Raw genomic sequence first — 56799 nt, 5'->3', positions numbered from 1 at the left:
CGTCAGCGGCTGATTATGTTCAGCCGCGTTGATGATGTTGTCCTGGGCGATCGTGTCGACAGAGATCACTGGCGAGGCGGTATCCACGCCAATCGTCTGGCTGCCGGACACGGTGTTGCCCGCCGCGTCTTTTCCGCTGACGTTGACCGTCCAGGTACCATCGCCCAGCGCCTGTGCGTCGGCAGCAGGGACCTTCACGCTCCATGCGCCGTTTGCCCCCACTTCTGCGGTATAGGTTTTACCGTTGAGCGTGACGGTAAGCGCCGTTCCCTGCGCCAGGTTTTTGCTGGTGCCGGACAGCGTAAAGCCCGCGGACTGTTCGCTGGCGTTGATCACGTTATCACCCGCCGTGGTGGCGAGCGTCACGCTGGTATCCGCTGTAGAAACGGTTACGGTAATACTGCCCGCAGAGGTCGTTTTACTGCCGTCGATCTGTACGACGGACCAGGTATGTTCCCCGTCCGCCTGGGTCGGGAGTGTTACCGTCCAGGTGCCGTCCTTCGCGACCATGGTGCTGGCGATGGTGCTGCCGCTACCGTCTTTAACCTGAATGGTCGCGCCCGGCTGCCCGGTACCGCTGAAGGTGGGGGTGTTATCATCCGTGACCTCTTTTGCACTCAGCACGCCCTGCTTGTCACCCGCGTTGTCCGCCAGCAAAAATGTCGGCGTAGCGCTTTCGACTTCTTTTGTATTATCAATAACCCTGGTTTTGGTTTCGCCATCGCCGCCGTGAGCCAGCAGTGCGCCGATCGCACCGCCCCCTAACGCCGCACCGGCAATCCAGCCCCACGGCGCATCGCTTAATAAGCTTCCCTGCTCCAGGAAAGGTTCAATGCTGCTAATGGGTGCAGCCTGGGCGGTTAATTCGGTGGCGGCAACGCCTGATGCTTCCCCGGCATCGGCAAATGAAATATGCGTCAACGCCTGGTTATCGTTAAATACCAGTTCGGAATGATTATGGGTTTCCGTGTCTTCGACAAAATAATTATTGCAGCGGATCACGCTGCCATCTTTCATATAAATGAGGAGGTCATTCCCCTGGCGGACATAACGCACCACGTCCTGAGCAGAACCCTGAATTTCAATCACGCTCGGTGAGGAAATAGAAACCGAGAGATTCCCTTCACCGGTTAATTTCGTCTTCTCTGCCGTTTTGCGAATGATGACATCAACAACTTTTGCGGTACTCATATTCTTCTCCTTGCAGGTGCGCGTATTCCTGTGGATATGTCCACCAGAGGGATGTAGCTATCCTTGGGAAAAATCACCCATTATTGTCTGACTTATTTCGCGCAGAAAGGCGCGCCTTTTTTTTAACTTAAATCAGGTAATTTCGCGGCAGCGTTTTTCTCTATTCCGATAAGCGGCATGAGATTATCCACCGCGGAGGCGTAATTAATCGCCGCACTCCAGCCATCGTATTCAGCCATTATTTTCGCGGAGGTGGCAGACCAGACATCCTGCTCCACGCTGAGCAGATCGTTAATGCTGCGCTTGCTCAGGGTATATTCATTTTTGTAGACATCGCGGGCGCGCAACGCATTTTCCAGCTGACGTTTCCCGGCTTCCATTCGTCCACGCGCCCCGGTCCAGTCGGCCTGTGCGACGGAGGCTTTTTGCAGGACATCAAAACGGGCCTGATCGACCTGAGACGATGCCATTGCCCTTGTGCCCTCGGCCTGACGGACGCGCGCCGAGACCGCGCCGCCCTGATAAAGCGGTGCGTCAATATTGAGCTGGATCTGATCATCCCAGTACGCGCGATTATCCGACTCATACCGGGTGCGGCCCCCTTTCAGGCTTAAGGTCGGCCAGTGCTGAGACTTCGCGGTTTCTACGCCGTACTGGGCTGAACGCTCCATGTTCTGCGCGGCCATCACCGTTGGGATCAGTGAATAATCAATCCGATTGAGAGAATCCGGCTCCACGGCCAGACCTCCCGGAACCGGTGAATAGCGTTCAGCCTGTATGCCAGTTAATACCGCCAGCCGCGCGCGGGCGCTGTTCAGGGATGCATTGTACTGCTCTACCGTCGCCTGCATCCCGGCAATACGGGTGCGGGTCTGAAGCTCATCAGAGGTGGAGCTTACGCCAGCGTCGGCGCGGAGTTTTGCCAGCTGCTCAACGTTTTTAAGCGCCTGCACGTTCTCTTTTGCCGCCTGCAACAGATCGCTGTAGCGTTTCACTTCCACATAGCTGAGCGCCGTTTTTTCCGCGACGGCAGACATCGTGCTCATCAGCTGGTAGCGATAGCTGTCACGCTGAGCTGAAGACTGGCTGATGCTGTTGTTGGTCTTGCCAAAATCGTACACCAGCTGCGTCAGACTCAGGCCCCAGGCTGCGGAATTTCGCAACGAGCCGCTAGAATCGGTGGTCTGGCTGTGACCCGTACTCCCGTTCAGGGCTATTTGTGGCATCCAGCCACTGCGCGCTTCGTCTATTTGTGCCTGGCCGATCCCCAGCTGTGCCGCCTGCTGACTCACCGAGGGGTCGCGATCGAGAGCGAAAAGAACACTTTCTTTCATCGTCATTGCCGCAACGGGAGATATCCCCGCCTGGCCGTTATTTGCATTAGCCGCAGTCACCACCAACGAAATTAAGGTCAGTGAGGCAGATAATCTGAGTAACCTGTTATTGCATTTCATCTTCATAATATCCCCCGACTCCAGGTGATAGCCAAATAAATACCCAGGAAGAGGTACAAATAATTCGCCAGAAATCCATTGCCCCTTCTCCATTAATTCCGGGCAAGAGTTCCCCTAACCCATTTCAATTGAGATGAGAGCCGTTCAATCCCTTTTTTTCTTTTAAGAATTTACTTAAATATTTAGTGATTCGCAGCATAACAAAATGTGATATAAGCAACCACACCCGCAATGTTAATGTGTTGTTACAAATAAGAAAAAAGATGGGGTTTCTGGACAAAACGTTATAAAAGACCTTTCAGATGAAACAAATAAACCCCCTGTAATCTAAAGAAAATTCTAAAATACCCCGGTGTACATTTTTGCGTTAATTTCACCCCGAATCAGACACAAAGATTTTCAAAGAAATGTCAATTTAAGTAATCCACGGAATAAAACTGGATTATTTTACTTTAAAAACAAAAATTACTAGATATATGCACTAATTTATAATTACAAATTAGTTATAAATATCAATTAGGCACTGGAATGTGGCAGCTTAAGCCAAATTTTTAAGTAAAACATAGCGATAACAACATACCTAAAAGATACATACATGCTTTTTATGACTGATTAATGCAATATCAATAATCACAACATTAAACTGTTTTTGGATAACATCCCGCGCCTGTCCCGATTCCCTTTTCTGCAAAATGCTGTAAACTGCGAAGTATTGCGACATTTTGCAGGATACTGCGCCCATGCATAAAACCGCCAGACAAAAATATGTGCTTGATATCATTACTGAACAAGGCCAGGCCAGCATTACCGAGCTGGCAGATCGATTGCAGGTTTCAGCGGACACCATCCGTCGCGATCTGACCGACCTGGAAAAACAGGGACTGGCACAAAAAAACCATGGTGGCGCCATCGCGCTGAATCTCTCGACGATGAACCGGGTTAGCAGGAATACCTTGCTGCCTGAAATCAAGCAGCGGCTGGGTAAACAGGTTGCGCAATGCGTGCCTGCGGGCTCGACGCTGTTTCTGGATGCCGGAAGCACACTGCTGGCCGTTGCCCCTTTCCTTCAGGGGCCGCTGACCATCATCACCCCTTCTCTTGATATCGCCCAACAGGTGAGCGATCGGGAAGGTATCGACCTGATCCTGCTCGGTGGAAAGTGGGATCAGAAACAGCGCCTGTTTGCCGGAAGCGCCACCCTTTCACTGCTCTCTCGCTACCGGGCGGATATTGCCATCCTTGGCGCATGCGCCATCCATGCCAAACTCGGATTGAGCGCCAGTCAGGAGGCGGATGCCGAGGTGAAGCGTGCCATGCTGGCCGCAAGCCAGGCGCACTGGGTAGTCGCCGACCATCTAAAACTCAACCAGTGCGAACCGTATCTGGTGTCAGGGTTATCCGAGATTCATCAACTGTTTTTAGATCGTCCCTGGGCAGAGCTCGGGGACCATAGCGCCGTGCAGGTTACCGTTTGCGCACATTAACGTGGAGAAGGTCATGAATAAAGTGAAGACAATGAATATTGCGCTGATCGGGTATGGTTTTGTGGGTAAGACGTTCCATGCCCCGCTGATCCAGTCCGTTGACGGCCTGAAGCTGGCGGTGATCTCATCCCGGGATGAAGAGAAAGTGAAACGCGATCTGCCGGACGTGCTCGTTGTCGCCACGCCGGAAGAGGCCATTCAGCACCCGGATATCGATCTGGTGGTTATCGCCTCCCCTAACGCGACCCATGCGCCGCTGGCCACCCTGGCGCTCAATGCCGGCAAGCATGTGGTAGTGGATAAGCCGTTCACGCTGGATATGCAGGAAGCGCGGGATCTGATTGCGCTGGCTGAAGAAAAACAGCTGCTGCTTTCTGTCTTCCATAACCGCCGCTGGGACAGCGATTTTCTCGGCATTAAGCAGGTGATTGCGCAAGGCAGCATCGGCAAGGTGAAACATTTTGAGTCGCATATCGATCGTTTCCGCCCGGAGGTTCGCGTGCGCTGGAGAGAGCAAAACGTTCCCGGTAGCGGCCTGTGGTTCGACTTAGGCCCGCACATGATTGACCAGATGCTACAGCTTTTTGGTCTGCCGCAGTCGGTACAGGGCAACATCGCCACCCTGCGTGACGGCGCGGAGATTAACGACTGGGCGCACGTGGTGCTGAATTATCCGGAACACAAAGTGGTCCTCCATTGCAGCATGCTGGTGGCGGGCGGCGTGTCCCGCTTTACCATTCACGGTGACAAGGCTAGCGTGGTGAAAGCACGCATCGATCAGCAGGAAACCCAGCTGCTGGCAGGCGTCATTCCGGGTAGCGAAAGCTGGGGTGAAGACAGCGACGCTATGGTGCTGCTTAATGCCCAGGGTGAAGCCAGCGCTATCCCTGCGCCAAAAGGCGACCAGCGGCAGTACTATATAAACGTGCGCGATGCCCTGAACGGCAAGATTGACAACCCGGTCCCGCCGGTGGAAGCCCTGGCGGTGATGGCGGTGCTGGAAGCGGCGGTAAAATCTTCAGAAACGGGTACAACTCAGGAACTGGACTTAACGGCGCAGGAGCGCGCGCAACTGCAATAAGCCGCAAAAAATGCCCTGCGGGTTTGCAGGGCATTATCGGTTACTGACGCTTTTTCGGCATCATGCGCAGCAGCGTGTTATCTTTCCAGAAATAGTGATGCATCAGCGCGGCAAAGGCGTGCAAACCAATCACGAAATATCCCAGATTGGCCAGCGTCACGTGCCACGCTTTTAGCGTATCCACCAGGTCAAAATGCCCCTCCGCCGCATGCGGCATCGTCAGGCCAAACGCAAACCAGTCATTTCCCCGGTTATACATCATCACCATGCCGATCAGCGGCAGCGCAATGAACAGCAGGTAGATAACCAGATGCCCCAGATGGGACAGCCCGGTGATCATCGCTTTTGGTTTCGGTTGAATAGGCGGAGCCGGGAATTTGAGGCGGATAAGCAGGCGCGCCACCATCAGCACCAGGATGCTGATCCCGCAGGAAACGTGGATCATATTAATGAGCGGACGATCGCTTCGCGGGAACCATCCCCTGAACTCCATGGCGCAATAGGCCATAATAACTAACAGAAAAACCAGCCAGTGAATGCTGATTTGCAGACCCGTATATTTTGTGCGCATGTTGTTTCCCGATAAATAACCATTATCGCGCCAACATAACCACCTTTCCTGAAAATGTGAACCCCCTCGCATGGAGGGGGCTCCTGATTACGACTGCAAATAGACCACCTGCGTCTGCAAATACTCATTCAGACCGTGTTTACCATCTGCCCCGCCGATACCGGATTTCCGCCAGCCCGCATGGAAGCCCTGCATCGCTTCAAAGTTTTCACGGTTAATGTAGGTCTCGCCGAACTTAAGCCCCTTAATGGCTTTCATGGCGACGTTCAGGTCCTGCGTATAAACAGACGAGGTTAAACCGTAGTCGCTGTCGTTGGCCATGTTCAGGGCCTCTTCCAGGGTGTCGAAAGCCACCACCGGCAGCACCGGGCCAAAGGTCTCTTCGTGCATGATGGCCATATCCTGACGCACGTCCAGCAGCAGCGTTGGGGGATAAAAATACCCTTTACCTTCTGCCGCTTTACCGCCAAGGACCACTTTGGCCCCCTCCTGCACCGCGCGCGCCACCTTCTGCTCCACGCGCTCCAGCGCGGCGGCGTTGATCAGCGGCCCCATGGCAATATCCGTTCGCTCAGCCGGATTGCCAAACTGGACGGCTTTCATTGCCTCTCCCAGACGATTCACAAAGCGGTCGTAGATCCCCTTCTGGACATAGACACGTTCCGCGCAGTTACACACCTGCCCGGTATTGATGACGCGTGAATCCACAATGGCCTTCACGGCCAGCTCAAGATCGGCATCGTCCATCACGATGGCCGGGGCTTTACCGCCCAGCTCCAGCCCCACTTTGGTGATGTTTTTCGCAGCCGCAGCCATGATATTTTCACCTGCCCCGACGCTGCCGGTCATGCTGACCATCGCCACTTTCGGATTCCCGGCCAGCTCCTGTCCGACGGTTTCACCCCGGCCCAGCACCAGGTTAAAGACGCCTTTCGGCAGGCCAATCTCATCGACAATTTTGGCAAACGCGATGGCGTTGTTTGGGGTAAATTCGCTCGGTTTGATAACGATGGTGTTGCCGGTGATCAGCGCGGGAGCAAGCTTACGGGCAATCAGGAAGAAGGGAAAGTTCCACGGCAGAATGCCGGTGGTGACGCCAAGGGCACGCTTAAACACCAGAATATTCTCGCCCGGACGGTCGCTCTGAATGATTTCCCCTTCATACCGGCGCGCCCACTCGGCCATATAGTCGATATAGTCAGCGGTAAAGTTCACTTCCACTTCCGCCAGCTGCTGGATCTTGCCGCCTTCGGCCACAATCAACGCGCTGATTTCACTGACGCGCTCGCGGATCCCGGCGGAAATTTTGCGTAGCCAGCTGGCGCGTTCAATGGCTGGCAGCGCCTCCCAGCCAGCCTGCGCGCGCTCTGCCGCGTCAATGGCTTTGCGGGCGTCCTCGGCGGTGCCGTCGGGAATACGGGAAATGACCTCTTCCGTGGCCGGATTGATCACGTCAATCCATGCATCACCCTGCCAGGCAACAAACTGTCCATCAATATACATAGGATGTTGTACGGGTACTGTCATAACCTGCTCCTGTAATCACACTGTTTTTAACAAGTAAACTTATTGTTAAAAACTATAATTACCGGGGCAATTGCCTACTCTATGAATCTGTTTTTGTGAGATATCTCATAAAAGATACGGGTCAGCCCGTTTCCAAAATCACAAATCGGCAACACAGGATGCCCGTTTGCGTAAAAGATGGCGCAAACGGGCAAGAGCATTACAGCAGAGAACGGCTCACCAGCGCGTCGGTGAGAATGACGTCGTTTCGCAGGATCTGCCACGCGGCGTCCACGTCGGCAGGGATATCGACATGGGCAATGAAATCACGTCCCGCCGGACCGTAGCCGTTGATGTCGTCCCTGAGTCGCGGAAATTCACCCAGCACCAGCGACAGGTAACGTTCTACCGGCCATAACCCCTCGGCCGGGCCGCTAAACACCAGACCGTCGTCGCTGTTTTGCAGCACGGGCGTCAGGCCGGGATGACTCACCCATGCGGGCGCTTCGGCCTCGTCGCGGCATACGCGGGCAAACGTAGCCATTGTGCGCCGCTGCATCGTCGGGTCCTGCACCACCAGCACCCGGGCGGCGTTCAGTCCGGATTGTTTCATCAACGCCCGGCTGAAGCGGGCGTTTTCACCACAGTTGGTCGACTGATCCTCAACGTGAAGATGCTCAGCCGGAATGTTCCAGAATTCACGGGCGATGTCGGCCAGAATAGCTGCCTCAGCCCGACCGGTGGTGGGTATCCTGTTATAGCGGGGGTGTTTCGCAATCGCGGCGTAGAGGAAGGTCGTCGAGTGACCGATCCCGCCGCTGATGATCAGAGGAACACCCTGTTCAGCCGCGTTTTTACAGGCAGCATCAATCGCGGGGATCACCGCATTACCCGCCAGAATCACCAGATCAACGGGTTGATTGTCCTGATAGTCGTCCTGAGCAAGCCACGCCCCAACGGTATTCACGGCGTCGAGGGTTGGGCCAGGCAGACAGGGGAAAAGTGCCATTGTCATCGTTACCTCCTTACAGCATACAGAGCCATCGATTATCCCCCTTTCTGCGCGTCATGCTATGGCATGAATACTGAAAAAACGGGCTGGAACGTTCTCAAAAAGCACTCACATTTGATTAACTTGAGAAAATCGTATTCACTTGAATTATGATTTGCGTCAGCCTTAGAATCATTAGCCCGCTCACAATTCAACATTTTGAAAGGTAAACCACGTTATGCGCCTGCCCCAACGCGACCCTTATGCTCCTCGCGAGTGGCAGCCACACGAGAAACCCGCCCTGCTGGGTTCCCCTTCCACCCCGGAACATCCAACCCCAAAACGGATCGCCTATGGCGTGGTCGGCCTGCTGGTATGTCTGACCGGGGCGCTGGGTAACGCGGTCGTTACCGCTAATCTGCAAAATCTGCAAGGCACTTTTGGCGCCTGGTCGACTGAAATCGCCTGGTTGCCTGCCGTCTATGTCATGACCAACGTTTCCATCAACCTGCTGCTGGTAAAGTTTCGCCAGCAGTACGGTTTGCGCGCCTTTACGGAAGGCTTCCTGGTGCTGTATGTGCTGGTCACCTTTTTCCACCTGTTTGTGAACGATCTTAGCTCGGCGCTGATGGTACGGGCGGCGCACGGGATGGTCGCCGCCGCGCTCAGCTCGCTCGGCATTTATTACCAGATACAGGCCTGGCCCGCGAAGCATCGACTGAAGGCGCTGACCATTGGCATTACCGGGTCGTCGCTGGCGATCCCGCTGGCGCGGCTGTTCTCCACCGAGCTGTTACAGCTTGATGAGTGGCGCGGGCTGTACTTCTTCGAGCTGGGTCTGGCCCTGATCTCCCTGGCCTGCGTGATGGTGCTAAAGCTGCCGCCGGGCGATCGGCGCAAAGTCTTCGAGAAGAAAGATTTCATCACCTTCTTTTTGCTTGCGCCCGGCATGGCGCTGCTGTGCGCGGTTCTGTCGCTAGGGCGTCTGGACTGGTGGTTTGAAGCGCCGTGGATCGGCTGGGCGCTGGCCCTCTCGCTGGTGCTGATTGTCTCTGCGATCGTGTTTGAACATAACCGCAGCAACCCGCTGCTTAATACCCGTTGGCTGTCCAGCGGCAGCATCGTACGCCTGGGGCTGATTATGCTGCTGATCCGCATCGTACTGGCGGAGCAGAACACGGGCGTCATCGGCTGGCTGCAATATGTGGGCCTACAGAATGAACAGATGACCCATCTGGCGTGGGCTATTTTCGCCGGGATCGTCTGCGGTATCGTCACCAGCTGTCTGACGATTAAGCCCACTAAACTGGCCTGGCCGATAATCACCTCGCTGGTGCTGATGATCGTCGCCTCGCTGCTGGACAGCCAGTCCAACAACCTGACCCGGCCGGATCAGCTTATTTTCAGCCAGTTCCTGCTGGGCTTCGGCAGCGCTTTCTTCCTCGCGCCTGCGATGCTGGCCGCCATTGGCGGGGTGATCGCCGACCCGCGCAACCTGGTCAGCTTTTCCGTGATGTTTGGCATGAGTCAGAACCTTGGGGGCCTGCTGGGTTCCGCGATCCTCGGCACCTTCCAGACCTGGCGCGAGAAGTACCATTCCAGCCTGCTGGCTGACCAGCTCACCACCCTTAACCCGCTGGTGAACGAACGCATTCAGCTTTACACCCAGATGTACAAAAGCCTGATTGGCGACAGTTCCCTGCTGGGAACCCAGGCCATTACGCAGCTCCAGACGGTGACGGCGCTTGAGGCAAACATTCTGGCTTACAACGATACTTATCTCCTGACGGCGAGCATTGCCACTGCCACGCTGGTCTGGATTTTATGGCGCTTGCTGCGCCTGCGCATCACCGCCCGTATGGCCCTTAAGAACGCCACTGGCAACAAGTAATGACTATTTTTCAGGAGAGGTTATGAGTCAGCAGGATGCCGCCAAAGAGCAGGCCAACACCCGTAAAAACGTGCGCGTCGTGTCCATTTTCACCGCCGCGGCTATCGGCATTGTCGGAGTACTGGTGATCCTTTATGCCTGGCAGCTGCCCCCGTTCACGCGTCATGCCCAGTTTACCGATAACGCCTACGTGCGCGGCCAGACTACGTTCATCAGTCCTCAGGTAAACGGCTACATTACCGAGGTCCATGTTCAGGATTTCGCGCAGGTTAAAAAAGGCGAGCTGCTGTTGCAGATAGATGACCGTATCTATCGCCAGCGCGTCCATCAGGCCGAGGCGCAGCTGGCAATGAAAATTGCAGCTCTTAATAACAACCTGCAACAGCGCAGAAGCGCGGAAGCGGTGATTGCCAAAAACGAGGCGGCGCTGAAAAACGCCCGTGCCCAAAGTCTGAAAACCCAGGCGGATTTGAAACGCGTGAAAGAGCTGACCGCGGACGGCTCCCTTTCCATTCGCGAGCGCGATTCGGCACTGGCCAGTGCCGCCCAGGGGAGCGCCGATATCGACCAGGCGAAAGCAACGCTTGAGATGTCGCGTCAGGATTTACAAACGGTTATCGTCAATCGCGGTTCGCTGGAGGCCGACGTTGAGAATGCGAAAGCCGCGCTGGAGCTGGCGCAGATCGATCTGCAAAACACCCGGATTGTCGCGCCGCGTGATGGTCAGCTCGGGCAGATTGCAGTGCGTCTGGGGGCGTACGTCGCCGCCGGGACGCACCTTACCACGCTGGTCCCGCCGCAGCACTGGGTGATCGCCAATATCAAAGAGACGCAGCTGGCGAATTTACGCGTCGGACAGCCGGTGAAATTCACCGTCGATGCCTTAAACGATAAAGCCTATCAGGGCCGCGTGGAGAGCATATCCCCGGCCACAGGCGTCGAGTTCAGCGCTATCACCCCGGATAACGCCACGGGCAACTTTGTTAAAATCGCCCAGCGCATCCCGGTACGCATTGAAGTACTCGGTGAGCCGGAGGCGTACCGGCTGCTGCGCCCTGGCATGTCGGTGCAGGTGACCATCGACACGCGGGAGGCGAAACAATGACGCTTCGCCCGATAGCCGGCCTGCTGATGATGGCTATCCTGGCGGGATGCCAGTCGGTTGACGTTGAGCCCGCCAAATCGTCCCTGCACATACCGGCCCAATGGCGCGCGACGTCGGGGCCAGCCAGCCCGACAGAGCAGCTCTGGTGGCGAAATTTTCACGACAGCAATCTGAACCGCTATGTGGATCAGGCGCTGAAGAACAACAGCGACGTGCTGATTGCACGCGAGCGGATTAACGAGTACCAGGCCCGGGTGTTCGCCGCCGACGGCAGTCTGTTCCCGTCGCTTGACGCGGGCGTGACCGGGACGCGCGCGCGCTCGCAGTCCGCCGCCACGGGGCTTCCGGTATACGGTACGTTGTACAAAGGCAGCCTGACCGCCAGCTACGACGTGGATATCTGGGGCGTAAACCGTAGCACCTCCCGTGCCGCTGAAGCATCGCTGGAGGCACAAAAGGCGGCGGCAGCGGCGGCTGATCTTACCGTCGCATCATCGGTGGCCTCCGGGTATGTCACCCTGCTGTCGCTGGATGAACAGCTTCGCGTTACCCAATCCACGCTGAAGTCGCGTGAAGAGGCGTTCAATCTCGCCAAACGACAATTTGAGACGGGATACAGCTCTCGCCTTGAGCTGATGCAATCGGATTCTGAGCTGCGCGCCACCCGCGCCCAGGTTCCACTGCTTCAGCACCAGATTGCACAGCAGGAAAATGCGCTTAGCCTGCTGCTGGGCAGCAACCCGGGTGACGTTGCGCGCGGTGAAAGCTTTGATGCCCTGACGCCGCTGAAACTGCCCTCCCAGCTGCCGTCGACACTACTCAACCGGCGCCCGGATATCGTTCAGGCGGAACGTCAGCTGATTGCGGCAGACGCGACGCTGGCGGCATCGCGCGCCAGCCTGCTGCCGTCGATCAACCTCACGGCCACGGGATCGGTGCAGGATCGCACGCTGTCGGGATTGCTGGATAACCCCCTACAGCTCTGGAGCGTGGGCGGCAGTATTCTTGCGCCGCTGCTGAACCGTCAGGCGCTGAATGCGCAGGTGGATATCTCCCAGTCCCAGCGGAATCAGGCTCTGTATAGCTACGAAAAAACCGTGCGTAACGCGTTTGCTGAGGTGAATGACAGCCTTGATGCCATCACCCGCTATCAGGAACAGCTTACCGAGCTGCTGGCACAGCAGGCGGTCGCGCAGGAGACGCTGCGGATTGCGCAAAACCGCTACCGCAACGGGTACTCTTCTTATCTGGATGTGCTCGATGCGCAGCGCACGCTGTTCTCGGTGCAGACCAGCGTGGTACAGGTGAAAAACAACCTGTTGCTGGCGCAAATTGATTTGTATAAAGCGCTGGGCGGCGGTTGGAGCAGTGCGTGAAAACATGCCGGGTGGCGCTGCGCCTTACCCGGCCCACATGCTCTCCCGTAGGCCCGGTAAGCGCAGCGCCACCGGGCAACGGTTTTAGCCGGAGATCTGCTCCATCGCCTGCAAGATACGCTTATCCGAAATCGGATACGGCGTACCGAGCTGCTGGGCAAAGAAGCTGACGCGCAGCTCCTCGATCATCCAGCGGATCTCCCGCACGTCGTCGTCATCGCGACGCGCTGCCGGCAGTTTGTTGAGCCACTGCTGCCACGCCTGCTGCACGTTTTCGACTTTCAGCATCTGCGCGCGATCGCGATGCGGATCGACCGCCATTTTCTCCAGACGCTTCTCAATCGCCTGCAAATAACGCAGCGTATCGCCCAGACGCTTAAAGCCGTTGCCGGTGACAAAGCCGCGATACACCAGCCCCGCCATCTGCGCCTTCACGTCCGACAGCCCCAGGGCCATGGTCATATCCACCCGACCCTTCAGGCGCTTGTTGATATTGAACACGGCGGTAAGGATCTGCTCGACCTGTTTGGCAATCTCCACCACGGTGTCGTTCAGCTCCGCGCGCACCTTTTCATGAAGCTGAGCAAAGCCCTCTTCCGTCCAGACCGGACCGCCCGCCTCGTGGATCAGCTTATCCACACCGCAGGAGATGCAGTCGTCGATCAGATCCAGCACCTTACCGTACGGGTTAAAGTAGAGCCCCAGCTTGGCTTTGTTCGGCAGCTTCTCGTGCAGATACTTAATCGGCGACGGGATGTTAAGCAGAAGCAGTCGACGCAGCCCGCGCCACATCATCTGCTGTTGTTCCTGCGGATTGTCAAAGAGCTTAATCGCCACGCTGTCGCGCTCATCAACCAGCGCGGGCCAGGCTTTGACCTTATAGTTCCCGCGCTTCTGCTCATAGCTTTCCGGAAGCTGACCAAAGCTCCAGATGTGCAGCCCGCTCTGCTCGATACCGTCGTCCGCCACGGCAGACAGGGTTTCCTGCACTTTGCCCTTCAGGGCGTCCTTCAGTTCCGAAAGCGAGCGGCCTTCCAGCAGCTTTTTGTTTTTATCGTCCACCACGCGGAAGGTGATTTTCAGGTGATCGGGCACCTGATCCCAGTTCCAGTCGTCGCGGTCGATGGTGGTCCCGGTCATGCGTCGGAACTCACGCTCCAGCGCGTCCAGCAGCGGCAGCTCCAGCGGCGTGACGCGGCCCAAAAACGCTTCGGCGTAGTTCGGCGCCGGCACAAAGTTACGCCGCACCGGTTTAGGCAGGGATTTGATTAATGCAATGACAAGCTCGCGGCGCAGGCCGGGAATTTGCCACTCAAACCCGCTCTCGTCGACCTGGTTTAAAAGCGGCAGCGGAATATGAACGGTCACGCCGTCCGCGTCGGCCCCTGGCTCAAACTGATAGGTCAGACGCAGCTTGAGGTTGCCCTGATGCCAGAAGTTCGGGTAGTCGAGCTTGCTGACCGACTCCGCGCCCTCTTTGATCAGCATGCTCTTTTCGAAGTTGAGCAGGTCCGGGGCCTCTTTGCTGGCTTTCTTCCACCAGCTGTCGAAATGGCGCGCCGAGATCACATCGTGGCTGATGCGCTGGTCGTAAAACTCAAACAGCGTCTCGTCGTCCACCAGAATGTCGCGGCGGCGGGACTTGTGCTCAAGCTCTTCCACCTCGGCGCGCAGCTTCAGGTTTTCGCGGAAGAACGCATGACGCGTCTGCCAGTCGCCCTCCACCAGCGCATGGCGGATAAACAGCTCGCGACTCAGCGCCGGATCGATCTGGCTGTAGTTAACCTTACGCGCGGCCACCACCGGCAGGCCGTAGACGGTGACTTTTTCCGTCGCCATCACCGCGCCCTGCCCGCGCTCCCAGTGCGGCTCGCTGTATGAGCGTTTCAGCAGGTGCTGCGCCACCGGCTCAACCCACTCCGGATCGATACGCGCGGCGATACGCCCCCACAGACGGCTGGTTTCCACCAGCTCGGCGACCATGGTCCACTTCGGCGGCTTTTTAAACAACCCGGAGCCCGGGAAGATGGAGAAACGCGCGTTGCGTGCGCCGGTAAATTCCTGTTTATCCGCATCCTTCATCCCGATATGGGACAGCAGGCCGGTCAGCAGGGCGATATGAATTTCGCGGTACTCCGCCGGTTCACTGTTGACCGGAATGCCCAGCTCTTTTACCACCTGGCGCAGCTGGGTATAGATATCCTGCCACTCGCGCACGCGCAGGTAGTTGAGGAAATCCACCCGGCACTGACGGCGGAACTGATTTGAAGAGAGCGTTTTTTGCTGCTCGCCCAGGTAGTTCCACAGATTCACAAAGGCCAGGAAATCAGACTCTTTATCGTGGAAGCGACGGTGTTTTTCATCCGACGCCTGCTGTTTGTCCATTGGGCGCTCGCGCGGATCCTGAATGGAGAGCGCCGAGGTGATGATCATCGCCTCGCGCACGCAGCCGTGTTTTTGCGCCTCCAGCACCATGCGCGCCAGACGCGGGTCGACCGGCAACTGGCTAAGCTGGCGGCCCAATGGCGTTAGCTTGTAGGCCGTCGCCTGCTCGTTGGTGGTGATGGCCCCCAGCTCTTCCAGCAGGCGCACCCCGTCCTGAATATTGCGTTTATCCGGCGCTTCCACAAACGGGAAGGCGGCGATATCGCCCAGCCCCAGCGCGGTCATTTGCAGGATAACGGATGCCAGGTTGGTCCGCAGAATTTCCGGATCGGTAAACTCCGGGCGCGACAGGAAATCGTCTTCCGAATAAAGACGAATACAGATCCCTTCCGACACGCGGCCGCAGCGGCCCTTACGCTGATTAGCCGACGCCTGGGAAACCGGCTCAATCGGCAGGCGCTGAACTTTGGTTCGGTAGCTGTAGCGGCTGATGCGCGCCGTACCCGGGTCGATCACGTATTTAATGCCCGGCACGGTGAGCGAGGTTTCGGCCACGTTGGTCGCCAGCACGATGCGGCGTCCGCTGTGCGGCTGGAACACGCGGTTCTGCTCACTGTTGGACAGGCGCGCGTACAGCGGCAGGATCTCGGTATGGCGCAGATCGCGTTTGCTGAGCGCATCGGCGGTATCGCGGATCTCGCGCTCGCCGCTCATGAAGATCAGAATGTCGCCAGAACTCTCGTTGCCCAGCTCGTCGACGGCATCGAAGATGGCCTGAAGGTGGTCGCGCTCGGTATCGTCCGCCTCTTCCACAATCGGGCGATAGCGCACTTCAACCGGGTAGGTTCGGCCTGAGACTTCAATAATCGGCGCATTGTTGAAATGTTTTGAGAAACGCTCCGGGTCAATGGTCGCAGAGGTGATGATGATTTTCAGATCCGGACGCCGGGGCAGCAGCTCTTTCAGGTAGCCGAGCAGGAAGTCGATGTTCAGGCTGCGCTCGTGCGCTTCATCGATGATGATGGTGTCGTACTGCATCAGCAGACGATCCTGCTGGATTTCCGCCAGCAGGATACCGTCTGTCATCAGCTTAACCATGGTGTTATCGCTGACGTGGTCGCTGAATCGCACCTTGTAGCCGATGCAGCCGCCCGGCTCCGTTTGCAGCTCTTCCGCAATACGGTTCGCCACGGTGCCCGCCGCCAGACGACGCGGCTGGGTGTGACCGATCAGCCCTTTCAACCCGCGGCCCAGCTCCATGCAAATTTTCGGCAGCTGAGTGGTTTTACCTGAACCGGTTTCCCCCGCGACGATCACCACCTGGTGGTCGCGTACGGCCTCAAGAATGTCCTGTTTCTTCTGGCTGACGGGCAGGTTTTCCGGATAGGTAATCTCCGGACGTGCGGCTTCACGCAGCACAACTTTCCCTGCCGCCTGTTCAATCTCTTTGGCCATTTCCTGGTAAATGGCCTGTTGTGCATCAGGATTTTTAACCTTCTTAACGCCGTGCAGACGGCGCGCAAACCGCTGTTTATCGCGCAGCATCAGTGAATCAAGCATTTGCATCAGCATGGAGAAGGTCAATTTTTGGTGTTCTGTCATAGCGTTAACGGGCAGTGCACTGCCGGATAAAATCTCTTTTTAATGATTGCTATAGAGTACCACATCAGCGCTTTGCGCGCCTTATTCAAAAAATTCGAACATAGGCTTCGATATATTGCGCTATCCCTGTGGCAGGATTGTGAATAAAGTGTCAACAAGCAACGGGGCAACCCCCTCAATCAAATACAAAACAGGAATTTCCCATGAGCAAAGTATTAGTGTTGAAATCCAGTATTCTGGCAGGGTATTCACAGTCTGGTCAGCTGTCTGACTATTTCGTTGAACAGTGGCGTGAACAGCACAGCGCGGATGAAATCACCGTGCGTGACCTGGCAGCAAACCCAATTCCTGTGCTGGACGGCGAGCTGGTTGGCGCGCTGCGTCCGAGCGATGCGCCTCTTACCCCGCGTCAGCAGGAAGCCCTGGCGCTTTCCGACGAGCTGATTGCTGAATTGCAGGCGCACGACGTTATCGTGATCAACGCCCCAATGTACAACTTCAACATTCCTACCCAGCTGAAGAACTACTTCGACCTGGTGGCGCGCGCTGGCGTAACCTTCCGTTACACCGAGAACGGCCCGGAAGGTCTGGTGAAAGGCAAGCGTGCGGTTGTACTGACCAGCCGCGGCGGTATTCACAAAGATACCCCAACCGACCTGGTGGCGCCGTACATGACCCTGTTCCTCGGCTTCATCGGCATTACCGACGTGAACTTTGTGTTCGCTGAAGGTATCGCTTACGGCCCGGAAGTGGCTACCAAAGCGCAGTCCGACGCGAAAGCCGCTATCGACAGCCTGGTCGCTGCCTAAGATCTCCCCCTCTCACCGCCCCGTGGGAGGGTTTTTCTTTTCCTGCATATTTCGTTATCATCCGCACCCACTCTCCAGCCGGGCGGCCTGATGTCTGTCATAATCGATACGTTTATTGCACCACCCTGTCACGACGACATTGAGATCCTCTGGCAGGACGAGCATCTGCTGCTGATCAACAAACCTTCCGGCCTGCTTAGCCTCTCGGGAAAAAATCCGCAAAACCGTGATTCCGTCCACTACCGTCTGGTGCAAACCTTTCCCGGCTGCACGCTGGTGCATCGCCTTGATTTTGGCACCTCGGGCCTGATGGTCATTGCGCGTAACAAGGCGATTAACGCCGCGCTTTGTCACCAGTTCAGCCAGCGCGCCGTGAGCAAGGTTTACACCGCCCTGCTGTGCGGACATGTGGAACAGGACGAAGGGACCGTGGATGCCCCGATTGCCAAAGATCCGGCACTGTTTCCGCTGATGACGATCTGTGCCCGCACCGGTAAGCCCGCTCGCTCTCGCTATCGGGTGATGGAACGTATTTATCAGGATACGACAATGCCATTGACGCGGGTAGAGCTTACCCCAGAGACCGGTCGCACCCACCAGCTGCGCATTCACTGCCAGCAGTTAGGCCACCCTATTCTGGGGTGCGATCTGTATGGTGGTCTGGAATGGCCGGGCGCGGAAGAAACGCCCCGGCTGATGCTGCATGCCAGCGTTCTGAATTTTATTCATCCGCTGAGCGGCGAGACGATAAACGCCCGTCACGCCGCGCCATTCTGAGCGGGGATTACCACATTAAATCGTCAGGGATTTTAAAGTCTGCGTACGGATCGTCTTCGTCCTGCTCTTCCTGACTCAGCGCGCTGTTAAGCACAATGCTGTCCGCATCGCGCTGGGCAATTTTATCCGCCACCACCGCCGGGATAATCGCGTAATCACAGTCGCCCTTCGCATTAATCACCAGTCGGGCAATCGCCAGACGGCCGTTGATCAGCTGGGTTTGCGTCTGCTTATCGACCTCGATTTTTTTGATCAGGTTGCCGTCGGTAAAGTTAAAGGTAATGTTGCCCTTCGCCACGGTGATGCGGTTCATCTCAATCAGCTGCTTCACCTGCGCCCTGAACTCTTTTGCCAGCACCGCCTGTTTTTGCTGTTCGCTCAGCTGCTTATCACGCTCCAGCTGGGCTTTCTTGTTCTCTTCAACAGCCTCTCTCGCCTCGCGAGCCTGGACGCGGGATTTTTTCGCCGTGCGCTGGACCTTGGCCATCTTTTTACTGCTGACTAAGCCCGCTTTCAGCATCTGCTCTTGTAGGGTGAGTTTTGTCATGTTCGTTTAAACCGGTTGGAAATGTCGGGGGATTATACCTGAATCGCGCAGTTCATGAAGAACCCTCATGTTGCAGTGAAATTAAGTCACTTCCCCTGCGCCAGGGGCTCAGGCATAAATTATGCATTGATAACGTTCCGGCAACATGAACTTAGGATGCATAACCAAATGAGTCAGGCTTTCACATTTACCCTTAAGCGCAGTTGCTTTGATGAAAATTATAACCCGTCAGAAAACACGCGTACCACCACCAACTTCGCCAACCTGGCGCGTGGCGAGAAGCGTCAGGAGAACCTGCGCAACACGCTGGTGATGATCAACAACCGCTTTAACGCGCTGGCGAGCTGGGATAACCCGAAAGCTGACCGCTATGCCGTCGAGCTGGAGATTATTTCAGTCGATATGAATATCGGCGGCGATTTTACTTTCCCGGCCATCGAAATTCTGCAAACGACAATCGTGGATAAAAAAACCCACGAGCGCATCGAAGGCATCGTCGGAAATAACTTCTCATCGTATGTTCGTGACTATGATTTCAGCGTCCTGCTGCTGGAGCATAATAAAGATCAACCCCGTTTTACCCTCCCCGAGAATTTTGGCGAGCTGCACGGCAATATCTTTAAAAGCTTCGTTCATTCTGAGGAATATCAGGCGAACTTCAAAAAAGCGCCGGTGATCTGCCTGAGCGTCTCCAGCAAAGACACCTATCGTCGTACCGGTAACCACCACCCGGTGCTGGGGTATGAGTACCAGCCGGACGGCGAGTCGCTAACGGAACAGTACTTCGCGAAGATGGGCCTGAAGGTTCGCTATTTCATGCCGGAAAACAGCGTCGCGCCTTTCGCCTTCTTCTTCACCGGCGATTTACTGCGTGATTACACCAATCTGGAGCTGATCGGCACCATCAGCACCATGGAGACGTTCCAGAAGATCTATCGACCGGAAATTTACAATGCCAACTCCGCTGCGGGACAGTGCTATCAGCCCGACCTGAATCAGCAGGATCACTCATTAACAAAAATCGTCTATGACCGTGAAGAGCGCAGCCGGCTGGCCATTGAACAGGGGAAATATACCGAAGAGCGGTTTATCAAACCCTACAAAACCCTTCTTGAGCAGTGGTCTCATCACTTCACGCTTTCATTTAATACGGATAAAAGGTTCTTCTCATGAAAACATTGCTCCCGACATCGACGGCTGGCAGCCTGCCGAAACCCACCTGGCTTGCGCAGCCGGAAACGCTCTGGTCGCCGTGGAAACTCCAGGACGAGGAATTACTTGCAGGGAAACAGGATGCGCTACGTTTGTCTCTGGATGAACAGATTCGCGCCGGGATTGATATCGTCAGCGACGGGGAACAAACTCGCCAGCATTTCGTCACCACCTTTATTGAACATCTCAGCGGCGTGGATTTTGAGAACCGTCAGACGGTACGCATCCGTAACCGTTACGATGCGAGCGTGCCGACCGTGGTAGACGCGGTGGCGCGTCAGAAACCGGTGTTTGTTGACGACGCGAAATACCTGCGCCAGCTGACGGACAAGCCGATCAAGTGGGCGCTGCCCGGCCCGATGACCATGATCGACACGCTATACGATGCTCACTATAAAAGCCGTGAAAAGCTGGCCTGGGAGTTCGCAAAAATCCTTAATCAGGAAGCCCGCGAGCTGGAGGCGGCCGGTGTCGACATTATTCAGTTCGATGAACCTGCCTTTAACGTCTTTTTCGACGAGGTGAATGACTGGGGCATTGCCGCGCTGGAGCGCGCCATTGAAGGACTGAAATGCGAAACCGCGGTACATATCTGTTACGGGTACGGCATCAAAGCCAATACGGACTGGAAAAAGACGCTCGGCTCCGAGTGGCGCCAGTATGAAGAGGCGTTTCCTAAGTTGCAGACCTCAAAGATCGATATTATCTCGCTGGAGTGCCACAACTCGCGCGTGCCGATGGATCTGCTGGAGCTTATCCGTGGTAAAAAAGTGATGGTCGGGGCAATTGACGTCGCCACCCAGACCATCGAAACGCCTGAAGAGGTCGCCGATACGCTGCGTAAGGCGTTGCAGTTTGTTGATGCAGACAAGCTCTATCCGTCCACCAACTGCGGTATGGCTCCCCTTTCCCGCCAGGTCGCCAACGGTAAGCTGAAGGCGTTAAGCGCCGGGGCTGACATTATCCGTCGCGAGCTTGCCCGCTAACCTTCAGGTTTGCCAGTACAGCGGCGTACCGAATCGCTCAATATAGTAATCAATCACCGCCCTGACGTTCAGGGGCGGATGACGCGCGTTCGGGTAAATCGCCGCAATCGTCAATGGCTCCGTATTAATTGAACACTCCATTTCCGGCAGCAGTGCCACCAGCTCACCGCTTTTGAGTCGTTCGCTCACCATCCAGTCCGGGAAAAGCACAACGCCCATACCGCCCAGCGCCGCAATCAGGAGCGTTTCCGCGTTATTGGAAGTCATCAGCGGTACGATGGGATAGTGAACCCACGCCTCGCCCGGCTGTCGGATCAGCCAGCGGTTAGGCCCGGACGAGCCGCGGTAAACCAGACAGTGGTGACGGCTGAGATCGTCCGGCCCCTCGGGTGCGCCATGTTTTTGCAGATAGTCCGGCGAGGCCGCCAGATGGTAGAACTGCTGCCCGAACACCCGGGCGTGAAACGAGGAGTCCGTCAGCGCGCCGATGCGGAAGATAACGTCCGCGGCGTCACGGTGCGGATCGATAAAATCGTCGGTGAGGGTCAGTTCAATGGAGAGACGAGGGTAACGCGCCAGAAGCCCCGGCAGGCCAGGCGCGATGTGCCTCTGTCCGAAAAAGACCGGGCCATTGATACGCAGCGTGCCCGACGGCTCGCGGGCGCGTTCATCCAGCTCGCGTCGCGCGTCCTCCATATTCCCGGCCATTGCCCGGGCATAGCGCACAAAAAGATGCCCGCTCTCTGTGGGCATAATCGCCCGCGTGTTGCGGTAGAAAAGCTGTTGCCCGAGGGCGTCCTCAAGCTGGTGGATCACGCGTGAGACCTGCGACGCAGAAATCCCTTCCCGCCTCGCCACCACGGAGAAATTCTGCGTTTCATAAACGTCGATGAAGATCAGCAGCGCGCGAATGCTGATATGTCCGGCATCCATCATTAATGCATTTCCTGCACAGGTGTTTCCTGCATTATGGCATTTTTCTCAATGATGTTCAGACGTAATCTTCTCCGCCTGGAAAAAGGAGAAAAAGCGTTATGCAAATTATTTTAATTTTACTGGTGATTGCCGGTGGCATGGGGCTGTCCGTGGAAGCCGGGCTGCTGGGGCCGCTGGGCGCAGAGGTGGGCGACCTGTGGGCGGCGTTCAGCATATTTAGCGTGGGAACGGGGCTAACGTTTCTGCTGATGCTGTTTTTCAGCCCCCGCAACAGTCCCTCATTTTTTGCGCAGCCTTCATGGCACCTGTTGGGCGGCGTGCTCGGCCCGGTTTACGTCATCATTCTCACCATTGCCACGCCTGCGATCGGCATTGCCATGACGATGATCGGCATTCTGGCAGGCCAGGTTTTTAAAAGCCTGATTATTGACCACTATGGCCTGCTGGGTACGCCGCACCGCAGGATCGATACAAAACGCATTATTGCGCTGGGATTTATCATCGCCGCGCTCATTCTCGTGGCGCAGGGGTAACGTTATGACAGTGATTATGATTATTCTGGCGGTGATTGGCGGCGCAACGCTGAGCATTCAGGCTGCCATCAACGGGCAATTAGGCAGCAGCGTGGGGGTATTCAAAAGTGCGTTTCTGACGTTTTCCGTCGGCGCGCTGGTGACCGCCCTGCTGATCTTCTTTTTTGAGCCGAAACAGGCGGTCAGCCTGATGGATGTACCCAAATGGCAGCTTCTGGGCGCCCTCTGCGGCGTGCCCTATATCGTGATTATGGTGCTCGCGGTGCAGCGCATCGGGACCGCTGTTGCCACGGTAGCGGTTATCCTGGGCCAGCTGGCCATGAGCATGCTGATTGATAACTTTGGCTGGCTGAACAATGAAGCCATTCCGTTTTCAGTGAGCCGTTTCGGGGCCGTCGTCTGCCTGAGTATTGCGCTCTTCTTCATTTACTCAAGCAGTAAACTTCAGCCCGAAGAGGATTAACCGCCCTCTTTGCGGGTAAAGAACAGCGTCACCGTGGCGACGGTGACGCCAAATTTCTTCATCTCAGTTTTATTGAACAGACGGGTGCTGTCCTGCAAATACATCCAGTCATCAAAGTACAGCAGCCAGGTTTTGCCGTCCGCCTTCACGTTCATGCTGTAGCGCCAGTTAAGGGCATTGCCCGCCGCCTGGCCTGTCGCGACACCTTCTATGTCACCCGCCGTGCCTTCATAGCGATTCTGCCCAACGCGGCGGATATGCCAGACGCGCTGCTGCTTTTCGCCGTCATCGTAGACAAAATGCTCGTTCAGGGTCAGCGTATCGCCGATAACATCCCCGGCGATCTCGACGTGAAAACGGCGGATCTGCTTACCGCTGCGATCCTGCACCATCCCCCACGCCTCGGTTTTCCCCTGGAAGTAAGTAAAAATATCAAGCCGTGGCTGCTGCTGACGATACTCTGTCACCTCGGTGCTACATCCGGCCACCAGCATCGTCAGGGCAAGCGCCATAAGCAGGAAACGTTTCATTGTGCTCCTCCAGTTAACTGCTGACGCAGTTCAGGATATTCGGTGCGGGGATCGAGCCAGATCGCCAGAAAGCGTGAGCTAAACGCTGCCGTCTGGCGTGGCCCGAGTGGCGTAAATTTTTTCTGCGACGCCGTGGGGCGATACCAGAATTGTCCCTGGCCGTTATTAACCACAAACGCGAGCTGCGTGCCGGGCGTGACGTCGGGCCAGAGCGTGGACAGCATGCGTAGCCAGGCTTCACTCTGCGGCTCCTGCTGCAAAATGCCCTGCGCCTGCCACTGGTCGCGGGTCGCCTCGACCAGGTCGTCACCATCGATGTCCCGGGCATAGGTGATAATCAGCGCATTATCGCCGTCTAATCCTGTATAGCTGCCGTCGGGCGTCAGAAGCTGAGAGGTATAGACGGTAAACGGCCCCCAGGTGAGGGTGGCGTCACCCACCTTGCGCCAGCTCAGCCAGTCTGCCGCCTGCACGGTACAGGTGAAGACGGATAACGCGAGCATCAGTACCAGATTTCTCATTGTTGTCTCCCCATCAACAGGTGGAAAAACAGCATCAGCACCAGCCAGCCGGGGAACATCCAGCTGACGACGATAAAGGTCGGCTCCTGAAACGTAATGGCCCCAAGATGCTCGCCGATCAGGTAGGCTACCGGTCCGCCCAGAGTCGCCAGCACCGTCAGCAACCATCCTGGCAAGGTGGTCGTGCGGGTCAGGTGCGTCCAGACGGTGGCAAACATTAGCCACAGCGCCACCATCCATAGCGGCATCAGGGACGCGCCCGTGAACGCAATCAGCCCCGTCAGCGCCCAGAGGGCGTCCAGCAACGCACCCGACGCCGCCAGCACAAGGGCGTATACCCGGTGTGATGGCGGTAATAACAGCCAGGCAAGCACCGCCAGCGCGATCCAGATGACCAGCCCCTGCTCGCGAAACAGCACCACCAGCGTCCAGTAGAGATCAAACCCGATGGCCAACAGAAATACCTGCCCGTAACGCTTCATACGCGTTCCGCAGTCAGCTGCACCACGCTGATGGTGCGGGCATTAAACCCGGCTTCACAGTAGCCGAGGTAGTACAGCCACATCCGCCGGAAACGGTCATCAAACCCGAGCTTTTCAATCTCCTGCCAGGCGTGAACGAAACGCTGACGCCAGTGCGCCAACGTGCGGGCGTAGTCCGGCCCCATATCGAAGAGATTACGCACCACAAAATCGGTATGGCGGGTCATCAGTTCATTCATGGCGGTGATGCTGGGCAAAAAGCCGCCGGGGAAGATGTAGCGCTGAATAAAATCGACGCTTTTGCTGTAGTCGCGATAGCGCTGATCCTGAATGGTGATGGCCTGAATCGCCATCCGCCCGCCTGGACGCAGACGCGCCTGACAGGTACGGAAAAACGTTGGCAGGTAGCGTTGGCCGACGGCTTCGATCATCTCAACCGAGACCAGTTTGTCGTAAACCCCGGTCAGATCGCGGTAGTCGCAAAGCAGCACCTCAACGCGATCCTGCAACCCTGCCCGGGCGATCCGCGCGGTGGCCCAGTGGTACTGCTCCTGCGACAGCGTGGTGGTGGTCACCCGACAGCCGTAGTGACGGGCGGCGTACTCCGCCATCGCCCCCCAGCCGGTGCCAATCTCCAGCAGATGATCGTTTGCCGTGAGCGCCAGCTGGTCGCACAGCCTGGCCATTTTCGCCTGCTGAGCCGCGTTCAAATCCTGCTCGTCCCCGTTAAACAGCGCGCTGGAGTACAGCAGGTCTTCATCAAGGAAATGGGCGTAGAAGGCGTTGCCCAGATCGTAATGGGCGGCAATATTTTCACGCGCCTGAGCGCGGGAGTTGCGCCGCATCCAGTGCCGTAGCCGCTCCACCGGTTTCCCGAGCAGGCGAAACCCTTTTTCCAGTTGCCCGAGGATTTGGCTATTACGTGCAATCAGCTCCAGCAGCGGCGTCAGGTGGGGCGTCTCCCAGTCGCCATCCATCCACGCTTGTGCCGCGGCGAGGCTGCCCCCGGTTAAAATGCGCCAGTAGACGCCCGGAGCAAGTACCTGCACCTCAGCATGAAGCGCGGCGGAGGCGTCGCCGAACTGGAACGTCTGCGCGCCTTCACGCAGCGTCAGCGAGCCACCGCGCAGACCGTTCAGCAGGCGGAAGAGCAACCATCGCGCGACGCGGACGTTGCGCGGGATATCGGGTTCAAGCGCAAAGACGGGATCGGTCATGAGCGTTCACTCCTGCTGATGGGATGGTTATGCAGCGGCACGCGCTTCAGCCACAGCCTGAGCGCCTGCCAGTAAATGGCGAAAACGGTTTTGAGGGTCATCAACGGGATCCGCGCCAGCAGCGAACGCAGCGCTGCGCGCGTCAGCGGCGCCCGGCGTAGCGTCAGGGTGGCATCAAACACCTTCGTCTCCTGATGGTTTTCGATATGCATGCGCAGCGTGCTGTCCGGGCTGTTGAAGCGCCAGTGGTAAACCATATCCATCGGATTAAAGGGCGAGACGTGAAAAGCTTTCTCCGTCGGCGGGGCGTCCCGCCCCGCTACCGCGTAGTAATGTCGTTCATTCCACGGCGTGTTACGCACTTCGGCGAGAACCCAGCGCAGAGTGTCTTCGCCGTCATAGCAGTAGTAAAAATTGACCGGGTTGAAATGAAAACCGAAATAGCGCAGCTGAGTCAGAAGCATGACCCGCCCCGCCGGACGCTCGCCGGTCAGATTTTCCAGACGCTCAAGGACGTGCTCTTTGAGCGGCGTGCCCAGCGGGTAGTCCGCATCATAAAATGCCGCGGGCGCAACGCGGTTACGGCGCACGCCGACGGAGGGCAGCGCGTCCAGCTCATCGAGATCGAGCCAGGCCATAAAGACGCTGTAGGTAAAGTGGTGCGCTTTTGGCGCAAGCCGACGATGGCGCAATGTGCCGTGGTAAAGGCAGCTGTTCATCTCAGTTGCCCTCCCCGGCCGCGATAGCGTTGACCACGTCCAGCGCACTGCGTACGCCATCTTCGTGGAAGCCGTTGTACCAGTACGCGCCGCAGAACCAGCTCCGCTGGCGACCGTTTATTTCTCCGCGTCGGGCCTGGGCTTGCCAGCTTTGCGGGTTAAAAAGCGGATGCTCATAGACAAAGCGGCGCAGCACATAGCGTTCTTCCACCGGCGTTTCCGGGTTGAGGGTGACGCAAAACAGCGGGCTACCCGGCGGCAGTCCCTGCAAGATATTCATGTTGTAGGTGACGCAGGCGCTGGCCCGATCCTGCTCGCTGAGGCGGTAGTTCCAGCTCGCCCACGCGCGCTTGCGCACCGGCAGCCAGCGCGGATCGCTGTGAAGCACCACCTCGTTACGCTGCCAGCCGATATCACCCAGCACCTCACGTTCAGCCTGCGTTGGGCTGGCGAGCATCGCCAGCGCCTGAGCAGAGTGACAGGCGAAGATCACCTGATCGAAGGTATGAGTGACGCCTTCCCGCTCAATATCGACGCCACGATCGTGGCGAACAACCTTCTGAACCGGCGCGTTGAGGTGCAGCGTCAGGCGATCGCCAAGCTTGTCCATCATCGCGCGGATATACTCCCGGGAGCCGCCTGGCACGACGTACCACTGCGGACGATGGGTAATGTCCAGCAGACCGTGGTTTTCAAAAAAGCGTAAAAAGAGCGGCAGCGGAAAGCGTTTCATCTCCTGTATCGACGACGACCAGATAGCCGCTCCCATTGGCAGGATGTAGTGGCGCGCAAAAAAGGGCGTAAAGCGGTGCTGGCGCAGGAACGTTTCCAGCGTGGCGGATCCATCGACTTCGCCCCGGAGCGTCTGTTTCGCCAGCCGGTTAAAGCGCACGATCTCCTTCAGTAGCGTCCAGAAGGCAGGGCTCAGCAGATTACGACGCTGGGCGAACAGCGACGTCAGCGTGTGCCCGTTATACTCCAGCCCGCTCTGCGGGTTCTGCACCGAAAAGCTCATCTGCGTTTTTTGCCCGCTGATGCCCAGTTCGCTGAGCAGCCCCATGAAGCGCGGATAGGTGCGGTCGTTGTAGACGATAAAACCGGTATCGATGGCAAAGGTGCCCTGGGGCGTGTCGACATCTACCGTTGCAGTATGGCCGCCCGGGGTGGCCTGCGCCTCAAACACCGTGATCTGATGATGTCCGGCGAGCCGCCAGGCACAGGTTAACCCGGCGATGCCGCTGCCGATAATTGCGATTTTCATGGTCGCACCATCCTGCGCAGCAGTGCGCGCTTAAGTACATCGGGCAGGCCGGAAAGCAGGCGCAGCGCCAGGCTGAACCCGGCGGGAAACGCGATGTGATCCTTCCCTTTTGCCAGACCGCGACGAATGGCGTGGACGGCGTGCTCTACGCTGACCCGGCCCGGCATCGGGAAATCGTTTTTGCGGGTCAGCGGCGTGTCGACAAAACCGGGTGAAACGACCGTGACGGCAATCCCTTTCGGTTCCCAGTCGAGGCGCAGCGTGTCGGCAAACCAGGTTAACGCCGCTTTAGAGGCCCCATAGGCTTCGGCTCGCGGGAAGTGAAGCCAGTGCGCCATCGAACTGACCAGCACCACGCGGTTGCCGGATACCAGTTGCGGCTGCAACGCCGCAAGGCAGTTTACCGGCCCCATGAAATTGGTGGTCATGACCCGCGCCACCAGCTCGGCATCCACCTCGCCGCGGTCGAGATACTCGCAGGTTCCGGCGCAGAGAATCACCGTGTCGGCAGCACAGTCCGCCAGCGCCTGGCGACAGGCGTCCCTGTCTGTCATATCGAACAGGCGCACCGTGATGTTGGGGCTGTGCTGATGCACAGCGGCCAGACGTTGCGCATCGCGCCCGCAGGCAATCACCCGGTAACCATCGTCGGCAAAAGATTTCGCCAGCCCCGCCCCGATGCCCGAGCTTGCGCCGGTGATCAGAACCGTTTTCATGATTTCACTCTCCGCTTCACGCCGCGTACGGCCCAGCCGAGTATCGGGAGATGTTCGTAAATCATCTCTCCGGCATCGTAGTAATCCCGCTGGCGAACAATGCGATCGTCGCGCATGTCTACCACGGAGCAGCCCGGCAGCTGTCGCACTGCACCCCGGGCAATACGCGGGTGCGACCAGTGCATCATCCAGGTGACCACAAAGCGATCGCCCTGCTGCAACGGCGCATCAACGGTAAAGCGACAGTGCTGGACGTTAGCCAGCAAGTGGGTGAAATAGCGCTGGATCGCGAACACCCCGCTATGTTCGCCAAAGGGATCGATAAGCGTGGCATCGGCGCGATAAATCCCCGCCAGCGCCGAAGGTGGCTGGGTATCCAGCGTGGCGTAGTAATCAACGAACCGACTGATGACGGACGGCAACGTGCTCATGGGTCACATCCTGGGTGTAAACAACGTAGCGAAATCGCATAATTTAAACTTACACAATTAACGTTATTCGTCCAAGTTTGCGCAGATATATTTTTTATTCTTATTATTTTTCAAAGACCTGAAATGTTACCTCGCGCAACCATTTTGAGCATAAAGTTGAATTTCGCCGCCAGGCTGCCGTTTTTTTAGGGATAACCTTAAGGCAAAGGTGCCATTTATCTTCCAGACTTATCCTTTTAATTCATAAGGATGTCACGCGATGAAACATTTACTGATGACGCTCTTTTCCAGCCCGGAATCCTTGTTGCAGGTCATGAGTCACCAGGAAATTATCGAAGCCGTAGAGGATGGCGACCGCATCATCATCGATCAGGATGGAAACGCCTCGGTTAACTACAAAAGCCACGAGGTGCGGCAGGACTTTCTGCGCCATGTCAACGCGCTGAAGAGGGCCTGAAATGGGAACGGCAATATTCATGGTATTGATGGTATGCGGGTACTGGTACACCAGCCGCGACCTCTCAACACGGTTTAAAATCAAGCGCTCCTTTGGCTGGGACGTCTATTTTCTTGTGGCGCTGTATGGCTGTATTTTTGTTCTTCAGGGAGTGATCGCCACCGGCCTGTTGTGGCTGCTGTTGTTCGCCCTCTCCGCCGCCGATAACACGTTCCATTTCACGTCTGCAAAATATGCCGACTGGCAAATTGATTTTATGAACTGGAGCTTCCTGGGGATTCAGGCCCCGGTGGTGGTAATGCTGACCTTCGCGATCCTGTTCTGTCTCTACCGTTCGAACTGGGCCGGGAGCGCGCGGCTGGACGGCGAAGGCCGAAAAAAGCTCTACAAGCGGCTGGCGCAATCGAGCGGGATTGAACAGCTGCTCTATCAGTGCATGGAGGAAGGTGAACTGGCGCACGTCACGCTGAAATCGCGGCGGATCTATATTGGGATGATCCATACCGCCACGCTGGAGTATGAAAAAACGGCCAATATCGTGCTTATTCCGATGCTGAGCGGCTACCGTGACGGGAAAAACATGCAGCTCTGTATCGAACATAACTACAGCAAATGGTATGCCGAGCATGACATTACGCTCGATTCAGAGCCCAAAAGCGCCATGGATTTTCGCAAAGTGATCATGCTGGATCAGATCGAGAGTATTTCGCTGTTCGATCCGGCAAGCGCCAGCGCGCTGGCAATGCGTGAATAAAAAAATGGCGCCTTATCGCAACAAGGCGCCAGGATTAACCAGGATGAACGCTAAACTTATGGCGTCACAATATTGAACCAGAAGTCAAATGTGTCCATGTAGCTCAGCATCTCTTCCAGCTTCGCCCCGTTTCCGCTCACCTTCACGTCACCCTTATCCATCGCCTGCTTCAGCGTCTCTTTCTTAAGGATGATGTTGTTCAGCGTGGTACGGTCCAGCGTGATGGTTGCGTCAGCAGCCTTCGCCTGCGCGTTGGCGGTATGGTTCAGCACGCCATTACGCAGTTCCTGCGCGCCGGTCAGGTAGAAGTTACGCCAGGTGCCCGCTTCCGCCTGGTAACCTAACTGCTCAAGCGCGTCGGCTTCCAGATTACGGGCAGCCTGGTTGTTAGGATCGGCAAAGACCACTTTGCTTACCACCTGAGCAACCCAACGGTAATTACCCTGCTGATAATCCGCTTTGGCTTTCTGCATGATGGCATCAGCGCCGCCCATGTACTGCACGAACTTCTTCGCAGCCAGTTCAGGCGGCAGCTCGTCGAGGGTTGCCGGGTTGCCGTCGAACCAGCCGAGATAAAACACGTAGGTGGCTTTGACGTCGTGGCTAACGGAGCCGTAGTAACCGCGGCTTGCCCACTGTTTTTCCAGCGATTCCGGCAGTTTAAACTCGGCGGCGATCTTGTCGCGGGTGAGCCCCTTGTTTGCCATACGCAGGGTCTGGTCGTTGATGTAGCGGTACATATCGCGCTGACCTTTCATCAGCTTGACGATATTCTCGTTACCCCAGGTCGGCCAGTGGTGCTGCGCAATAATCACTTCCGCGTCCGCGCCCCAGCGCTCAATGGCGGCGTTAATGTACTTAGACCAGGCCAGCGGGTCGCGGATTTTCGCGCCGCGCAGGGAGTAGGTGTTGTGCAGAGTATGGGTCACGTCCTCTGCGGCCTCGATCATTTTCTTCTCTTTGACGTACCACAGCATCTCCGACGGAGCTTCTGAACCCGGCGCCATCATAAAGTCGTAGGTCAAACCGTCGATCACTTCTTCCTGACCGGTATGGGTAATGTAGTCGGTCGGCGGGATGAGGGTGACAGTACCCGCAGAGGTGGTGGTGCCAAGGCCTGCACCCCCCTGGCCTTTTGCATTCGGCTTCAGCAGGTTGCCGTACATATAGCTCGCACGGCGGCTCATCGCGTTTCCGGCCATAATGTTTTCGGAAACCGCCTCTTTCATAAAGCCATCCGGCGCGTAGATTTTCACTTTGCCAGACTTGACGTCAGCTTCGTCAACCACGCCGCGCAGGCCGCCATAGTGGTCAACGTGGCTGTGGGTGATCACCACAGCGACGACCGGTTTCTTGCCGCGGTTTGCATAGTAGAGATCCAGCGCTTCTTTCGCCGGTTCAGCGCTTAACAGCGGGTCGATAACGGTAATGCCCTTCTCGCCCTCAATGATGGTCATGTTGGAGAGATCGAGATTACGGATCTGATACACGCCGTCGGTGACCTTAATCACCATGAAGCGCGGAAAGCTGGTGTCGATTGACCGGCCCCTGCCGGATGCGTATTGAGCTCATTTTCACGCCTTGATCAACGTGCGGGAGCGAACAGCCTTATTTATCCCGGCCAGCCGACTTGGGCCGTAAATTCTCATCGAAGACCAGCCGTTTGCGTCCTGGCTCTTCTTCCCGCAGCGGCTCCACCTGGTGCAGCGTCTGCTTACAACGGTCCACCAGCACCTGATACTCCCGCGTGCCCTGCTTTTTCCACTCTATTTCCTGCGCGCTTAGCTCACGAATCGCTTTCGCCGGACTGCCAAGAATCAAGTGATTCGCAGGCATTTCCGCTTTGGCCTTCACAAACGCCGCCGCCCCAACGATGCTGTTTTCGCCGATCGTCGCCCCGTCCATCACGACCGCATTCATCCCCACCAGCGCATTACGGCGGATAATGCAGCCGTGCAGGATCGCGCTGTGGCCGATATGCCCGTCCTCTTCCACCACCGTGTCCTGCTCCGGAAAACCGTGCATCACGCAGTTATCCTGGATGTTCGCGCCGTCTTTCACCACGATCCGGCCAAAATCACCGCGCAGGCTGGCGTTGGGGCCTACGTAAACACCTTTGCCGAGGATCACGTCGCCAATCAGCACCGCGGTCGGGTGAACATAGCTCTCTTCAGGCACGACCGGCGTCAGACCATCAATTTGATAAACAGGCATACCCTCTCCTTATGTGATATTCAGACCACCAAAACGCTGGTGATAAAGCGTGCCGGGAGCGGGCAGCTCGCCCACGGAGGTTTCCCCCTTCTCACTGACAAACGCCAGGGCTCCCGCCGCCACGCGCTGGTAGATATTAATGCACAGCTGTCGCGCGCTCTGTCCCGCCCAGTGCGCAGGAAGTAACTCCTCCGGCAACAGCGGATCTTTCAGCACCACGCGACGATAAAAATGAATGAGTAACAGCTGGATCTGGAAGCAGCGTTCCGGGGTCAAATCCTCAGGCGGCGTTTCTTTCAGCAGCGGCAACAGCGGACGGAACGAGTTGATAAACGTTTCGTACATCGCGTTTTGTTCGGTCAACTGCCAGCACTCTTCCACGCGGGCTCGTAACGCTGCACGTGATAAGGCCAGCGGTGAATGGGCCTCAAAGAAAATGACGTTTTCCGCCACGCCCGCATCATGCAACAGAGACTGCACGTCCGCCAGGTTCTGCGACGGCGAGGCCATCAGGCTCGGCGCCAGCGTGCCGAACCCTTGCCAGATGAGCTGTTTTTTCACATCCGCGAGGGTGGTTTTATCCAGCCCCTCGGAGAGCAGCAGCAGCCATTTGCCATCCCACGCCGGCAGTTCCGCACGGTAGATTTTATTTTCCGCGCGGCGGGTCAAACGCAGCCCCTTGTCGCTGAGACGGTAAAAGCTGCGGCGGCCAATGCGGGACACATCCAGCCAGCCCTCTTTGTTGAGGCGAAACAGCGCGGTGCGCACAAAGCGCTCGCCAAATCCCATCCCTTCCAGCAGGGCCGCCAGGCTGCCGAGCCAGATCTCTCCGCCGCGGTGCGAAAGCGCGTCGCCATACAGTGAGGAGATAAGCGACGTTCCGCTGACGGGAACAGAGCTGACTGCATGCTGGATAAAGGCATCAAGTTTATTCATGTGATTCATTCTGTTGTTATTTTTTTCCTGGATGAATCATAGCATACGAATCTGGGGTGTACCCTCACCCTAACCCTCTCCCAAAGGGAGAGGGAACTTAATACACCCTCTCCCTTTGGGAGAGGGCTGGGGTGAGGGGAATTCAACCGTTGGCTGCCACTTTACGCAAATCAAACACCCGGCAGGCTTTACCCTCGGAGCGCGGTATGCTGCCACAGTTAACGATCATCACGTCGGTCGAGATCCCCACCATCGATTTAATCCGATGACGCAGCTGATGGCAGACCTGACAGCGCTGCTCATGGGTCAGCGTTAAGCTGCTCTGTTTCAGCTCGACCTTCACCGAAAGTGAATCAAGATGCCCGCGGCGGTTCACCTCCAGCTGATAGTGTGGCGAAAGATGTTCGAACTTAACGATCTCCTCTTCCAGCTGTGACGGGAAGACGTTCACGCCGCGAATGATGAGCATGTCGTCGCTGCGCCCGCTGATGCGATCCATCCGGCGCATGGTGCGTGCAGTGCCCGGCAGCAGGCGCGTCAGGTCGCGGGTGCGGTAGCGGATCACCGGCAGCGCCTCTTTGGTCAGGGTGGTGAACAGCAGTTCGCCCTGCTCGCCGTCAGCCAGCGGCGTGCCGTCATTCGGGTTGACGATCTCCGGGTAGAAGTGATCTTCCCAGATGGTCGGGCCGTCAGCGGTTTCAAGACACTCCATCGCCACGCCCGGCCCCATCACCTCGGAGAGACCATAGATATCCAGCGCGGTAATGCCCAGCCGTTTTTCAATTTCGCGGCGCATCGCCTGCGTCCACGGCTCGGCGCCAAACACGCCGACGCGCAGGGAACAGGCGCTGGCGTCACCGCCCATCTGACGCTCCAGTTCTTCAATTAAATTCAGGCAGTATGAGGGCGTCACCATGATCATATCCGGCTGAAAATCGCGGATCAGCTGCGCCTGCTTCTCCGTCTGGCCGCCGGACATCGGGATCACCGTTGCACCCAGACGCTCGGCACCGTAGTGCGCCCCCAGCCCGCCGGTGAATAGCCCGTAGCCGTAGGCCACGTGAATTTTATCCTTCGCGCTGCCCCCGGCGGCGCGCAGGGAACGGGCAACTATATTGGCCCAGTTGTCGATATCATTCTGGGTATATCCCACCACGGTCGGCTTTCCGGTGGTGCCCGACGAGGCGTGGATGCGCACCACCTGCTCCATCGGCACCGCAAAGGTATCGAACGGGTAGTTGTCGCGCAGATCCTGCTTGGTGGTGCACGGGAATTTTTGCAGGTCCGCCAGCTCGTTAAAATCGTCAGGGTGAACGCCCGCGGCGTCAAACTTGCGTTTGTACATCGGAACGTTGTTGTAGGCGTGGTTCAGCGTCCACTTCAGGCGCGCGGTCTGCAACGCCTGCAATTCATCAATGGACGCGGTTTCGATCGGATCAAGCTTTGTTGTATTTATCATCGCAGGGTACTCACATTATTGTTCGCTCAAACACGCTCAAGGATCATGGCAATGCCCTGACCCACACCGATGCACATCGTACACAGCGCGTAGCGCCCGCCGCGTCGGTGCAATTCATTGCTCGCGGCCAGCGCCAGTCTGGCACCGCTCATTCCCAGCGGATGACCTAACGCGATCGCCCCGCCATTCGGATTCACATGCTCCGCGTCATCCGGCAAACCCAGCTGACGCAGCACGCCCAGCGCCTGTGCGGCGAAGGCTTCGTTAAGCTCAATGACGTCCATATCGGTGATACTGAGTCCGGCACGTTCCAGCACCTTACGGGTGGCGGGAACCGGGCCTAATCCCATCAGACGCGGCTCGACGCCCGCGGTCGCCATGGCCACAATGCGGGTGCGCGGGGTTAACCCCTGGGCAAGCGCCATCGGCTCGCTGGCGATAATCAGCGCCGCCGCCCCGTCGTTCACGCCGGAGGCGTTCCCCGCCGTCACCACACCGTTCTTGCGGAACGGAGCTTTCAGCGCGGCAAGCTGTTCAAGGGTGGTTTCGGCGCGCGGATGCTCGTCCACGCTCACTTCCGTTACGGCACCTTTTTTCCCCGCCACCTGTACCGGGATAATCTCCTGCGCCAGAACGCCATTCTGCTGCGCCCGCGCGGTGCGCTGCTGGCTGCGCAGGGCAAATGCATCCTGATCGGCACGGCTTATATTTAACAATTCCGCTACATTCTCTGCCGTTTCCGGCATGCTGTCAGTTCCGTATTGCTGATGCATGAGCGGATTCACAAATCGCCAGCCGATGGTGGTGTCGAAGATCTCCGCCTGACGCTGAAACGCCGCGGTGGCTTTGCCCATCACGAACGGCGCACGGGACATGGATTCGACGCCACCGGCGATCAGCAGATCGCCATCCCCGGCCTTAATGGCGCGTGCCGCAAAGCCAAGGGCATCCAGACCGGAGCCGCACAGGCGGTTAATGGTGGTACCGGAAACGGTCTGAGGCAGCCCGGCCAGCAGCGACAACATGCGCGCTACGTTGCGGTTATCCTCTCCGGCCTGATTTGCGCAGCCGAAGATCACATCATCTATGCGCTCCAGATCGAGCTGCGGGTAACGCGCCAGCAGCGCACGCAGCGGCACGGCCCCTAAGTCATCGGCACGCACGCTGGATAATCCTCCACCGTAGCGACCGACCGGGGTACGCACACCCTCACAAATAAATGCGTCACGCATCAGGCTTCTCCTGTCACACTGCCGCCAGTGCGGTGCGATTTCCCGCGAAAAAGAGCGACGGTTTTCTGTTGTTGGTTCTGAATTTCAATGTCGTATACGCCGGTCAGTTTGCCCTGATGCTTCACCCGCGCGGTAGCGGTCAGCTTATCGCCGGCAAAGCCCGGACGCAGAAAATCGATGGCGCAGCCTGAGGCCACCGCCGCCAGCCCCTGACTGTTGCAGGCGTAGGCAAAGGCGGTATCGGCCAGCGAGAACAGCTGTCCGCCGTGGCAGGTTTTATGCCCGTTGAGCATCTGCGGGGTGATGGTCATGGTCACCACCGCGTAGCCCTCGCCCATGTCGAGAATGTCCATCCCCATCGCCTGCGCGCAGGCGTCCCGTTCGTACATCGCGCGGGCGTTATGCCAGGCGTTATGACTCATAGCTACTCTCCAGAAGCGCACGCTGGCGCAGCAGTGAACAGGGGCGATAGCGTTCCTCGCCGTAGTGACGTTGCAGGTTCTCCAGCAGCGTTAACAGACGCTGCCAACCAAGGCGCTCGCCCCAGGCGATGGGCCCGCAGGGATAGTTGACCCCTAAGCGCATGGCGGTATCGATGTCTTGCTCGCTGGCGACCCCTTTTTGCAGGGCGTCCAGCGCTTCGTTGGCAATCATCGCTACCGTGCGCCAGACCAGCAGACCGGGGTAATCGGCAATCTGTACCACCCGTTTCTGCTGGTGCTGCAACCAGTAAATGGCTTTCTGCGTGGCGGCGTGCGGGTTGCCGGGTGCGGCGGCTATCACGGCCACATCCCGCTCGATGCGGTCGACCACCACCACCGGGCAGCCGTGGCGCAGCGCCAGCGACTGCGCGGTTTCACCCTGCGTTTCGATCAGCAACAGATCGTCAATTTCCGTGACACCGTCACTTATTCGCTGTACGCGCATGGGGTTGAAGCTGTCGCTGACCGGGGCGAGCCAGCTGACGGTGGGTTTCTCCTCCAGCCAGCGGTAAACGCCCTGCCCGCTTTTCTTACCCAGACGCCCCGCCAGCACCAGCTCCTGCTGCACCAGCGACGGCAGAAAACGACGCTCCTGCCAGAAGGCATTAAACACGGAGCAGGTCACGGCAAAGTTGACGTCCTGACCTATCATGTCCGTCAGCTCAAGCGGCCCCATCGGGAAGCCTCCGCCGTCTCGCAGGGCGGCGTCAATCACCTCGGGCGTTGCCACCTGCTCTTCCAGCGCGCGCCAGGCTTCCGAGTAGAACGGGCGCGCCACGCGGTTGACGATAAACCCCGGCGTGGACTGGCAGCGTACCGGCTGCTTTCCCCAGCTCAGCGCCAGCTCGCACAGCGCATCGGCCACTTCTGGTGAGGTCGCCAGCCCGCTGACCACCTCCACCAGCTTCATCACAGGGGCAGGATTGAAGAAGTGCAGCCCGGCGACGCGTTCAGGGTGGTTTATCTCCGCCGCAATCGCGGTAACGGAAATGGACGAGGTATTGCTGGCGAGCAGCGTCTGCGGCGGGCAAACCTCTGCCAGCTGGGTAAACAGCGCCTTTTTCACTTCAAGCCGCTCGGAGGCCGCCTCGATCACCAGATCGGCTTTCGCCAGAGCACTGATATTCGTCACCGGCGTCAGGCGGGCGAGGATCTGCTCCCCGGCGTCGGCAGAGAGTTTTCCACGCGCAACGCGTGAGGACAGCCGCTGGCGAATGCCGTCGACGGCGCGGGAAATCGCCGCTGCGTCAATGTCGTACACCAGAACCGGATGACCGTGGCTGGCTGCCACTTCGGCAATCCCGGCGCCCATGGTGCCGCTGCCAATGACGGCGACCGTATGGATATTCACCATCTTATTTCCCCGTAAAGTTCGGCGCGCGTTTTGCCAGGAACGCGCTGACGCCTTCCCGGTAGTCGTCGCTGCGTCCGGCCAGGCGTTGATAGTCGCGCTCCAGATCAAGCTGGGCGTCGAGGGTGTTGGTTTCGGCGGCGTTGATCGCCTGCTTGATCAAGCCCAGGCCAAAGGTCGGCTGCGAGGCAAAATGCAGCGCCATCTGCTGTGCGGTGGCGGAGAGCTGCTCGTCGTCCACCACCTGCCAGATCATTCCCCAGGCCTGTGCCTGCTCAGCGCTGAGCTTATCGCCCAGCAATGCCAGCCCCATGGCGCGGGCGCGTCCGGCCACGCGCGGCAGCAGCCAGGTGCCGCCGCAGTCCGGGACGAGGCCGAGCTTGCTGAAGGCCATCACAAAACTGGCGGAGCGCGCCGCAATCACCATGTCGCAGCCGAGGGCCAGCGTCGCCCCCGCGCCCGCCGCCACGCCGTTAACCGCGCAAATCACCGGCTTCGGCAGTTTTGCCAGGCGGCGCACCAGCGGGTTGTAAAAAGTCTCAACGGACATGCCCAGATCGGGCGCCGGGCCGTTCGGGTCGACGTTACGGTCGTTGAGATCCTGCCCGGCGCAGAAACTGCGTCCTGCCCCGGTGATCAGCAGGCAGCGGATGGCGTCATCGCGCTCGGCCTGCTTCAGGCATTCGGAAAGCTGCTGGTGCATGACGTCGTTAAAGCTGTTCAGGCGCTCCGGGCGGTTCAGCGTAATGGTCATTACGCCCTGCTCAACATGGCTCAGAATAGATTCCACAATTAGCGTCCTTTAAAGTCTGGGGTGCGTTTTTGTAAAAAGGCGTTGATCCCTTCCCGGCGATCGTCGGTGGCCGCGAGCAGCGCAAACAGCTGACGCTCCTGCGCCAGCCCGGCCTGAAGCGGGACTTCCTGCGACTGGCGAAGCGCCTGCTTCGCCGCCTGTAGCGCCAGCGGCGAATGGCGCGCCATCAGCGCCGCCTGCTTCAGGGCGTACTCCAGCGTCAGCGAGGCCGGGTAGATGTCGCTGACCAGCCCGGCGCTGTGCGCCTGCACCGCCGTGATGCTTTCGCCCGTCAGCACCATTTTGCTGGCCAGCGATTTGCCTACGCTGCGGATCAGCCGCTGGGTGCCGCCTGCGCCCGGCATGATCCCGATGGTGATTTCCGGCAGGCCAAAACGGGCGTTATCGCCAGCAATCACGACATCGCAGAGCAGCGCCAGCTCACAGCCTGCCCCCAGCGCGAAGCCGTTTACGGCGGCAATCAGCGGTTTGGTGAAGGCGTTGATCCGCGCCCACAGCTGCGGACGGATATCGTTCAGGGTGGCGGGCAGGTCTTTCTCCGCCATTTCGTTGAGATCGGCCCCGGCGGCAAAGCAGCGTTCGTTGCCGTACATCACGCAGACGGCGATCTCAGCATCCGCGGCGGCGGCCTCAAGCTGCTCCGCGATTTGCAGGAGCAGCGCATTGTTGAGCGCGTTGCGCGCCGCCGGACGGTTAAGCGTTAGCTGCAACACGCGGCCATGACGGGTAACAATCAGTTCGCTCATGCCATCCCCTTCGCATCAAAATCGACGATAACGTCGGCGGTTAACGGCAGCGCCTGACAGCTCAGCACATAGCCTGCGGCCACCTCGTCCGGCTCCAGGCTGTAGTTGGTCGCCATATCGACTTTCCCACGCAGCACTTTGCATTTGCAGGTGGCGCATACGCCGCCCTTGCAGGCGTAAGGCAGATCCGCCCCCTGACGCAGGGCCGCGTCAAGAATGCTCTCGTCGTCCGCCGTCAGGGTGATCTCCCTGTCGCGCCCGTCCTGACGGACGGTGACCTTCTGGCCATCGGCCTGCACGCTGGCTGTCCGTTTAACGGCGGTACCCGGCGTGTTAAAGCGCTCAAGATGGATCGCTTTTTCCGGCATACCCAGCGCTTGCAGCGCCGCTTCGGCCTCTTCCATCATCGCCGACGGGCCGCAGATGAAGGCTTCATCGTACTGACGGAAATTCACCAGCGTTTTTGCCAGCGCCTGGAGCTTTTCCCCGTCAATGCGGCCATGGAGCAGATCGCTGTCGAGCGTCTCCTGGCTGAAGATGGCGATCAGCTGCAAACGCTGCGGGTATTTATCTTTCAGGTCCGCCAGCGCCCGGCGGAACATCATGCTCTGGCTGCTGCGGTTGCCGTAAATCAGGGTGAAGTGGCTGTGGGCTTCAGTGGCCAGCGTAGCGGACATAATCGCCAGCATCGGGGTGATCCCGGACCCAGCGGCAATCGCCAGATAATGGCCTTCGCGTTCGGCCTGCGGCTGGTAGCCAAAATGCCCCTGGGGCACCATCACCTCCAGCGCCATGCCCGGTTTGATCTCGTCCCGGGCATAGCGGGAAAAACGTCCGCCCTCGATGGCTTTGACCGCCACGCTGATCTCACCGCACGCAGTGCTCCGGCAGATGGAGTAGCAGCGGCGCAGTTCATCCCCGCCAGGGCTGGCTTTCAGGGTCAGATGCTGACCGGGACGGAAGCGGTACGCCTCCTGTAACGCCTGCGGCACCGCGAAGGTAATGGTCACCGCGTCGCGGGTTTCGGGTTCCACTTTTGCCACTGTTAATGAATGAAACGTTGTCATGGCAGCCTCAAATACATTTGAAATAGTCGAAGGGCTCACGGCAGGTATTGCAGCGGTAGAGCGCTTTGCAGGCCGTGGATCCAAATTCACTGATAAGCGAGGTATCGGTGCTCGCACAGCGCGGGCAGCTCACCTCCGCGGGAACGTGGGCATGGCAGCTATGGCCGACAGGCGGGCTGATGCCATATTCACGCAGGCGCCTGCGGGCATCGTCGGTCATCCAGTCGGTGGTCCAGGCGGGCTCCAGTTGCAGCACAATATGTACCGGGCTAAAGCCGTTTCCGGTCAGGGTTTCGCGGATCGCCCCCAGCAGATGCTCCGTTGCCGGACAGCCCGAATAGGTTGGCGTGAAGCCGATAACCCAGCCTTCCCCCTGTGCCTTCACGCTGCGCACCATGCCCAGGTCGGTGATGGTCAGCACCGGCACTTCCGGGTCGGGGATCTGGCTTAACAGCGCCCAAATCTGCGGGATTTGTGCAGGCGCGATGTCGACGAGGCGTTGCATGGCGTCCTCCTTTACCACTGCTGGCCGGGGTAAACGCGCTGGAGATACTGCATCTCTGCCAGCATCGGCCCGAGGTGTTCGGTATGTAGCCCCTTCTTACCGCCCGTGCGATACGCCACCTCTTCGGGCACGCGGAGGGTGGCTTCCGCCAGGCCAGCAAACACTTCGCGCTCCCACGGGTCCCGCAGGTCGCGCGGATCAACCGCCACGCCGTCATTAATTAGCGCCAGCTCGACCTCGTCAGCGTCGAACAGTTCAGCCGTAAAGCGCCACAGGCTATCCACCGCCTGCTGCATTTTTTGTGCGGAGGTTTCTGTTCCGTCCCCCAGCCGCACCAGCCAGCCGCGGCTAAAGCGCAGGTGATAGCGCGCCTCCTTAATGGCTTTTGCCGCGATGGCGGCAAGCTGACTGTCGCTGCTGTGGATCAGCCGCTCGTAAAGCGCCACGTTCCACGCATCCATCAGATACTGACGGGCAATGGTGTCGGCGAAGCTGCCGTTTGGCTGTTCCACCAGCAGCAAATTGCGGAACTGACGCTCATCGCGGCCATAGGCCAGGGTATCTTCATCACCCTTACCTTCCCGTTCAGCGGCGTAGGTCAGGAAATTGCGCGCCTGCCCGAGCAGATCAAGGCCGATATTGGCGAGCGCCAGGTCAATTTCCAGCTCCGGCGCGTGGCCGCACCAGGCGCCCAGACGCTGTGAGAGCACCAGACCGTTGTCGCCCAGACGCAGGGCATAAGCAGATACGTTGTTCATCCCCAACCTCACATATGCTCGATACCATCAGGGATGGTGTAAAACGTCGGATGGCGGTAGACCTTGCTTTCCGCCGGATCGAAAAACTCCCCGCTCTCTTCCGGCTGGGAAGCGACGATTTCACTCGCCTTCACCACCCAGATAGAACAGCCTTCGCTGCGGCGGGTATAGGCATCGCGCGCGTTTTCCAGAGCCATGCGGTCGTCGGCAGCGTGAAGGCTGCCTACATGCCGGTGCGACAGCCCCTGCTTCGAACGGACAAAAACTTCGTATAACGGCCAGTAAACGTTGCTCATGGTTGATTCCTCTTATGCGGCCTGGCGGGCGCGTTGTTTTTCCGCGTGGGCCAGAGCGGCTTCACGCACCCATGCGCCGTCGTCCCAGGCTTTACGTTTTGCGGCCAGACGTTCGTGGTTGCAGATCCCGCGCCCGTTGATCACCTCGTCAAATTCCTGCCAGTCGATTTCGCCGAAGCGGTAGTGGCCGCTCTCTTCATCGAAACGCAGGTCGGGATCCGGCACGGTCATGCCGAGCATCTCCACCTGAGGCACCGTGTTGTCCACGAAGCGCTGGCGAAGCTCATCGTTGCCAAAGCGTTTGATCTTCCAGGCCAGACTGCGGGCGCTGTTTGGGGAGTTGTCGTCGTTGGGTCCGAACATCATCAGCGCGGGCCACCAGAAGCGGTTGATGGCGTCCTGCAACATCTGCCGCTGGGCTTCGCTACCCTGCGCCAGCGCCATGCAGGCCTCAAAACCCTGACGCTGGTGAAAGCTCTCTTCTTTACAGATTTTCACCATCGCCCGGGCATACGGGCCGTAAGACGTACGGCACAGTGCCACCTGGTTCACAATGGCCGCCCCGTCCACCAGCCAGCCAATGACCCCGATATCGGCCCAGCTCAGGGTCGGATAGTTGAAGATGGAGGAGTATTTCATCTTGCCGTCGAGCATCTTTTGATAGATGTCCTCCCGGGCGCAGCCCAGCGTTTCCGCCGCGCTGTAAAGGTACAGGCCGTGTCCGGCTTCATCCTGCACCTTCGCCAGCAGAATGGCTTTCCGGCGCAGCGTCGGTGCGCGGGTGATCCAGTTCCCTTCCGGCAGCATGCCGACAATCTCAGAGTGGGCGTGCTGTCCAATCTGGCGGATCAGCGTCTTGCGGTAGGCATCCGGCATCCAGTCCTGCGGCTCGATGGCCGTCTCCTGTGCGATGCGTTGCTCAAAGCGTTGTTCTTGCGTCACATAACCACCTTTGTGATTCGTTAAATCACCACAAATAGCAAAATGGTGAATCATTTGGTTTCTTAAAAGTTACACAAAGGTTAAATATAACCCCAAGAAGCGTTTGTTTATTTTGTGACGACGCTCGCAAGCCTTTTCATGAAAGGCCGATGGCGCAAGGCTTTCTGTTGGTCAGGCCAAGCAATACAGATCACAACGTTAACAATTCATTAAAACTCAGCTTGATTTTTATGATTCGAGATCAAACTATTTATAGTGAAATCACGAAACATCTGGAGAGAAGAAATGCAGCAGTTAGCCAGCTTCTTGTCCGGCATCTGGCAATCAGGCCGGGGCCGCGAGCGCACCATCACCCACGCCATCAGCGGGGAAACGCTATATCAAGTCACCAGCGAAGGGCTGGATATGGCGGCCGCGCGCCGTTACGCCATTGAACACGGCGGAGAAGCGCTCCGCGCAATGAGCTTTATCGAGCGCGCCGCCATGCTGAAGGCGGTGGCCAAACATCTGCTGAGCCAGAAGGATCGGTTTTATGCCCTGTCAGCCCAGACCGGCGCGACGAAGGCTGACAGCTGGGTGGATATTGAAGGCGGTATCGGCACCCTCTTCACCTACGCAAGCCTCGGCAGCCGTGAGCTGCCGGACGATACCCTGTGGCCGGAGGATGAGCTGATCCCACTGTCGAAGGAAGGCGGTTTTGCGGCACGTCACGTGTTAACGTCGAAATCCGGCGTGGCGGTGCATATCAACGCGTTCAACTTCCCGTGCTGGGGGATGCTGGAAAAGCTCGCGCCCACCTGGCTTGCCGGGATGCCCGCCGTCATCAAGCCCGCCACCGCCACCGCGCAGGTGACTCAGGCGATGGTGAAAGCGATCGTGGAGAGCGGACTGGTGCCGGACGGCGCCATCAGCCTGATCTGCGGTGGCGCGGGCGATCTGCTGAACCACCTCGACAGCCAGGACGTGGTGACGTTTACCGGGTCGGCCAGCACCGGGCAGAGCCTGCGCGTCCACCCGAATATCGTCGCACATTCCATTCCGTTTACCATGGAAGCAGATTCTCTTAACTGCTGCGTGCTGGGTGAGGACGTGACGCCGGAACAGCCGGAGTTTACGCTGTTTATCCGCGAAGTGGTGCGCGAGATGACCGCCAAAGCCGGGCAAAAATGTACCGCCATCCGCCGCATCATCGTGCCGGAAGCGCAGGTTGAAGCCGTCAGCCAGGCGCTGATTGCGCGGCTGGAGAACGTGGTCGTCGGCGATCCGGCCAAGGAAGGGGTGAAGATGGGGGCTCTCGTCAGCAGTGAGCAACGTGCTGACGTGCAGGAAAAAGTCGATCATCTGCTGGCCTCGGGCTGCCAGATCCGTCTGGGTGGTAAAGCTGATTTGCAGGCGCCTGGCGCATTCTTCCCACCCACCCTGCTGTTCTGCCCGCAGCCGGACGAAACCCCGGCCGTTCACGCCACCGAAGCCTTTGGCCCCGTCGCAACCCTGATGCCCTGCCGTAACACCGAGCACGCCATGCAGCTGGCGCGGGCGGGCGGCGGCAGCCTGGCGGGAACGCTGGTTACGGCAGATACCCGCGTGGCGCGGCAGTTTATTGCTGGTGCCGCGCGCGCCCACGGACGCATTCAGATCCTCAACCAGGAATCCTCGAAAGAATCTACCGGCCACGGTTCACCGTTGCCGCAGCTGGTGCACGGTGGTCCGGGACGTGCGGGCGGCGGCGAAGAGCTGGGCGGCCTGCGCGCTGTGAAGCACTATCTTCAGCGCACGGCTATTCAGGGCAGCCCGTCCATGCTCGCCGCGATCGGTAAACAGTGGGTCCGTGGCGCGGAGGTGCAGGAAGATCGCGTTCATCCGTTCCGTAAATACTTCGAGGAGTTACAGCCGGGCGACAGCCTGCTGACCCCGCGTCGTACCCTGACGGAAGCGGATATCGTGAATTTTGCCTGCCTGAGCGGGGATCATTTCTACGCCCATATGGACAAAATTGGCGCGGCGGAGTCGATTTTTGGTGAGCGCGTGGTACACGGTTATTTCCTGATTTCCGCCGCGGCGGGGCTGTTTGTCGATGCCGGAGTTGGGCCGGTTATTGCCAACTACGGCATGGAAAACCTGCGCTTTATCGAGCCGGTCAAGCCGGGTGATACCATTCAGGTGCGCCTGACCTGTAAACGTAAAACGCTGAAGAAACAGCGCACTGCCGAGGAAAAACCCACCGGCGTGGTGGAATGGGCTGTGGAGATCTTCAACCAGCACCAGCAGGCCGTGGCGCTCTACTCCATCCTGACGCTGGTGGCGCGCCAGCAGGGTGACTTTTAATCAATGCAATGGCATTAACCTTGCTGCCTCGAGTGTTTGAGCGCATCAAAATAAGCGGAAGGTAAAACAGGGACTGGATGGCTTTGATTGATCGAACCATCCAGTCTGCCTGGTTTGGATAAGTTACAACCGGAAACACTAAGCAAGTTGACCAAATAGTTAGCATGGTTATTATTTATCGCCGGGAATATCACCATGTTAAATTACATGGATGATTAACAGACTATGGCAATTCCTGTTTACCTTTTCTTAACTGACGATGGTGGGTCAAAAATTACAGGCTCGGTGGATGTTCGTTACCGTGAGGGAAGCATAGAAGTCACCGGCTTTACACACAATCTTCGCCTCCTAATTGATCCTGCCGAATTTGCAAAATTCCAGAACAATAATAATTACGTTGATGATCCAGTCGATCAGTTATGGATAAGGGCAGGAATAGATTATGCGCGACGTTCGGGTTTTTAACTGGCGAGCTGGAATTATTATCTTTATTTTTCTCATATTCATTGCATACCCTTTCCGCGATCTTTTTACCGTGTATGAAAATTTGCAGGAAAAAATCAAGGTTAACGATCGTTTAACTCTTTACATCACCCAGGTTGAGACGGGCTCACTGTCTAAAAACAGGTATCATATTTATCTCTTTGATGCGAAAAAAAGTCCGGAAGAATTCATGTCTAACATTAAGAATATCAATCCCGTCATGATCACCGATGATGATAAAGCTTCAGTGGCAATTAAAAATGGAGACATTTATCTTCGCGTTCGCGGTACGGTTTATTCGTTCACGACGGTAGGTTTTGATGTCCGCACGCATCTCGATAGCTCGCCTTACTGAAGCGCACTTTATCTGCCATGGGGGTGTGATGTACCCCCGCTCTTTTTTAACCTGGCAAGACTGACAAACAACCTGGCAGATGCAGGCAAACGCTTTTCGTGCGCGCCTGTCAGGATAACGCTGACACTACACAATAAACACAACAAGATGAGGTCTGCGATGGGAAGCAATTCTTCTTTTTCTGCCCGTAGAACGGCACTGGCCATGGCCGTTGCGCTCTGTTGCGCCTGGCAATCCCCTGTTTACGCTCACGGCAGCGAGGCGCATATGGTCCCGATGGACAAAACGCTTCAGGCGTTTGGCGCGGACGTGCAGTGGGATGATTACGCCCAGATGTTCACCATCGTCAAAGACGGTGCCTTTGTGAAGGTCAAACCCGGCGCAAATACCGCCATCGTTAACGGCAAACCGCTGACGCTCCAGGTGCCCGTGGTGATGAAGAACAATAAGGCGTATATCCCGGAGACCTTTATCAACGATGTCTTTCAGTCCGGTCTTGATCAGACATTCCAGGTTGAAAAAAGCCCCCACCCGTTAAACGCGCTGACGGCTGATGAAATCAACCAGGCCGTAGCAATCGTGAAAGCCTCAGCGGATTTTAAACCCAATACCCGCTTTACCCAGATTGCGCTGGCGGAGCCAGAAAAGGCCAAAGTCTGGGACTTTGTGCTTAACGGCACGGCGGTGGATGCGCCCCGTCAGGCCAATATCATCATGCTTGATGGTAAACACATCATCGAAAGCCGGGTGGATCTGAAGGAGAAAAAGATCCTCCGCTGGGAGCCGATAAAAGACGCGCACGGCATGGTGCTGCTGGATGACTTCAATACCGTGCAGCAGATCATCAATGAAAGCCCGGAATTTGCCGCCGTGCTGAAAAAGCGCGGCATTACCGACCCGAAGAAAGTGATCACCACCCCGCTTACCGTCGGCTTTTTTGACGGCAAGGATGGGCTGAAACAGGAAGACCGCCTGCTGAAAGTGATCAGCTATCTCGACGTGGGCGACGGTAACTACTGGGCGCACCCGATCGAAAACCTGGTTGCGGTGGTGGATCTCGAGCAGAAGAAAATCCAGAAGATTGAGGAAGGCCCGGTCGTGCCGGTGCCGCTCACGCCGCGCCCTTATGATGGCCGTGACCGCGTTGAAACGGTGAAAAAACCGCTGGAGATTATCGAGCCGGAAGGCAAGAACTACACCATCACCGGGGATAGGGTGCACTGGCAGAACTGGGATTTTCATCTGAGCCTGGACTCACGCGTCGGCCCGATAATCTCCACCGTGACCTATAACGACAACGGCAAAAAGCGACAGGTGATGTATCAGGGGTCGCTCGGCGGCATGATTGTGCCGTACGGCGACCCGGATATCGGCTGGTACTTTAAAGCCTACCTGGACTCCGGCGATTACGGCATGGGTACCCTGACCTCCCCGCTGGTACGCGGCAAGGATGTTCCGTCTAACGCCGTGATGCTCAACGAAACCATCCCGGATTACACCGGCGCGCCAATGGAGATCCCCCGGGCGATCGCCATTTTCGAGCGTTACGCCGGGCCGGAATATAAGCATCAGGAATTAGGAAAACCCAACATCAGCACCGAACGCCGCGAGCTGGTGGTGCGCTGGGTCAGCACCGTGGGTAACTATGATTACATCTTCGACTGGGTATTCCACGAAAACGGCACTATCGGCATTGATGCAGGGGCTACGGGCATTGAAGCGGTGAAAGGCGTGCAAACGAAAACCATGCATGATGCCACCGCGAAGGATGACACCCGATACGGAACGCTGATCGACCATAATATTGTCGGTACCACCCACCAGCACATCTACAACTTCCGTCTGGATATGGACGTGGACGGCATCAACAACAAGCTGGTGGCCATGGATCCCGACGTCAAACCGAACACCGCTGGCGGACCGCGCACCAGCACCATGCAGGTTAATCAGTATGATATTGATACCGAACAGCAGGCGGCGCAGAAGTTTGACCCGGGCACCATCCGCCTGCTGAGCAATACCAGCAAAGAGAACCGCATGGGCAACCCGGTCTCATATCAGATCATCCCTTACGCGGGCGGTACACACCCGGTAGCGTCCGGCGCGAAGTTTGCCCCGGACGAGTGGATTTATCACCGCCTGAGCTTTATGGATAAACAACTGTGGGTAACGCGTTACCATCCCGACGAGATGTACCCGGAGGGAAAATACCCGAACCGTTCCACGCACGATACCGGCCTCGGCCAGTACAGCAAAGATAACGAGTCGCTGAACGACCAGGATAACGTCATCTGGATGACCACCGGCACCACCCATGTCGCCCGTGCCGAGGAGTGGCCAATAATGCCGACGGAATGGGTGCACACGTTGCTCAAGCCGTGGAATTTCTTTGACGAGACGCCAACGCTCGGCAAGAAAAAAGCCGAGCAAAAATAAGCAAACGCCGGGCGCAATGCCCGGTTTTTTTGTGCAAACATTTGAGGAATAATCGAGCCTGCTTATAGTTAATACTACCTGGCTTTAGCGAGCTATCCACCGGACGGGAAGAAAACCATAATGGAAAAAAGACACAACGCAACGCCAGAACCTGCGACATGGCCTACCCGTAAATCAATGGTTGTTCACGGGCTGGCCGTGAACCTGCCGTGGCTCGCCTTTGTGAATGCCAGCTTTGCCCTTATGGTCCTGCTGCGCAATTCGCTTTTCGGCCATATCGATGCCCTCCTGCACATCAGCCCGCCTCTGCGGCAGATGATAGACGCTTCCATGCTGGGGGTAGTCATCCTTTCCGTGGCGCTGGTAATAATGGCCTGGCGCCACATCCGCGGCGTCAGCGCGGTGCTGTTAATGTGTAGCCTGCTATGGTCGATAAGTTGTTACTGGTTTATCAACGTGATACAGCTTCCTCATCCCTGGCCGATATTCGTTACCCTGCTGATGGCCGGTATGACCGCGCTCTATTTTCACCCGGTGGCACTGCTCTGCTTCACCGTTCCGCTATGGATAAGCCTGCCCGTTGCCAGCATGCTGCTGAATCAGGAAATTAATTATCGCTTCGCCGGGCTGTGGGTGGTGTTCACCTTCATTCTCGTGTGCGGGCGCTATATCCTGTTGAGTTGGTTTGAAGAGGCGTGGCGTCGCAACCAGCAGAATCAGCGTTTAATTTCGCGGCTGGATGCGCTGGCTCATCAGGATCCGCTGACGAAAACGGCCAACCGGCGGGCGATGGAGCTGGTGCTGGAAAACGCCGTGGAGCAAGGCAAACGCTTCGCGGTGCTGATGCTGGATGTCGATTACTTCAAACTGTATAACGACACCTATGGTCACCAGGCGGGAGATGCGTGTCTCGCGAGGGTGGCAGAGGTGCTGAACACCTCGGTGCGCACGCCAGAGGATGTGGTTTCGCGCTACGGTGGTGAGGAGTTTGTGGTGATCCTCTTTGACTGCGAAGAAAGCGTTGCTGAGAAAGTCGCCGCGCGGATCCAGGCTGGCCTGCGCACCGCAGCCATTGCGCACAGCGCGTCGAAGGTGAGTGAATGTGTGACGGCGAGTATGGGCATTGCCGGCTATACCGCAGGACTGGCCGGCCCGGAAATCATCGCCCGCGCCGATGCGGCGCTGTACAGGGCAAAGGAGGCCGGGCGGGATCGGTGGTCGCGTTAAATATTGCCGGGTGGCGGCTACGCCTTACCCGGCGTTTTTTAATACCGCACACACACCGACTTGGTTTCACACCAGCCATCCAGCCAGTCGGGGCCGAAATCGCGCCCGGTGCCAGACTGCTTCATGCCGCCGAACGGCAGGTTGGCGTCTATCAGCGTGTGGCTGTTCACCCACACGGTTCCGGCCTGTAACCTGTCGGTGTACGCCAGCGCTTTACTGATGTTCTGCGTCCAGACGCTGGCCGTTAAGCCATATTCAGTGTCGTTCGCCAGCTGAAGCGCCTCTTCCCCGTCGTCCACACGAACCAGGTTCACCACCGGCCCGAAGACCTCTTCACGCGTCAGTCGCAGATGATTATCCGGGTTGACCACCAGCGTTGGCGAAACGTAATAGCCTTTGCCGTCTGGCCCCCGGTTCCCGGCGATCAGCTCCGCATTGTGCGCCTTCGCCTCATCCAGGAACGCCTGAACCTTATCGCAATGGGCGCGCGACACCAGCGGGTTGATAAACGCATCCGGCGACATGCCCGGCCCGACGCTCAGAGATTTCACGGCCTGTTCAAAGCCGCTGACCAGCGTGTCGAACAGCGGAGCCTCAATATAAATACGCGAGCTGGCCGCGCAGACCTGCCCCTGATTCAGGAAGCTGCCGGTCATCAGCCCTTCAATTACCCACGCCGGATCGGCGTCTTTCAGCACGATGGCCGGGTTTTTGCCGCCCAGCTCCAGCGTCACGCCCGTTAGCGTATCCGCAGCCACGCGGGCAATCTGCTTGCCCGTCGCCGTCGAACCGGTAAAGCTTACTTTGGCAATGCGCGGGTGCGAGGTTAGCGCCGCGCCACAGACGGCGCCACTACCGGTCACCACGTTGAACACGCCATCCGGGATCCCCGCCTCGCTCGCCAGTTCCGCCACCCGTAACAGGGTGAGCGGCGTGGTTTCCGAGGGTTTGATCACGATGGAGCAACCTGCCGCCAGCGCGGGCATTACTTTCCACATGCCAATCATCAGCGGGAAGTTCCACGGCACAATCCCCGCCACGACTCCCACCGGCTCTTTACGCGTCCACGCCTGATAACGCGCGCCCTGCGGCAGTGGAATCGAGAGATCGAGGGTTTTACCGGCAATTTTGGTGGTCAGCCCTGCCGTGTAGCGCATCCAGTTCAGGGTGCATCCCACCTCGAAGGCGCGGGAGATGTTAATGGATTTCCCCTGCTCCAGGGTTTCGAGCTGTGCCAGCTCTTCGCCATGCTGTTCCACCAGATCCGCAAACCGCAGCAGGATGCGTTCCCGCTCTGCCGGCAGACGCCCTGCCCAGCTTCGGGCGACAAAGGCGCGCCAGCCAGACATCACCGCACGATCGACATCATCGACGCTGGCATCGGCGGTGGAGGCAATAACCTCTCCGGTCGCCGGGTTGTAGACGTTCAGACGCTTTTCGCTGTCGGATGCCGCCTGACGCCCTTCAATCCACAGGCCGTGCTGGCGATCTAAAAACTGCTGCACGCCTGGCAGGATGGCGACGTGTGATTCGGACATAGGATACTCCTTCGTTATGCTTCGCAGGGTGTGTATGCAGTCTAAGAGGGGAATCGCATTCCTGCTTTTGTCTGTGTGACATTCGCTTTGTCAGCTGTGACAGGCTCCGCAAATCGTGATAATTCCCGCTTATATCGCTGTAACCGTTGAGTGTTCTTTCCTATAGTCAGCCTCGTAGCCCTGACAAAATGCAACATAAATGCAACAATGCGAAAACAGTGACGGTGCAGGGAGAACATCAATGGCGTGTGCAAGCGAACAGGACAATTTTCAGCAGTGGCTGGCGCAAATTAACCAGGTTTGTGGGCGCTTTGCGGCACGTCCGTTAGAGGGGGCGTTTCTCGGCGAACTGGAAACCAGCTATACCCAAAGTCTGAAGCTGAGCACGGTGACCGCCGCAGGCGTTAACCTTTTTCGCACCCGTCAGGAGATCAAAAACGGCAACGACGCCTGGTTCTACACCGTGTTTCAGCTGGAAGGCAGCGCCGGAATCGAACAGGACAACCAGCGCGCGATGCTGAAAGCCGGGGATATCACGCTGATTGACGCCTCCCGCCCGTGCTCCATTTACTGGCAGGAGCGTTCCCGCCAGATTTCGCTGCTGCTCCCGCGACAAATCATTGAGCAACACGCGCGTTTTCAGGAAGTGAGGTGCGCGCTGCCCCTCTCCCGCAGTCTGCCTACCGTACAGCTGAGCTACCGACTGCTACAGGAGAGCATGGGCAATGCCGATCTCAGCGCCAGCGAAAGCGAAGCGGCGCTGGAGGCGATGGTGTGTCTGCTGCGTCCGGCCTTCCAGCAGCAACACGAGGTGCTGCCGCGCAAGGAGCGTCAGTTCCGCCACGTTCTGTCCCTGATTGATGATCATATTCAGTCGGAGGCGTTAAGACCGGAGTGGATAGCCTCAGAGAGCGGCATGTCCGTGCGGAGCTTGTACCGCATGTTTGCCGGGAAAGGGCTGGTGGTGGCGCAGTATATTAAGAACCGTCGCCTCGATTTATGCGCTCAGGCGCTGCGTTCCATCAGCGATGACGAAAAGCTGGCGGGCATTGGCTACAGCCGGGGCTTTACCGACCATAGCCATTTTTCCACCGCCTTTAAGCAGCGTTTCGGGGTTTCGCCGGGCGAATACCGTAAGCGTTACCGCTAGTTACTTTTTTAGCCACTTGCCGTTAATCCCCTTCACGTATTCACCCGGCTGGGCGCGCGCCACCAGCTTTTGTCCCGCCATTTTCGCCACCTCGTCGACGGGCAAATTATTGCTGTCAGCTAACTGCTGGTAACTTTCCGTGCGTGCGGCGTTGATACGGCTCACCAGCGCCAGGGTTTCAGCGTCGTGCTGAACGGGCGCAAGATAGCCGCTCAGGGTTTCCCCTACGCGCCCCTGGGCACGTGCATCGTTGAGCGTAAGCGTGGCGGCGTGAACGTTCATCCCCAGCGCCAGTAACATCAGAGCTAATCGTTTCATGGCATCCTCAGAACAGATCGCTGCGGGATTTCAGCAGGGCTTCAACGTCTTTATCCACCTTGATATGGATTTCATGCTCAATTTTCACGTTCATGTTGATAGTGATCGGCTCTTTGGGCGCCGCCACTTCAATGCGCGGCGTGCAGCCTGACAGCAGCGCGACGACGGCCACGGTGAGTACACCAGCCCTCTTTTTCATTATTGTTCCTCACTTTCCTTGCCTGTCGAACCGCGGAGAAGGGGTATCGCCGCATGTTGCTCAAACCATGTTTGCAGATTGTCCCCAAAGCGCAGGCTGCGCCAGAGGGTAAAAATGTTCTCTTCATGGGTGTAATTCAGGTTTACGAAACTGCTTTTGCCCTCGACGCGGCTGGTGCCTTTAATGGCCGCCTGCATGGTTAACACGCCCAGATTATCCACATTGAGTTTTGTCCACGACTGCGAAATTTCCATATAGCGGAGCCAGTTGATCGCCGCCCCGGCAACCACGTTGTCTTTCACAATGGCATCCGCCGTGTCCTGATCGATGCGCAGCGTCATCGGCCCCGGGTTGGTCAGCCAGCCATCTTTAATGATCCATTTTTCATTGTCCAGCCAGAACGGCAGCGCGCCGCTCACCGGGCCGGACATGGCAAACTGCTTCGGATTCACCGCGCTTATCAGTTCGCTGGAGGAAATATTATCCACGCGTAGTAAAGCCGGATCGTGCTGCGGCATTCTCAACTGCTGCATGGTGATTTTCCCGCCGAGCGCTTCCACCTTCACGTTGGTGAGCAGGAGCGGGTTCGCTTCGGTCCAGGGATAATCGCCCTGGAGATCCGCGGTGATATTTCGGGCTGTGACCAGGTTTTTTACCTCGTCGATTCGTAACGTTACCGGCCCGCGCGTGCCCAGCGACCAGGTACCCTGGCTTAAGCGGAACGGCAGAACAAAATCAACGCCGTTGATTTCGTTATCCGGCATCCACGCGCTGCCCGCTTTCAGCACCCCGTGCCCCCCGGCCTCAAACCCCTGATCGGAGGCCGCTGAGAAAGCCACCTGTGCGTACATTTCGCCGCCGCGCAGGGTCAGTTTCCAGTCTGGCGGGATCAGCGGCTGGAACACCGTAAGAGACTGTTTTGGCCACCAGGCCTGACCGCGAAGGCGTTCGCCATCCCAGCGTCCATTCACCTGGACCGGGCCGATGTCGTCCGCATGCAGGTTCCCTTTAAACTGGAACACCGTCGGGTCTGTCCCGTCAACGCTGAAGGTCAAAACGGACGGCGGCAGCACGCTTCCGCCCGAGAAGCTTGTTTGCCCGGCATTGAGCGCGAGCGCGCCGCTAAAGGTGGGGTTATCCGGGTCCCGCGACCAGCGCACCGGGTGATCCAGCACCAGGCGCGGCTTGCTGACCAGCATCGTACCGTACTGCAATTTGTCGAACCCCGTGGAAAGATCGGTCAGTTCGATAACGTTGTCGCGCCACTCCCCGGTTCCCCGGACATCCCAGCGCGCATTCATCGGCGTGAAATTCCCTTTACCCCAGTAGCGCCACTGCCACAAACCGTTGTCCGGTAAAAAGTCGTTAGCCTGGCCGTCCAGATGCAGCTCAAAATCGCCCATCTCGTTTTCATGCGCCCGCAGAATGGCTTGCAGGCGGCCGTCCACGCCCTTCTGCGTGAGCTTCACGCCTGCCAGCGGCCAGCGGATCTCATCGATATCCAGCGAGTCGATGATGCGCCCGCGCGAGCGCAATAATGCGCCGGGTTCAAACGTAAGCTGCGGATCGTAAAGGCTGCCGGTCAGCTTCGCCGGGAGTCTGGCATACAGGATCAGATCGTTTTGCTTGGCTTCCCCGCTCAGGTGCAACGGCATAGCGCTGTTTTCCATACTGAGCGAGCCGGGACCAATATTCAGCACCGCGTTGCCCTTCCCCGCATCCCCCTGGGTCAGCACGTTGAGCCGCCCCGTGAAGGTGGCTTTCTCCAGCCCCTGCCGCCAGTTATCCACTTTCAGCGCGACGAGACCGCTCATCGGCATACCGGAGGCTGACCAGTTCCAGTGTCCGTCGCTGATGGTTAACTGCTGAGCGGCGATCTGCCACGGTAAATCGAGCAGTGGATCGGGGTTGTCCCGCGCCATGACCACCAGCTGGCCCTGATTGTCCTCCCAGTCCAGATCGGCATCGACCAGCGAGGATAACTGTGGCACGTTAAAGGTCGCGACCGTATGCCCTTTCACCGGCACGCCGTCCGGTACCAACGGCAGGGTAAATTCACCGATCAGCTTCACGGGCTGCGGCTGATCCGGCAGTTGCACATCGAACTGGCTGATGGAGAGCGTCTGGCCGCGCAACTGCCCCTTAATGCTCACCTGCTCGCCGTTATAAGTGATGTCCTGGCGGGCTGGGGTGAGTGAAGCATGCAGCTCACCCTCCCACTGCTGCCAGGGAGAAAGGGTAAAGCGGTGGATGGTCAGCCAGGTGTTGGGCAGGATGGCCTGCCACTGCGCCAGCGTTTTCGGCGCCACCGTTGAGGACGCTGACTGCGGTAATTTGCTCAGGCAGACAGAATTAAGTTCAAGTGCGCCAATATCCAGATCCCAACGGCTGGGGTGTGACAGGGTCACGTTTTCCACACGGGCAATTTCGCACTCTTCTACCAGATAGCGGAGATCGGGGATGATCAGGGCGTGGCGCGTGAGCCGTGGGCTTTCTTCAAACGCGATGCGCGTTCCAACAGGGAGCCAGATCCCGGCGAGCGTGGGTACCCACTGGGCGAGCGTCATCAGCAGCGTCAGCGGCACGAGTAATAGCAGCAGTAATAGCGCGATTGCGGCTTTGTATTTACCCTTCATGGGCAGTTAATATCCTGATTTTGCGAAAAAAATAAGCCGTTCTTGCCGCTCATTGTCGCATGTTTAGCCAGTCAGTTGAAGGTAATGCCATTTTTAAGAGTAGATGCTCTACAATAATTCATAGAACTTATTGATTTCAATGAATTTTGAAAAATTGTAAGATAATTTTAAACATGCTAACGTGGTTCCAAAATCACTGGAGAAAGTCTTATGAAACTCGCGGTATATAGCACAAAGCAGTACGACAAAAAGTATCTGCAACATGTTAACGAGACGTACGGTTTCGATCTTGAATTTTTCGACTTTCTGCTGACAGAAAAGACGGCTAAAACCGCTCACGGCTGCGAAGGCGTGTGTATCTTCGTTAACGACGACGGTAGCCGACCGGTGCTGGAAGAGTTGAAAAAACAGGGCGTGAAATACATTGCCCTGCGCTGCGCGGGCTTTAACAACGTCGATCTCGATGCCGCCAAAGAGCTGGGTCTGAAGGTCGTTCGCGTCCCAGCCTATTCTCCGGAAGCCGTGGCTGAACATGCCGTCGGGATGATGATGTCGCTCAACCGTCGTATTCACCGTGCCTATCAGCGTACCCGTGATGCTAACTTCTCTCTGGAAGGGCTGACCGGCTTTACCATGTACGGTAAAACCGCAGGCGTGATCGGTACCGGCAAAATTGGTGTGGCCGCCCTACGCATCCTGAAAGGATTTGGCATGCGCCTGCTGGCGTTTGATCCGTACCCAAGCGCCGCTGCGCTGGAGCTGGGCGTGGAGTATGTCGATCTGAAAACGCTCTTCTCGCAGTCTGATGTTATCTCCCTGCACTGCCCGCTGACCCCGGAAAACTATCACCTGCTTAACCAGTCGGCGTTCGACCAGATGAAAGACGGCGTGATGATCATCAATACCAGCCGCGGCGGACTGATCGACTCTCAGGCCGCTATCGAAGCGCTGAAAACGCAAAAAATTGGCGCGTTGGGTATGGACGTGTATGAGAACGAACGCGATCTGTTCTTTGAAGATAAATCTAACGACGTGATTCAGGACGACGTGTTCCGTCGCCTGTCGGCCTGCCACAACGTGTTGTTCACCGGCCACCAGGCGTTTCTGACCGCCGAAGCGCTGATCAGTATATCGGAAACCACGCTGGGGAATTTACAGCAGCTTGATAAGGGCGAAGCGTGCCCTAACGCGATCGTTTAAGACCGTCAGGCCGGGCGGCGGTAACCTCTGCCCGGCCAATAATAAGCCCATCAGAAAAATGGTAATGACTCCAACTTACTGATAGTGTTTTATGTTCAGATAATGCCCGATGACCTTGTCATGCAGCTCCAGCGATTTTGAG

53 protein-coding genes and 2 pseudogenes (1 of these 55 only partly in view) are annotated in these 56799 nt (G+C 57.6%); 20 read left to right on the top strand and 35 right to left on the bottom strand.

From position 1 onward, the window contains the following. On the bottom strand, window positions 1-1191 hold part of the coding region annotated (locus ACOTYB_RS17995; protein ID WP_421765857.1) for an Ig-like domain-containing protein (this coding region is incomplete at its 3' end). Its footprint begins 9044 nt before the window's first position; 1191 of 10235 annotated nt are visible. 122 nt (window positions 1192-1313) lie between these two features. Further along, a complete protein-coding gene (locus ACOTYB_RS17990; protein ID WP_409249038.1) occupies window positions 1314-2651 on the bottom strand; it encodes a TolC family outer membrane protein in 1338 nt (445 codons plus the stop codon). A gap of 734 nt (window positions 2652-3385) precedes the next feature. On the opposite strand from ACOTYB_RS17990, the gene ACOTYB_RS17985 reads away from it, so the two are divergent. Both ACOTYB_RS17985 and ACOTYB_RS17980 read left to right on the top strand, forming a co-directional pair. Next, window positions 3386-4129, top strand: coding sequence for a DeoR/GlpR family DNA-binding transcription regulator (locus tag ACOTYB_RS17985; RefSeq protein ID WP_220153820.1), 744 nt, complete (start codon window positions 3386-3388; stop codon window positions 4127-4129). Window positions 4130-4142: 13 nt separating this feature from the next. Beyond that, complete coding sequence (locus tag ACOTYB_RS17980; RefSeq protein WP_409249039.1) at window positions 4143-5210, top strand: oxidoreductase; 1068 nt, start codon at window positions 4143-4145, stop codon at window positions 5208-5210. Between the two features lie 40 nt (window positions 5211-5250). Here ACOTYB_RS17980 and cybB read toward each other — a convergent pair whose 3' ends face one another. From cybB to ACOTYB_RS17965, 3 genes are all read right to left on the bottom strand, one after another. Then, the gene (cybB, locus tag ACOTYB_RS17975) at window positions 5251-5781 is read right to left on the bottom strand and encodes a cytochrome b561 (RefSeq protein ID WP_421765856.1); all 531 of its coding nucleotides are present in this window, start codon (window positions 5779-5781) and stop codon (window positions 5251-5253) included. Between the two features lie 87 nt (window positions 5782-5868). Beyond that, a complete protein-coding gene (gene aldA / locus ACOTYB_RS17970) occupies window positions 5869-7308 on the bottom strand; it encodes an aldehyde dehydrogenase (protein ID WP_220153818.1) in 1440 nt (479 codons plus the stop codon). Between the two features lie 199 nt (window positions 7309-7507). Next, window positions 7508-8302 (bottom strand): YdcF family protein, encoded by a 795-nt coding sequence (locus tag ACOTYB_RS17965; RefSeq protein ID WP_421765855.1) that lies wholly within the window; start codon window positions 8300-8302, stop codon window positions 7508-7510. A gap of 214 nt (window positions 8303-8516) precedes the next feature. On the opposite strand from ACOTYB_RS17965, the gene ACOTYB_RS17960 reads away from it, so the two are divergent. Genes ACOTYB_RS17960 through ACOTYB_RS17950 form a run of 3 tightly spaced genes read left to right on the top strand, consistent with a single transcriptional unit; the run spans window position 8517 to window position 12650 of the window. Beyond that, window positions 8517-10169, top strand: a complete 1653-nt coding sequence (locus tag ACOTYB_RS17960; RefSeq protein WP_003857293.1) for an MFS transporter — start codon at window positions 8517-8519, stop codon at window positions 10167-10169. A gap of 22 nt (window positions 10170-10191) precedes the next feature. Then, window positions 10192-11274, top strand: coding sequence for an HlyD family secretion protein (locus ACOTYB_RS17955; protein WP_003857294.1), 1083 nt, complete (start codon window positions 10192-10194; stop codon window positions 11272-11274). Then, a complete protein-coding gene (locus ACOTYB_RS17950; protein WP_023324614.1) occupies window positions 11271-12650 on the top strand; it encodes an efflux transporter outer membrane subunit in 1380 nt (459 codons plus the stop codon). Before ACOTYB_RS17955 ends, ACOTYB_RS17950 begins: the two co-directional genes overlap by 4 nt. 84 nt (window positions 12651-12734) lie before the next feature. On the opposite strand, the gene hrpA is transcribed toward ACOTYB_RS17950, so the two are convergent. Beyond that, on the bottom strand, window positions 12735-16637 hold the full coding sequence (hrpA, locus tag ACOTYB_RS17945; protein ID WP_421765854.1) for an ATP-dependent RNA helicase HrpA: 3903 nt from the start codon (window positions 16635-16637) through the stop codon (window positions 12735-12737). 203 nt (window positions 16638-16840) lie between these two features. On the opposite strand from hrpA, the gene azoR reads away from it, so the two are divergent. After that, complete coding sequence (gene azoR / locus ACOTYB_RS17940; RefSeq protein WP_003857298.1) at window positions 16841-17446, top strand: FMN-dependent NADH-azoreductase; 606 nt, start codon at window positions 16841-16843, stop codon at window positions 17444-17446. Window positions 17447-17536: 90 nt separating this feature from the next. Further along, the gene (locus ACOTYB_RS17935; protein WP_220153816.1) at window positions 17537-18223 is read left to right on the top strand and encodes an RluA family pseudouridine synthase; all 687 of its coding nucleotides are present in this window, start codon (window positions 17537-17539) and stop codon (window positions 18221-18223) included. Window positions 18224-18230: 7 nt separating this feature from the next. Here ACOTYB_RS17935 and ACOTYB_RS17930 read toward each other — a convergent pair whose 3' ends face one another. Next, window positions 18231-18770: a DUF2058 domain-containing protein gene (locus ACOTYB_RS17930; protein ID WP_003857300.1), complete on the bottom strand. Its 540-nt coding sequence runs from the start codon at window positions 18768-18770 to the stop codon at window positions 18231-18233. A gap of 168 nt (window positions 18771-18938) precedes the next feature. Between ACOTYB_RS17930 and ACOTYB_RS17925 the strand changes: the two genes are divergently transcribed. Both ACOTYB_RS17925 and ACOTYB_RS17920 read left to right on the top strand, forming a co-directional pair. Then, a complete protein-coding gene (locus tag ACOTYB_RS17925; RefSeq protein ID WP_022651153.1) occupies window positions 18939-19943 on the top strand; it encodes a DUF1852 domain-containing protein in 1005 nt (334 codons plus the stop codon). Then, window positions 19940-20968: a methionine synthase gene (locus ACOTYB_RS17920; RefSeq protein WP_003857302.1), complete on the top strand. Its 1029-nt coding sequence runs from the start codon at window positions 19940-19942 to the stop codon at window positions 20966-20968. The genes ACOTYB_RS17925 and ACOTYB_RS17920 overlap by 4 nt, the downstream gene beginning before the upstream one ends. A gap of 3 nt (window positions 20969-20971) precedes the next feature. On the opposite strand, the gene ACOTYB_RS17915 is transcribed toward ACOTYB_RS17920, so the two are convergent. Then, on the bottom strand, window positions 20972-21904 hold the full coding sequence (locus tag ACOTYB_RS17915; protein ID WP_023303693.1) for a LysR family transcriptional regulator: 933 nt from the start codon (window positions 21902-21904) through the stop codon (window positions 20972-20974). Between the two features lie 98 nt (window positions 21905-22002). On the opposite strand from ACOTYB_RS17915, the gene ACOTYB_RS17910 reads away from it, so the two are divergent. Together ACOTYB_RS17910 and ACOTYB_RS17905 are read left to right on the top strand one after the other, a co-directional pair. After that, window positions 22003-22437: a DMT family transporter gene (locus ACOTYB_RS17910; protein WP_047654562.1), complete on the top strand. Its 435-nt coding sequence runs from the start codon at window positions 22003-22005 to the stop codon at window positions 22435-22437. A 4-nt stretch (window positions 22438-22441) separates the two neighbouring features. After that, window positions 22442-22900, top strand: coding sequence for a DMT family transporter (locus ACOTYB_RS17905; RefSeq protein WP_045333015.1), 459 nt, complete (start codon window positions 22442-22444; stop codon window positions 22898-22900). Here ACOTYB_RS17905 and ACOTYB_RS17900 read toward each other — a convergent pair. The 8 genes from ACOTYB_RS17900 to ACOTYB_RS17865 are packed head-to-tail and all read right to left on the bottom strand — an operon-like array spanning window position 22897 to window position 28777. Beyond that, a complete protein-coding gene (locus ACOTYB_RS17900; RefSeq protein WP_409249040.1) occupies window positions 22897-23430 on the bottom strand; it encodes a DUF3833 domain-containing protein in 534 nt (177 codons plus the stop codon). The two genes, ACOTYB_RS17905 and ACOTYB_RS17900, sit on opposite strands and share 4 nt — an antisense overlap. After that, window positions 23427-23951: a hypothetical protein gene (locus ACOTYB_RS17895; RefSeq protein WP_023314102.1), complete on the bottom strand. Its 525-nt coding sequence runs from the start codon at window positions 23949-23951 to the stop codon at window positions 23427-23429. The genes ACOTYB_RS17900 and ACOTYB_RS17895 overlap by 4 nt, the downstream gene beginning before the upstream one ends. Further along, window positions 23948-24433, bottom strand: a complete 486-nt coding sequence (locus ACOTYB_RS17890) for a DUF2878 domain-containing protein (RefSeq protein ID WP_003857308.1) — start codon at window positions 24431-24433, stop codon at window positions 23948-23950. The genes ACOTYB_RS17895 and ACOTYB_RS17890 overlap by 4 nt, the downstream gene beginning before the upstream one ends. Further along, window positions 24430-25650, bottom strand: a complete 1221-nt coding sequence (locus tag ACOTYB_RS17885; RefSeq protein ID WP_003857310.1) for an SAM-dependent methyltransferase — start codon at window positions 25648-25650, stop codon at window positions 24430-24432. Before ACOTYB_RS17885 ends, ACOTYB_RS17890 begins: the two co-directional genes overlap by 4 nt. Further along, a complete protein-coding gene (locus ACOTYB_RS17880) occupies window positions 25647-26369 on the bottom strand; it encodes a DUF1365 domain-containing protein (RefSeq protein ID WP_220153811.1) in 723 nt (240 codons plus the stop codon). The genes ACOTYB_RS17885 and ACOTYB_RS17880 overlap by 4 nt, the downstream gene beginning before the upstream one ends. 1 nt (window position 26370) lies before the next feature. Then, the gene (locus ACOTYB_RS17875) at window positions 26371-27630 is read right to left on the bottom strand and encodes an NAD(P)/FAD-dependent oxidoreductase (RefSeq protein WP_409249041.1); all 1260 of its coding nucleotides are present in this window, start codon (window positions 27628-27630) and stop codon (window positions 26371-26373) included. Then, window positions 27627-28346, bottom strand: coding sequence for an SDR family NAD(P)-dependent oxidoreductase (locus ACOTYB_RS17870; RefSeq protein ID WP_220153810.1), 720 nt, complete (start codon window positions 28344-28346; stop codon window positions 27627-27629). Before ACOTYB_RS17870 ends, ACOTYB_RS17875 begins: the two co-directional genes overlap by 4 nt. Then, complete coding sequence (locus tag ACOTYB_RS17865; protein ID WP_003857316.1) at window positions 28343-28777, bottom strand: nuclear transport factor 2 family protein; 435 nt, start codon at window positions 28775-28777, stop codon at window positions 28343-28345. Before ACOTYB_RS17865 ends, ACOTYB_RS17870 begins: the two co-directional genes overlap by 4 nt. A 259-nt stretch (window positions 28778-29036) precedes the next feature. Here ACOTYB_RS17865 and ACOTYB_RS17860 point away from each other — a divergent pair, with 259 nt between their 5' ends. Together ACOTYB_RS17860 and ACOTYB_RS17855 are read left to right on the top strand one after the other, a co-directional pair. Continuing rightward, complete coding sequence (locus ACOTYB_RS17860) at window positions 29037-29234, top strand: hypothetical protein (RefSeq protein ID WP_003857318.1); 198 nt, start codon at window positions 29037-29039, stop codon at window positions 29232-29234. Window position 29235: 1 nt separating this feature from the next. Beyond that, window positions 29236-29988, top strand: coding sequence for a hypothetical protein (locus tag ACOTYB_RS17855; RefSeq protein ID WP_022651152.1), 753 nt, complete (start codon window positions 29236-29238; stop codon window positions 29986-29988). A 56-nt stretch (window positions 29989-30044) separates the two neighbouring features. On the opposite strand, the pseudogene ACOTYB_RS17850 reads toward ACOTYB_RS17855, so the two are convergent. The 14 genes and pseudogenes from ACOTYB_RS17850 to paaA form a co-directional block, all read right to left on the bottom strand. Beyond that, window positions 30045-31499 (bottom strand): annotated as a pseudogene (locus ACOTYB_RS17850) (alkyl/aryl-sulfatase); the annotation flags it as partial. Between the two features lie 97 nt (window positions 31500-31596). Then, a complete protein-coding gene (gene paaY / locus ACOTYB_RS17845; RefSeq protein ID WP_006810541.1) occupies window positions 31597-32202 on the bottom strand; it encodes a phenylacetic acid degradation protein PaaY in 606 nt (201 codons plus the stop codon). 9 nt (window positions 32203-32211) lie between these two features. Continuing rightward, window positions 32212-33147, bottom strand: coding sequence for a phenylacetic acid degradation operon negative regulatory protein PaaX (gene paaX, locus ACOTYB_RS17840; protein ID WP_032628228.1), 936 nt, complete (start codon window positions 33145-33147; stop codon window positions 32212-32214). A 133-nt stretch (window positions 33148-33280) separates the two neighbouring features. Further along, on the bottom strand, window positions 33281-34597 hold the full coding sequence (gene paaK, locus ACOTYB_RS17835) for a phenylacetate--CoA ligase PaaK (RefSeq protein ID WP_022648028.1): 1317 nt from the start codon (window positions 34595-34597) through the stop codon (window positions 33281-33283). A 26-nt stretch (window positions 34598-34623) separates the two neighbouring features. Beyond that, window positions 34624-35829 carry a 3-oxoadipyl-CoA thiolase gene (gene pcaF / locus ACOTYB_RS17830; protein WP_220153809.1) on the bottom strand — a complete coding sequence of 402 codons (1206 nt, stop codon included), beginning with the start codon at window positions 35827-35829 and terminating at the stop codon, window positions 34624-34626. Beyond that, complete coding sequence (gene paaI / locus ACOTYB_RS17825; protein ID WP_003857335.1) at window positions 35829-36251, bottom strand: hydroxyphenylacetyl-CoA thioesterase PaaI; 423 nt, start codon at window positions 36249-36251, stop codon at window positions 35829-35831. The genes pcaF and paaI overlap by 1 nt, the downstream gene beginning before the upstream one ends. After that, window positions 36241-37665, bottom strand: coding sequence for a 3-hydroxyacyl-CoA dehydrogenase PaaH (gene paaH / locus ACOTYB_RS17820; RefSeq protein WP_220153808.1), 1425 nt, complete (start codon window positions 37663-37665; stop codon window positions 36241-36243). Before paaH ends, paaI begins: the two co-directional genes overlap by 11 nt. A gap of 1 nt (window position 37666) precedes the next feature. After that, a complete protein-coding gene (gene paaG, locus ACOTYB_RS17815) occupies window positions 37667-38455 on the bottom strand; it encodes a 2-(1,2-epoxy-1,2-dihydrophenyl)acetyl-CoA isomerase PaaG (protein WP_220153871.1) in 789 nt (262 codons plus the stop codon). After that, complete coding sequence (gene paaF / locus ACOTYB_RS17810) at window positions 38455-39222, bottom strand: 2,3-dehydroadipyl-CoA hydratase PaaF (protein WP_045350638.1); 768 nt, start codon at window positions 39220-39222, stop codon at window positions 38455-38457. The genes paaG and paaF overlap by 1 nt, the downstream gene beginning before the upstream one ends. Continuing rightward, a complete protein-coding gene (paaE, locus tag ACOTYB_RS17805) occupies window positions 39219-40289 on the bottom strand; it encodes a 1,2-phenylacetyl-CoA epoxidase subunit PaaE (RefSeq protein WP_220153806.1) in 1071 nt (356 codons plus the stop codon). Before paaE ends, paaF begins: the two co-directional genes overlap by 4 nt. 7 nt (window positions 40290-40296) lie before the next feature. Beyond that, window positions 40297-40794 carry a 1,2-phenylacetyl-CoA epoxidase subunit PaaD gene (paaD, locus tag ACOTYB_RS17800; protein WP_003857347.1) on the bottom strand — a complete coding sequence of 166 codons (498 nt, stop codon included), beginning with the start codon at window positions 40792-40794 and terminating at the stop codon, window positions 40297-40299. Window positions 40795-40805: 11 nt separating this feature from the next. Continuing rightward, a complete protein-coding gene (gene paaC / locus ACOTYB_RS17795) occupies window positions 40806-41552 on the bottom strand; it encodes a 1,2-phenylacetyl-CoA epoxidase subunit PaaC (protein ID WP_220153805.1) in 747 nt (248 codons plus the stop codon). 8 nt (window positions 41553-41560) lie between these two features. After that, window positions 41561-41848: a 1,2-phenylacetyl-CoA epoxidase subunit PaaB gene (gene paaB / locus ACOTYB_RS17790; protein WP_003857353.1), complete on the bottom strand. Its 288-nt coding sequence runs from the start codon at window positions 41846-41848 to the stop codon at window positions 41561-41563. 12 nt (window positions 41849-41860) lie between these two features. Continuing rightward, a complete protein-coding gene (gene paaA, locus ACOTYB_RS17785) occupies window positions 41861-42790 on the bottom strand; it encodes a 1,2-phenylacetyl-CoA epoxidase subunit PaaA (RefSeq protein ID WP_003857355.1) in 930 nt (309 codons plus the stop codon). 285 nt (window positions 42791-43075) lie between these two features. Between paaA and paaZ the strand changes: the two genes are divergently transcribed. The 5 genes and pseudogenes from paaZ to ACOTYB_RS17760 all read left to right on the top strand — a co-directional run bounded on the left by paaZ (window position 43076) and on the right by ACOTYB_RS17760 (window position 49616). Continuing rightward, window positions 43076-45115, top strand: coding sequence for a phenylacetic acid degradation bifunctional protein PaaZ (paaZ, locus tag ACOTYB_RS17780; RefSeq protein ID WP_220153804.1), 2040 nt, complete (start codon window positions 43076-43078; stop codon window positions 45113-45115). Between the two features lie 225 nt (window positions 45116-45340). Continuing rightward, window positions 45341-45472, top strand: a pseudogene (locus tag ACOTYB_RS17775) (type VI secretion system tube protein Hcp); the annotation flags it as partial. A gap of 85 nt (window positions 45473-45557) precedes the next feature. Continuing rightward, a complete protein-coding gene (locus ACOTYB_RS17770; protein ID WP_022651150.1) occupies window positions 45558-45953 on the top strand; it encodes a hypothetical protein in 396 nt (131 codons plus the stop codon). A gap of 159 nt (window positions 45954-46112) precedes the next feature. Continuing rightward, window positions 46113-48389, top strand: a complete 2277-nt coding sequence (tynA, locus tag ACOTYB_RS17765) for a primary-amine oxidase (RefSeq protein WP_126525027.1) — start codon at window positions 46113-46115, stop codon at window positions 48387-48389. 120 nt (window positions 48390-48509) lie between these two features. Continuing rightward, entirely contained in the window at window positions 48510-49616 is a 1107-nt protein-coding gene (locus ACOTYB_RS17760; RefSeq protein WP_220153803.1) for a GGDEF domain-containing protein, read from the top strand. 38 nt (window positions 49617-49654) lie between these two features. On the opposite strand, the gene ACOTYB_RS17755 is transcribed toward ACOTYB_RS17760, so the two are convergent. After that, the gene (locus ACOTYB_RS17755) at window positions 49655-51154 is read right to left on the bottom strand and encodes an aldehyde dehydrogenase family protein (protein WP_022651146.1); all 1500 of its coding nucleotides are present in this window, start codon (window positions 51152-51154) and stop codon (window positions 49655-49657) included. A gap of 241 nt (window positions 51155-51395) precedes the next feature. Here ACOTYB_RS17755 and feaR point away from each other — a divergent pair, with 241 nt between their 5' ends. Beyond that, complete coding sequence (gene feaR, locus ACOTYB_RS17750; RefSeq protein WP_220153802.1) at window positions 51396-52304, top strand: transcriptional regulator FeaR; 909 nt, start codon at window positions 51396-51398, stop codon at window positions 52302-52304. On the opposite strand, the gene ACOTYB_RS17745 is transcribed toward feaR, so the two are convergent. From ACOTYB_RS17745 to ACOTYB_RS17735, 3 genes are read right to left on the bottom strand one after another with little or no spacing between them, the layout of a single operon-like run. Then, window positions 52305-52622: a YdbL family protein gene (locus ACOTYB_RS17745; RefSeq protein ID WP_022651144.1), complete on the bottom strand. Its 318-nt coding sequence runs from the start codon at window positions 52620-52622 to the stop codon at window positions 52305-52307. Window positions 52623-52629: 7 nt separating this feature from the next. Continuing rightward, entirely contained in the window at window positions 52630-52821 is a 192-nt protein-coding gene (locus ACOTYB_RS17740; protein ID WP_003857369.1) for a YnbE family lipoprotein, read from the bottom strand. Beyond that, complete coding sequence (locus ACOTYB_RS17735; RefSeq protein WP_220316874.1) at window positions 52821-55457, bottom strand: YdbH family protein; 2637 nt, start codon at window positions 55455-55457, stop codon at window positions 52821-52823. The genes ACOTYB_RS17740 and ACOTYB_RS17735 overlap by 1 nt, the downstream gene beginning before the upstream one ends. A 210-nt stretch (window positions 55458-55667) precedes the next feature. On the opposite strand from ACOTYB_RS17735, the gene ACOTYB_RS17730 reads away from it, so the two are divergent. Continuing rightward, window positions 55668-56657: a 2-hydroxyacid dehydrogenase gene (locus ACOTYB_RS17730; protein WP_003857375.1), complete on the top strand. Its 990-nt coding sequence runs from the start codon at window positions 55668-55670 to the stop codon at window positions 56655-56657. Between the two features lie 75 nt (window positions 56658-56732). On the opposite strand, the gene ACOTYB_RS17725 is transcribed toward ACOTYB_RS17730, so the two are convergent. Continuing rightward, on the bottom strand, window positions 56733-56799 hold a 67-nt coding region (locus ACOTYB_RS17725), incomplete at its 5' end, for an IS1 family transposase (RefSeq protein WP_421765773.1).

Source organism: Enterobacter cloacae complex sp. IR5450 (genome assembly GCF_049238665.1).
In the GTDB taxonomy this organism is placed as follows: Bacteria; Pseudomonadota; Gammaproteobacteria; order Enterobacterales; family Enterobacteriaceae; genus Enterobacter; species Enterobacter hormaechei_C.
This window is presented reverse-complemented; position numbering and strand designations above follow the sequence as displayed.

Bases quoted from the DNA above. Each gene is read 5' to 3' on its own strand.
- paaH (WP_220153808.1), bottom strand. From the start codon at position 37,665: ATGGTGAATATCCATACGGTCGCCGTCATTGGCAGCGGCACCATGGGC.
- ACOTYB_RS17920 (WP_003857302.1), top strand. From the start codon at position 19,940: ATGAAAACATTGCTCCCGACATCGACGGCTGGCAGCCTGCCGAAACCC.
- ACOTYB_RS17860 (WP_003857318.1), top strand. From the start codon at position 29,037: ATGAAACATTTACTGATGACGCTCTTTTCCAGCCCGGAATCCTTGTTG.
- paaB (WP_003857353.1), bottom strand. From the start codon at position 41,848: ATGAGCAACGTTTACTGGCCGTTATACGAAGTTTTTGTCCGTTCGAAG.
- ACOTYB_RS17980 (WP_409249039.1), top strand. From the start codon at position 4,143: ATGAATAAAGTGAAGACAATGAATATTGCGCTGATCGGGTATGGTTTT.
- ACOTYB_RS17745 (WP_022651144.1), bottom strand. From the start codon at position 52,622: ATGAAACGATTAGCTCTGATGTTACTGGCGCTGGGGATGAACGTTCAC.
- paaF (WP_045350638.1), bottom strand. From the start codon at position 39,222: ATGAGCGAACTGATTGTTACCCGTCATGGCCGCGTGTTGCAGCTAACG.
- pcaF (WP_220153809.1), bottom strand. From the start codon at position 35,829: ATGCGTGACGCATTTATTTGTGAGGGTGTGCGTACCCCGGTCGGTCGC.
- ACOTYB_RS17870 (WP_220153810.1), bottom strand. From the start codon at position 28,346: ATGAAAACGGTTCTGATCACCGGCGCAAGCTCGGGCATCGGGGCGGGG.
- ACOTYB_RS17960 (WP_003857293.1), top strand. From the start codon at position 8,517: ATGCGCCTGCCCCAACGCGACCCTTATGCTCCTCGCGAGTGGCAGCCA.
- ACOTYB_RS17770 (WP_022651150.1), top strand. From the start codon at position 45,558: ATGCGCGACGTTCGGGTTTTTAACTGGCGAGCTGGAATTATTATCTTT.
- ACOTYB_RS17880 (WP_220153811.1), bottom strand. From the start codon at position 26,369: ATGAACAGCTGCCTTTACCACGGCACATTGCGCCATCGTCGGCTTGCG.
- ACOTYB_RS17755 (WP_022651146.1), bottom strand. From the start codon at position 51,154: ATGTCCGAATCACACGTCGCCATCCTGCCAGGCGTGCAGCAGTTTTTA.
- feaR (WP_220153802.1), top strand. From the start codon at position 51,396: ATGGCGTGTGCAAGCGAACAGGACAATTTTCAGCAGTGGCTGGCGCAA.
- ACOTYB_RS17955 (WP_003857294.1), top strand. From the start codon at position 10,192: ATGAGTCAGCAGGATGCCGCCAAAGAGCAGGCCAACACCCGTAAAAAC.
- aldA (WP_220153818.1), bottom strand. From the start codon at position 7,308: ATGACAGTACCCGTACAACATCCTATGTATATTGATGGACAGTTTGTT.
- ACOTYB_RS17855 (WP_022651152.1), top strand. From the start codon at position 29,236: ATGGGAACGGCAATATTCATGGTATTGATGGTATGCGGGTACTGGTAC.
- ACOTYB_RS17890 (WP_003857308.1), bottom strand. From the start codon at position 24,433: ATGAAGCGTTACGGGCAGGTATTTCTGTTGGCCATCGGGTTTGATCTC.
- ACOTYB_RS17865 (WP_003857316.1), bottom strand. From the start codon at position 28,777: ATGAGCACGTTGCCGTCCGTCATCAGTCGGTTCGTTGATTACTACGCC.
- ACOTYB_RS17950 (WP_023324614.1), top strand. From the start codon at position 11,271: ATGACGCTTCGCCCGATAGCCGGCCTGCTGATGATGGCTATCCTGGCG.
- ACOTYB_RS17735 (WP_220316874.1), bottom strand. From the start codon at position 55,457: ATGAAGGGTAAATACAAAGCCGCAATCGCGCTATTACTGCTGCTATTA.
- tynA (WP_126525027.1), top strand. From the start codon at position 46,113: ATGGGAAGCAATTCTTCTTTTTCTGCCCGTAGAACGGCACTGGCCATG.
- paaD (WP_003857347.1), bottom strand. From the start codon at position 40,794: ATGCAACGCCTCGTCGACATCGCGCCTGCACAAATCCCGCAGATTTGG.
- ACOTYB_RS17930 (WP_003857300.1), bottom strand. From the start codon at position 18,770: ATGACAAAACTCACCCTACAAGAGCAGATGCTGAAAGCGGGCTTAGTC.
- azoR (WP_003857298.1), top strand. From the start codon at position 16,841: ATGAGCAAAGTATTAGTGTTGAAATCCAGTATTCTGGCAGGGTATTCA.
- ACOTYB_RS17910 (WP_047654562.1), top strand. From the start codon at position 22,003: ATGCAAATTATTTTAATTTTACTGGTGATTGCCGGTGGCATGGGGCTG.
- paaI (WP_003857335.1), bottom strand. From the start codon at position 36,251: ATGAGTCATAACGCCTGGCATAACGCCCGCGCGATGTACGAACGGGAC.
- ACOTYB_RS17885 (WP_003857310.1), bottom strand. From the start codon at position 25,650: ATGACCGATCCCGTCTTTGCGCTTGAACCCGATATCCCGCGCAACGTC.
- paaC (WP_220153805.1), bottom strand. From the start codon at position 41,552: ATGAACAACGTATCTGCTTATGCCCTGCGTCTGGGCGACAACGGTCTG.
- ACOTYB_RS17925 (WP_022651153.1), top strand. From the start codon at position 18,939: ATGAGTCAGGCTTTCACATTTACCCTTAAGCGCAGTTGCTTTGATGAA.
- ACOTYB_RS17760 (WP_220153803.1), top strand. From the start codon at position 48,510: ATGGAAAAAAGACACAACGCAACGCCAGAACCTGCGACATGGCCTACC.
- ACOTYB_RS17965 (WP_421765855.1), bottom strand. From the start codon at position 8,302: ATGACAATGGCACTTTTCCCCTGTCTGCCTGGCCCAACCCTCGACGCC.
- paaX (WP_032628228.1), bottom strand. From the start codon at position 33,147: ATGAATCACATGAATAAACTTGATGCCTTTATCCAGCATGCAGTCAGC.
- ACOTYB_RS17730 (WP_003857375.1), top strand. From the start codon at position 55,668: ATGAAACTCGCGGTATATAGCACAAAGCAGTACGACAAAAAGTATCTG.
- paaE (WP_220153806.1), bottom strand. From the start codon at position 40,289: ATGACAACGTTTCATTCATTAACAGTGGCAAAAGTGGAACCCGAAACC.
- ACOTYB_RS17905 (WP_045333015.1), top strand. From the start codon at position 22,442: ATGACAGTGATTATGATTATTCTGGCGGTGATTGGCGGCGCAACGCTG.
- ACOTYB_RS17935 (WP_220153816.1), top strand. From the start codon at position 17,537: ATGTCTGTCATAATCGATACGTTTATTGCACCACCCTGTCACGACGAC.
- cybB (WP_421765856.1), bottom strand. From the start codon at position 5,781: ATGCGCACAAAATATACGGGTCTGCAAATCAGCATTCACTGGCTGGTT.
- ACOTYB_RS17990 (WP_409249038.1), bottom strand. From the start codon at position 2,651: ATGAAGATGAAATGCAATAACAGGTTACTCAGATTATCTGCCTCACTG.
- paaY (WP_006810541.1), bottom strand. From the start codon at position 32,202: ATGCCTGTTTATCAAATTGATGGTCTGACGCCGGTCGTGCCTGAAGAG.
- ACOTYB_RS17915 (WP_023303693.1), bottom strand. From the start codon at position 21,904: ATGATGGATGCCGGACATATCAGCATTCGCGCGCTGCTGATCTTCATC.
- ACOTYB_RS17900 (WP_409249040.1), bottom strand. From the start codon at position 23,430: ATGAAACGTTTCCTGCTTATGGCGCTTGCCCTGACGATGCTGGTGGCC.
- ACOTYB_RS17875 (WP_409249041.1), bottom strand. From the start codon at position 27,630: ATGAAAATCGCAATTATCGGCAGCGGCATCGCCGGGTTAACCTGTGCC.
- paaK (WP_022648028.1), bottom strand. From the start codon at position 34,597: ATGATAAATACAACAAAGCTTGATCCGATCGAAACCGCGTCCATTGAT.
- hrpA (WP_421765854.1), bottom strand. From the start codon at position 16,637: ATGACAGAACACCAAAAATTGACCTTCTCCATGCTGATGCAAATGCTT.
- ACOTYB_RS17985 (WP_220153820.1), top strand. From the start codon at position 3,386: ATGCATAAAACCGCCAGACAAAAATATGTGCTTGATATCATTACTGAA.
- ACOTYB_RS17895 (WP_023314102.1), bottom strand. From the start codon at position 23,951: ATGAGAAATCTGGTACTGATGCTCGCGTTATCCGTCTTCACCTGTACC.
- ACOTYB_RS17740 (WP_003857369.1), bottom strand. From the start codon at position 52,821: ATGAAAAAGAGGGCTGGTGTACTCACCGTGGCCGTCGTCGCGCTGCTG.
- paaZ (WP_220153804.1), top strand. From the start codon at position 43,076: ATGCAGCAGTTAGCCAGCTTCTTGTCCGGCATCTGGCAATCAGGCCGG.